Origin of the sequence: Pseudoalteromonas sp. SG44-8, assembly GCF_014164125.1 — a bacterium.
GTDB classification, from domain to species: Bacteria; Pseudomonadota; Gammaproteobacteria; order Enterobacterales; family Alteromonadaceae; genus Pseudoalteromonas; species Pseudoalteromonas rhizosphaerae.
Window position 1 is genome coordinate 1 of record NZ_JACJEQ010000022.1, and the last position, 57,671, is coordinate 57,671.

At 40.9% G+C, this 57,671-nt stretch carries 49 protein-coding genes (1 of these 49 running past the window's edge); 29 read left to right on the top strand and 20 right to left on the bottom strand.

The window, feature by feature from the left end:
- Positions 1 to 265 precede the first annotated feature (265 nt).
- The 4 genes from pdhR to lpdA all read left to right on the top strand — a co-directional run bounded on the left by pdhR (position 266) and on the right by lpdA (position 7,337).
- Positions 266 to 1,015: a pyruvate dehydrogenase complex transcriptional repressor PdhR gene (gene pdhR, locus H5163_RS15420; protein ID WP_182718482.1), complete on the top strand. Its 750-nt coding sequence runs from the start codon at positions 266 to 268 to the stop codon at positions 1,013 to 1,015.
- Between the two features lie 114 nt (positions 1,016 to 1,129).
- Positions 1,130 to 3,796 (top strand): pyruvate dehydrogenase (acetyl-transferring), homodimeric type, encoded by a 2,667-nt coding sequence (aceE, locus tag H5163_RS15425; protein WP_182731558.1) that lies wholly within the window; start codon positions 1,130 to 1,132, stop codon positions 3,794 to 3,796.
- A gap of 10 nt (positions 3,797 to 3,806) precedes the next feature.
- Positions 3,807 to 5,714 (top strand): pyruvate dehydrogenase complex dihydrolipoyllysine-residue acetyltransferase, encoded by a 1,908-nt coding sequence (gene aceF, locus H5163_RS15430; protein ID WP_149981339.1) that lies wholly within the window; start codon positions 3,807 to 3,809, stop codon positions 5,712 to 5,714.
- 195 nt (positions 5,715 to 5,909) lie between these two features.
- Positions 5,910 to 7,337, top strand: a complete 1,428-nt coding sequence (gene lpdA, locus H5163_RS15435) for a dihydrolipoyl dehydrogenase (RefSeq protein WP_145235220.1) — start codon at positions 5,910 to 5,912, stop codon at positions 7,335 to 7,337.
- Positions 7,338 to 7,452: 115 nt separating this feature from the next.
- On the opposite strand, the gene H5163_RS15440 is transcribed toward lpdA, so the two are convergent.
- From H5163_RS15440 to gpmM, 4 genes are read right to left on the bottom strand one after another with little or no spacing between them, the layout of a single operon-like run.
- Positions 7,453 to 8,217 carry a divergent polysaccharide deacetylase family protein gene (locus H5163_RS15440; RefSeq protein WP_182731556.1) on the bottom strand — a complete coding sequence of 255 codons (765 nt, stop codon included), beginning with the start codon at positions 8,215 to 8,217 and terminating at the stop codon, positions 7,453 to 7,455.
- Between the two features lie 42 nt (positions 8,218 to 8,259).
- A complete protein-coding gene (locus H5163_RS15445) occupies positions 8,260 to 9,519 on the bottom strand; it encodes a S41 family peptidase (RefSeq protein ID WP_182731555.1) in 1,260 nt (419 codons plus the stop codon).
- A 35-nt stretch (positions 9,520 to 9,554) separates the two neighbouring features.
- Positions 9,555 to 10,709, bottom strand: a complete 1,155-nt coding sequence (locus H5163_RS15450) for a murein hydrolase activator EnvC (protein WP_182731554.1) — start codon at positions 10,707 to 10,709, stop codon at positions 9,555 to 9,557.
- A 3-nt stretch (positions 10,710 to 10,712) separates the two neighbouring features.
- Positions 10,713 to 12,257: a 2,3-bisphosphoglycerate-independent phosphoglycerate mutase gene (gene gpmM, locus H5163_RS15455; protein WP_182731553.1), complete on the bottom strand. Its 1,545-nt coding sequence runs from the start codon at positions 12,255 to 12,257 to the stop codon at positions 10,713 to 10,715.
- Between the two features lie 200 nt (positions 12,258 to 12,457).
- On the opposite strand from gpmM, the gene H5163_RS15460 reads away from it, so the two are divergent.
- From H5163_RS15460 to gpsA, 4 genes are read left to right on the top strand one after another with little or no spacing between them, the layout of a single operon-like run.
- Positions 12,458 to 12,889: a rhodanese-like domain-containing protein gene (locus H5163_RS15460; RefSeq protein ID WP_145235231.1), complete on the top strand. Its 432-nt coding sequence runs from the start codon at positions 12,458 to 12,460 to the stop codon at positions 12,887 to 12,889.
- Between the two features lie 31 nt (positions 12,890 to 12,920).
- On the top strand, positions 12,921 to 13,178 hold the full coding sequence (grxC, locus tag H5163_RS15465; RefSeq protein WP_145235234.1) for a glutaredoxin 3: 258 nt from the start codon (positions 12,921 to 12,923) through the stop codon (positions 13,176 to 13,178).
- Positions 13,179 to 13,216: 38 nt separating this feature from the next.
- Positions 13,217 to 13,705 (top strand): protein-export chaperone SecB, encoded by a 489-nt coding sequence (gene secB, locus H5163_RS15470; protein WP_145235236.1) that lies wholly within the window; start codon positions 13,217 to 13,219, stop codon positions 13,703 to 13,705.
- A gap of 3 nt (positions 13,706 to 13,708) precedes the next feature.
- Positions 13,709 to 14,716 carry an NAD(P)H-dependent glycerol-3-phosphate dehydrogenase gene (gpsA, locus tag H5163_RS15475; RefSeq protein WP_182731552.1) on the top strand — a complete coding sequence of 336 codons (1,008 nt, stop codon included), beginning with the start codon at positions 13,709 to 13,711 and terminating at the stop codon, positions 14,714 to 14,716.
- A gap of 73 nt (positions 14,717 to 14,789) precedes the next feature.
- On the opposite strand, the gene H5163_RS15480 is transcribed toward gpsA, so the two are convergent.
- Both H5163_RS15480 and trmL read right to left on the bottom strand, forming a co-directional pair.
- Positions 14,790 to 18,635, bottom strand: a complete 3,846-nt coding sequence (locus tag H5163_RS15480; RefSeq protein ID WP_182735490.1) for an EAL domain-containing protein — start codon at positions 18,633 to 18,635, stop codon at positions 14,790 to 14,792.
- A 162-nt stretch (positions 18,636 to 18,797) separates the two neighbouring features.
- Positions 18,798 to 19,262: a tRNA (uridine(34)/cytosine(34)/5-carboxymethylaminomethyluridine(34)-2'-O)-methyltransferase TrmL gene (gene trmL, locus H5163_RS15485; RefSeq protein WP_145235242.1), complete on the bottom strand. Its 465-nt coding sequence runs from the start codon at positions 19,260 to 19,262 to the stop codon at positions 18,798 to 18,800.
- Positions 19,263 to 19,370: 108 nt separating this feature from the next.
- Here trmL and H5163_RS15490 point away from each other — a divergent pair, with 108 nt between their 5' ends.
- Entirely contained in the window at positions 19,371 to 20,282 is a 912-nt protein-coding gene (locus H5163_RS15490) for a cation diffusion facilitator family transporter (RefSeq protein ID WP_145235244.1), read from the top strand.
- Here H5163_RS15490 and H5163_RS15495 read toward each other — a convergent pair.
- From H5163_RS15495 to H5163_RS15505, 3 genes are read right to left on the bottom strand one after another with little or no spacing between them, the layout of a single operon-like run.
- Entirely contained in the window at positions 20,258 to 21,202 is a 945-nt protein-coding gene (locus tag H5163_RS15495) for an alpha/beta fold hydrolase (protein ID WP_182735504.1), read from the bottom strand. The genes H5163_RS15490 and H5163_RS15495 overlap by 25 nt on opposite strands.
- Before the next feature lie 11 nt (positions 21,203 to 21,213).
- Positions 21,214 to 22,629 carry an ATP-binding protein gene (locus H5163_RS15500; protein WP_182735491.1) on the bottom strand — a complete coding sequence of 472 codons (1,416 nt, stop codon included), beginning with the start codon at positions 22,627 to 22,629 and terminating at the stop codon, positions 21,214 to 21,216.
- The gene (locus tag H5163_RS15505) at positions 22,607 to 23,296 is read right to left on the bottom strand and encodes a response regulator (RefSeq protein WP_149982148.1); all 690 of its coding nucleotides are present in this window, start codon (positions 23,294 to 23,296) and stop codon (positions 22,607 to 22,609) included. The genes H5163_RS15500 and H5163_RS15505 overlap by 23 nt, the downstream gene beginning before the upstream one ends.
- A gap of 172 nt (positions 23,297 to 23,468) precedes the next feature.
- On the opposite strand from H5163_RS15505, the gene H5163_RS15510 reads away from it, so the two are divergent.
- Positions 23,469 to 23,993 carry a Spy/CpxP family protein refolding chaperone gene (locus H5163_RS15510; RefSeq protein WP_182735492.1) on the top strand — a complete coding sequence of 175 codons (525 nt, stop codon included), beginning with the start codon at positions 23,469 to 23,471 and terminating at the stop codon, positions 23,991 to 23,993.
- A gap of 671 nt (positions 23,994 to 24,664) precedes the next feature.
- Here the strand turns inward: H5163_RS15510 and H5163_RS15520 are convergent.
- From H5163_RS15520 to H5163_RS15530, 3 genes are read right to left on the bottom strand one after another with little or no spacing between them, the layout of a single operon-like run.
- The gene (locus tag H5163_RS15520; protein ID WP_182735493.1) at positions 24,665 to 25,852 is read right to left on the bottom strand and encodes a VWA domain-containing protein; all 1,188 of its coding nucleotides are present in this window, start codon (positions 25,850 to 25,852) and stop codon (positions 24,665 to 24,667) included.
- A 1-nt stretch (position 25,853) separates the two neighbouring features.
- A complete protein-coding gene (locus tag H5163_RS15525) occupies positions 25,854 to 26,702 on the bottom strand; it encodes a MoxR family ATPase (RefSeq protein WP_182731547.1) in 849 nt (282 codons plus the stop codon).
- 51 nt (positions 26,703 to 26,753) lie between these two features.
- Positions 26,754 to 26,993 carry a DUF1653 domain-containing protein gene (locus H5163_RS15530; protein WP_182735494.1) on the bottom strand — a complete coding sequence of 80 codons (240 nt, stop codon included), beginning with the start codon at positions 26,991 to 26,993 and terminating at the stop codon, positions 26,754 to 26,756.
- 60 nt (positions 26,994 to 27,053) lie between these two features.
- On the opposite strand from H5163_RS15530, the gene H5163_RS15535 reads away from it, so the two are divergent.
- From H5163_RS15535 to rpoS, 11 genes are all read left to right on the top strand, one after another.
- On the top strand, positions 27,054 to 27,536 hold the full coding sequence (locus H5163_RS15535) for a DUF2947 domain-containing protein (protein ID WP_145235259.1): 483 nt from the start codon (positions 27,054 to 27,056) through the stop codon (positions 27,534 to 27,536).
- Between the two features lie 90 nt (positions 27,537 to 27,626).
- Positions 27,627 to 28,256, top strand: a complete 630-nt coding sequence (locus H5163_RS15540) for a hypothetical protein (RefSeq protein ID WP_182731534.1) — start codon at positions 27,627 to 27,629, stop codon at positions 28,254 to 28,256.
- A gap of 61 nt (positions 28,257 to 28,317) precedes the next feature.
- Positions 28,318 to 28,608, top strand: coding sequence for a cell division protein FtsB (ftsB, locus tag H5163_RS15545; protein WP_145235264.1), 291 nt, complete (start codon positions 28,318 to 28,320; stop codon positions 28,606 to 28,608).
- Positions 28,598 to 29,299, top strand: a complete 702-nt coding sequence (gene ispD / locus H5163_RS15550) for a 2-C-methyl-D-erythritol 4-phosphate cytidylyltransferase (protein WP_182731533.1) — start codon at positions 28,598 to 28,600, stop codon at positions 29,297 to 29,299. Before ftsB ends, ispD begins: the two co-directional genes overlap by 11 nt.
- Positions 29,296 to 29,778: a 2-C-methyl-D-erythritol 2,4-cyclodiphosphate synthase gene (ispF, locus tag H5163_RS15555; RefSeq protein ID WP_182735495.1), complete on the top strand. Its 483-nt coding sequence runs from the start codon at positions 29,296 to 29,298 to the stop codon at positions 29,776 to 29,778. Before ispD ends, ispF begins: the two co-directional genes overlap by 4 nt.
- Complete coding sequence (truD, locus tag H5163_RS15560) at positions 29,775 to 30,824, top strand: tRNA pseudouridine(13) synthase TruD (protein ID WP_182731531.1); 1,050 nt, start codon at positions 29,775 to 29,777, stop codon at positions 30,822 to 30,824. Before ispF ends, truD begins: the two co-directional genes overlap by 4 nt.
- A complete protein-coding gene (gene surE / locus H5163_RS15565) occupies positions 30,805 to 31,569 on the top strand; it encodes a 5'/3'-nucleotidase SurE (RefSeq protein WP_145235272.1) in 765 nt (254 codons plus the stop codon). Before truD ends, surE begins: the two co-directional genes overlap by 20 nt.
- Positions 31,559 to 32,197: a protein-L-isoaspartate(D-aspartate) O-methyltransferase gene (locus tag H5163_RS15570; RefSeq protein ID WP_145235274.1), complete on the top strand. Its 639-nt coding sequence runs from the start codon at positions 31,559 to 31,561 to the stop codon at positions 32,195 to 32,197. The genes surE and H5163_RS15570 overlap by 11 nt, the downstream gene beginning before the upstream one ends.
- A 9-nt stretch (positions 32,198 to 32,206) precedes the next feature.
- The gene (locus H5163_RS15575) at positions 32,207 to 32,785 is read left to right on the top strand and encodes a YqaA family protein (protein ID WP_145235276.1); all 579 of its coding nucleotides are present in this window, start codon (positions 32,207 to 32,209) and stop codon (positions 32,783 to 32,785) included.
- Positions 32,786 to 32,825: 40 nt separating this feature from the next.
- On the top strand, positions 32,826 to 33,650 hold the full coding sequence (locus H5163_RS15580; RefSeq protein ID WP_182731530.1) for a peptidoglycan DD-metalloendopeptidase family protein: 825 nt from the start codon (positions 32,826 to 32,828) through the stop codon (positions 33,648 to 33,650).
- 59 nt (positions 33,651 to 33,709) lie between these two features.
- Positions 33,710 to 34,705 carry an RNA polymerase sigma factor RpoS gene (gene rpoS / locus H5163_RS15585; RefSeq protein ID WP_145235280.1) on the top strand — a complete coding sequence of 332 codons (996 nt, stop codon included), beginning with the start codon at positions 33,710 to 33,712 and terminating at the stop codon, positions 34,703 to 34,705.
- Positions 34,706 to 34,805: 100 nt separating this feature from the next.
- Here rpoS and mutS read toward each other — a convergent pair whose 3' ends face one another.
- A complete protein-coding gene (gene mutS / locus H5163_RS15590) occupies positions 34,806 to 37,376 on the bottom strand; it encodes a DNA mismatch repair protein MutS (RefSeq protein ID WP_182731529.1) in 2,571 nt (856 codons plus the stop codon).
- 21 nt (positions 37,377 to 37,397) lie between these two features.
- Between mutS and H5163_RS15595 the strand changes: the two genes are divergently transcribed.
- Both H5163_RS15595 and recA read left to right on the top strand, forming a co-directional pair.
- A complete protein-coding gene (locus H5163_RS15595; protein ID WP_145235284.1) occupies positions 37,398 to 37,886 on the top strand; it encodes a CinA family protein in 489 nt (162 codons plus the stop codon).
- Between the two features lie 68 nt (positions 37,887 to 37,954).
- Complete coding sequence (recA, locus tag H5163_RS15600) at positions 37,955 to 39,001, top strand: recombinase RecA (protein ID WP_182735496.1); 1,047 nt, start codon at positions 37,955 to 37,957, stop codon at positions 38,999 to 39,001.
- Positions 39,002 to 39,098: 97 nt separating this feature from the next.
- On the opposite strand, the gene H5163_RS15605 is transcribed toward recA, so the two are convergent.
- Positions 39,099 to 41,219, bottom strand: coding sequence for a TonB-dependent siderophore receptor (locus H5163_RS15605; RefSeq protein WP_182735497.1), 2,121 nt, complete (start codon positions 41,217 to 41,219; stop codon positions 39,099 to 39,101).
- 157 nt (positions 41,220 to 41,376) lie between these two features.
- Positions 41,377 to 42,540 (bottom strand): DcaP family trimeric outer membrane transporter, encoded by a 1,164-nt coding sequence (locus tag H5163_RS15610; RefSeq protein WP_145235291.1) that lies wholly within the window; start codon positions 42,538 to 42,540, stop codon positions 41,377 to 41,379.
- Between the two features lie 307 nt (positions 42,541 to 42,847).
- Here H5163_RS15610 and acs point away from each other — a divergent pair, with 307 nt between their 5' ends.
- On the top strand, positions 42,848 to 44,788 hold the full coding sequence (acs, locus tag H5163_RS15615) for an acetate--CoA ligase (protein ID WP_182731527.1): 1,941 nt from the start codon (positions 42,848 to 42,850) through the stop codon (positions 44,786 to 44,788).
- A 97-nt stretch (positions 44,789 to 44,885) separates the two neighbouring features.
- Entirely contained in the window at positions 44,886 to 45,539 is a 654-nt protein-coding gene (locus H5163_RS15620; protein ID WP_145235295.1) for a response regulator transcription factor, read from the top strand.
- Between the two features lie 75 nt (positions 45,540 to 45,614).
- On the opposite strand, the gene purU is transcribed toward H5163_RS15620, so the two are convergent.
- Positions 45,615 to 46,445, bottom strand: a complete 831-nt coding sequence (gene purU / locus H5163_RS15625; protein WP_145235297.1) for a formyltetrahydrofolate deformylase — start codon at positions 46,443 to 46,445, stop codon at positions 45,615 to 45,617.
- Between the two features lie 229 nt (positions 46,446 to 46,674).
- On the opposite strand from purU, the gene H5163_RS15630 reads away from it, so the two are divergent.
- The 3 genes from H5163_RS15630 (at position 46,675) to H5163_RS21390 (ending at position 51,550) form a co-directional block, all read left to right on the top strand.
- Complete coding sequence (locus H5163_RS15630; RefSeq protein ID WP_182735498.1) at positions 46,675 to 49,572, top strand: PKD domain-containing protein; 2,898 nt, start codon at positions 46,675 to 46,677, stop codon at positions 49,570 to 49,572.
- A gap of 207 nt (positions 49,573 to 49,779) precedes the next feature.
- Positions 49,780 to 50,049 (top strand): hypothetical protein, encoded by a 270-nt coding sequence (locus tag H5163_RS15635; protein ID WP_145235301.1) that lies wholly within the window; start codon positions 49,780 to 49,782, stop codon positions 50,047 to 50,049.
- Between the two features lie 148 nt (positions 50,050 to 50,197).
- Positions 50,198 to 51,550, top strand: a complete 1,353-nt coding sequence (locus H5163_RS21390; RefSeq protein ID WP_145235303.1) for a PQQ-binding-like beta-propeller repeat protein — start codon at positions 50,198 to 50,200, stop codon at positions 51,548 to 51,550.
- Positions 51,551 to 51,600: 50 nt separating this feature from the next.
- Here H5163_RS21390 and H5163_RS15645 read toward each other — a convergent pair whose 3' ends face one another.
- The 4 genes from H5163_RS15645 to H5163_RS15660 form a co-directional block, all read right to left on the bottom strand.
- Positions 51,601 to 53,979, bottom strand: coding sequence for a serine/threonine-protein kinase (locus H5163_RS15645; RefSeq protein WP_182735499.1), 2,379 nt, complete (start codon positions 53,977 to 53,979; stop codon positions 51,601 to 51,603).
- Between the two features lie 20 nt (positions 53,980 to 53,999).
- Entirely contained in the window at positions 54,000 to 54,566 is a 567-nt protein-coding gene (locus H5163_RS15650; RefSeq protein WP_182731523.1) for a sigma-70 family RNA polymerase sigma factor, read from the bottom strand.
- A 68-nt stretch (positions 54,567 to 54,634) separates the two neighbouring features.
- Positions 54,635 to 55,660, bottom strand: a complete 1,026-nt coding sequence (locus tag H5163_RS21475; protein WP_182735500.1) for an AraC family transcriptional regulator — start codon at positions 55,658 to 55,660, stop codon at positions 54,635 to 54,637.
- Entirely contained in the window at positions 55,657 to 56,577 is a 921-nt protein-coding gene (locus H5163_RS15660; protein WP_182731521.1) for a GGDEF domain-containing protein, read from the bottom strand. Before H5163_RS15660 ends, H5163_RS21475 begins: the two co-directional genes overlap by 4 nt.
- A gap of 335 nt (positions 56,578 to 56,912) precedes the next feature.
- Here H5163_RS15660 and H5163_RS15665 point away from each other — a divergent pair, with 335 nt between their 5' ends.
- Positions 56,913 to 57,671: the beginning of a TonB-dependent receptor gene (locus H5163_RS15665; RefSeq protein WP_182735501.1), read on the top strand. 2,013 nt of this gene lie beyond the right edge of the window; only the first 759 of its 2,772 coding nucleotides appear in the window; the start codon lies at positions 56,913 to 56,915; its stop codon lies beyond the right edge, outside the window.

Consider the following 57,671-nt stretch of genomic DNA (forward strand, 5'->3'; position numbering starts at 1 on the left):
TCATCTCCCAACACATCTGGTCAGACCATTGTGTTTTTTTATAAAACTCCTTCCTAAACACTGGCTTTATCTCATACTGTTTGATCTTTGTGCAAAATACGTTAGGGTGTTTTTTAAGGTGCGTCGCAGCGAAATTGACAGCAAACTTGCTTTTTGATAACGTATGGCTCAAATTTGGTATGACCAATTTACCTTTTGGTCTAGTCTCTGGGCACAAACTTGGATTTTTCAGGTTACATTTCCACTACAATGCGGACGTTGATTAATGTCTTTAAAGATTAAAGCAGCAAAACTATCGGATGTTATTTTACAGCAACTTGAGAACATGATTCTTGAGGGCTCATTAGCACCGGGTGAGAAACTGCCGCCAGAGCGTGAATTAGCCAAACAATTTGAAGTGTCTCGCCCTTCATTACGTGAAGCCATTCAAAAGCTAGAGGCAAAAGGCTTAGTAACGCGACGTCAAGGTGGCGGGACGTTTGTAAAAAATCAGCTAGAAGAAGGGCTCACTGATCCGTTATTTGACTTGATCAGTAAACATCCTGAATCACAGTTTGATTTATTAGAGTTTCGTCATGCTCTCGAAGGGATTGCAGCTTATTATGCTGCGCTTCGTGGTACTAGCACTGACTTTGCTAAAGTTAAGCAAAGCTTTGAATGCATTGCATTAGCTAATGATGATTTACTACAAAAAGCCAAAGCAATTAACGCGTTTCACTTTAGTGTGGCAGAAGCCTCGCATAATGTGGTGTTACTGCATTTAGTACGCGGTATGCGGGCATTGCTTGAGCAAAATGTTTTACAAAATTTAACGGTATTGTTAGAGAAGCCGCATATTAGTTCGCGCTTAGCTGAGCACCGCCGTTTATTGATGGATGCAGTGATTGAAGGGAATCCAGAGCAGGCGCGACTTGCCAGTAATGCTCACTTAGCTTTCATTGAAGAAGCGTTATTGGAAGCAGGTAAAGAGCATTCACGAATTGAGCGTAGTTTAAGACGCACAAAGCAAAATTAAGTAACAAAAAACTAAGTTAAAGATAAATAATTTAAGCAAGTGCTGTATATGGCAACACGATTACCACAGTGCTAATTAAGAACATTCGTATTTTAAACATAAGGAAACCTCCATATGTCTGAAGTCAATAAAATTGACGTAGACGCGCTAGAAACACAAGAGTGGTTACAAGCTCTTGAATCAGTTGTGCGTGAAGAAGGTGTTGAACGTGCTCAGTTTTTACTTGAGCAAGTATTAGAGCAAGCCCGTTTAGACGGTGTTGATATGCCAACAGGTATCAACACAAACTACGTTAATACGATCCCGGTAGATCAAGAACCTGCTTACCCAGGGGACGTAAACCTTGAGCGCCGTATTCGTTCTATTATTCGTTGGAACGCAATCATGATTGTATTGCGTGCTTCGAAAAAAGACCTCGACCTAGGCGGCCATATGGCGTCTTACCAGTCATCAGCGGCCTTTTATGAAGTATGTTTTAACCATTTCTTCAAAGCCCCAAATGATGTAGACGGCGGTGACTTAGTTTATTATCAAGGTCACATTTCTCCGGGTATTTATGCACGTGCATTTGTTGAAGGTCGTTTATCTGCTGCGCAGCTTGATAACTTCCGTCAAGAAGTTGATGGCGAAGGTTTACCATCTTACCCACACCCTAAATTAATGCCTGAATTCTGGCAGTTCCCTACGGTATCTATGGGTCTTGGTCCTATCGCATCTATTTACCAAGCGCGCTTCTTAAAGTACCTAGATGGTCGTGGTTTAAAAGACACTAAAAACCAACGTGTATACGCGTTTTTAGGCGATGGCGAAATGGATGAGCCAGAATCGCGTGGCGCTATTTCTTTTGCTGCCCGTGAAAAACTAGACAACCTTTGTTACTTAATTAACTGTAACTTACAGCGCCTAGATGGCCCAGTAATGGGTAATGGTAAAATCATTCAAGAGCTTGAAGGTCTATTCAAAGGCGCTGGCTGGAATGTGATCAAGCTAGTGTGGGGCAGCGGCTGGGATATCCTACTAGCTAAAGACACCACAGGTAAGTTATTGCAATTGATGAACGAAACAGTCGATGGCGATTACCAAACTTATAAAGCTAAAAATGGCGCGTACGTACGTGAGCATTTCTTTGGTCGTTACCCTGAAACAGCAGCACTTGTTGCTGATATGACAGATGACGAAATCTTCGCGCTTAAGCGTGGTGGTCATGAGCCATCAAAATTATTCGCTGCATTCAAAAAAGCAGAAGAGACCAAAGGTCGCCCAACAGTTATCCTAGCTAAAACTGTAAAAGGTTACGGCATGGGTGAAGCGGCTGAAGGTAAGAATATTGCTCACCAAGTGAAAAAAATGGACATGTCACACGTTGCCCATTTACGTTCACGTTTAGGTCTTGATGATTTAGTATCTGAAGAGCAACTTGCAGAACTTCCTTATTTAACACTTGAAGAAGGTTCGGCTGAGCACAAGTACTTACATGCTCGCCGTGATGCACTTAAAGGTTATACGCCAAAACGTATTCCTAACTTTACTGAAAAGTTAGTACTGCCAGAAGTAGAAGCATTTAAGCCATTACTTGAAGAGCAAAAGCGTGATATCTCTACCACTATGGGCTTTGTTCGTGCACTTAATATCTTATTGAAAGATAAAGGTATTGGTAAAAACATTGTACCAATTATTGCCGATGAAGCGCGTACGTTTGGTATGGAAGGTTTATTCCGTCAAATCGGTATTTATAACCCGCATGGCCAAAACTATACGCCGCAAGACCGTGATATCGTTTCTTACTACAAAGAAGCAACATCGGGTCAAGTATTGCAAGAAGGTATCAACGAGTTAGGTGCAATGTCATCGTGGGTTGCTGCGGCAACATCATACAGCACTAACGATTTACCAATGATCCCATTCTATATCTACTATTCAATGTTCGGTTTCCAACGTGTTGGCGACATGGCATGGATGGCGGGTGACCAACAAGCACGTGGTTTCTTATTAGGTGCTACTGCTGGTCGTACAACATTAAACGGTGAAGGTCTGCAGCACGAAGATGGTCACAGCCATATTCTTGCTAACACAGTACCTAACTGTATCTCTTACGATCCAACATACGCTTACGAAGTAGCGGTTATTGTTCAAGATGGTATTCGTCGTATGTACGGTGAAGATCAAGAAAATATTTACTACTACCTAACGCTTATGAACGAAAACTATGCACAACCTGCTATGCCAGAAGGTGCTGAAGAAGGTATTCGTAAAGGTATCTACAAGCTAGAAAGCTACGCAGGCAAAAAAGCCAACGTACAGCTATTAAGCTCAGGTACTATCATGACTGAAGTGCGTAAAGCAGCCGCGATTTTAAGTGATGATTACGGTATTGCATCTGATGTGTATTCAGTAACGTCGTTCAACGAATTAACTCGTGAAGGGCAAGATGTTGAGCGTTTCAATATGCTTAACCCTGAAAGCGAACAGAAGACTGCCTACATCACCAGTGTACTGAATGACTCAGTGACTGTTGCCGCAACGGATTACATGAAAAACTACGCAGAACAAGCGCGTTCATTCATTCCAAGCAGCAACTACAAAGTATTAGGTACCGATGGTTACGGTCGTTCTGATAGCCGTGAAAACCTTCGTCGTCACTTTGAAGTTAACGCCAGCTACGTAGTAGTTGCGACGTTATCTGAACTTGCTAAACGTGGTGAAGTTGAGAAGTCAGTTGTGGTTGAAGCACTTAAAAAGTTCAACATCGACACTAACAAACTTAATCCACTGTACGCATAAGAGGTTTGCAATGAGTATTGAAATTAAAGTACCAGATATCGGTGGCGATGAAGTCGAAGTAACCGAAATTCTAGTGAGCGTTGGTGACAAAGTTGACGTTGACCAATCATTACTAACTGTTGAGGGTGATAAAGCCTCAATGGAAGTACCTGCGGCACAAGCCGGTACTGTAAAAGAAATCAAAGTAAACGTGGGCGACACGGTTACTACGGGTTCTTTAGTATTCTTGTTTGAAGGTGAAGAGCAAGCATCTAGCGAAGCGCCTGCAGAACCAGCAAAATCTGAAGCTGCAGCACCTGCTGCGTCTTCAGGTTCAACAACTAAAGAAGTCACGGTACCAGATATCGGCGATGATGAAGTTGAAGTAACGGAAATCATGGTTGCTGTTGGCGACACCGTTGAAGAAGAGCAATCTATCTTAAACGTTGAAGGCGACAAAGCGGCAATGGAAGTACCAGCGCCGTTTGCAGGTACTGTTAAAGAAATTAAAGTTGCCGCTGGCGATAAAGTAAAAACAGGCTCTTTAGTGTTTGTTTTTGAAGTGGCTGGTAGTGAGCCTGCAGCTGCGAAAGCAGAAACAGCGCCAGCTCAAGAGTCTGCGCCGGCACAAAGTTCAGCGCCAAGCAGTAAAGAAGTAAACGTGCCTGATATCGGCGGTGATGAGGTTGAAGTCACTGAAGTGATGGTTGCAGTAGGCGATAAGGTTACTGAAGATCAGTCAATCTTAAACGTTGAAGGCGACAAAGCGGCAATGGAAGTACCAGCACCGTTTGCCGGTACTGTTAAAGAGATTAAAGTTGCTGCGGGCGATAAAGTATCGACCGGTTCACTTATCTTTGTATTTGAAGTGCAAGGCAGTGCACCTGCAGCTACCGCTGAAAAAGCGGCTTCTGAATCTGCACCAGCAGCGAAAGCAGAATCAGCTCCAGCTGCACAAGCAGCGCCTGCAAAAGCGAGCAATGAAAGTTTTGAAAACAATAGTGCGTATGCTCATGCATCGCCAGTTGTTCGCCGCTTAGCCCGTGAGTTTGGTATTAACCTTGCGAACGTAAAAGGCTCAGGTCGTAAAAATCGCGTTGTGAAAGAAGACGTGCAAGACTATGTGAAGAACTTAGTTAAGCAAGTTGAATCAGGCCAATTAGCGACAGCTTCTGGCAATACTGGTGGTAGTGAACTTGGTTTGATTCCATGGCCAAAAGTTGATTTTGCTAAATTTGGTGAAATCGAAGAGAAAAAACTATCTCGTATTCAAAAGCTATCGGGTAAAAACTTACACCGTAACTGGGTGCAAATCCCGCATGTTACGCAGTTTGATGAAGCTGATATCACAACTCTTGAAGAGTTCCGTAAAGAGCAAAATGCCCTTAGCGAGAAGAAAAAGCTAGGTGTTAAAATCACCCCGCTGGTATTTGTAATGAAAGCAGCAGCGAAAGCACTTGCTGAGTTCCCTACATTTAACTCATCACTATCTAACGACGGTGAAAGCTTAATTCTTAAGAAGTACATCAATATAGGTGTTGCTGTTGATACGCCAAACGGTTTGGTTGTGCCAGTATTTAAAGATGTTGATAAGAAAGGCATCATTGAATTATCGCGTGAATTAATGGAAGTATCTGTTAAAGCGCGTGACGGTAAACTTACCTCGTCTGATATGCAAGGTGGCTGTTTTACAATTTCAAGCCTTGGTGGTATTGGCGGTACAGCCTTTACACCAATCGTAAATGCCCCAGAAGTTGCTATTTTAGGTGTCTCTAAATCAGAAATTAAACCTAAGTGGAATGGCAAAGAGTTTGAACCAAAACTAATGGTTCCACTTTCTATGTCTTACGACCATAGGGTGATTGACGGTGCACTAGCTGCACGCTTTACTGTAACTTTAGCAAGTTACATGAGCGATATTCGCCAATTAGTAATGTAAGCAATTGCTGCATGTAGCGAAATAAATAGAATCAAATCCCAGCCAGTTGTTTTTTGCTGGGATTTTTACCATTTGCAATGATACAATCTTTGTATATCTTGCATAAATTTTTGATCTGCTCTCCCTTTCTGCCTTGCAGAAACATGGCAGTTAAACTTTAGGGCAGTGTCCCGTTCAAACAATTAAGGTAAAAGCATGAGCAACGAATTAAAAACTCAAGTTGTTGTACTAGGCGGTGGTCCTGGTGGTTATTCTGCGGCTTTCCGTGCTGCTGACTTGGGCTTAGAAGTAACAGTAGTAGAATCTCGCGACACATTAGGCGGTGTATGTCTTAATGTTGGTTGTATTCCTTCGAAAGCACTTTTACACGTAGCTAAAGTAATTGATGATGCAGCAGAAATGTCATCTCATGGTGTTACTTTTGGCGCACCACAAATTGATTTAGATAAAATTCGTTCGTGGAAAGAGTCAGTTGTTAGCCAACTTACTGGTGGCCTAGACGGCATGGCTAAAATGCGTAAAGTTAAAGTGGTTTACGGTTACGGTAAATTCACAGGTAGCAACACGCTTGATGTTGAAGGCGCTGACGGTAAAACAACAATTACTTTTGATAACGCTATCATTGCTGCTGGTTCTAAACCTGTAAACTTACCTTTCATTCCTGAAGATGACCGCGTAATTGATTCAACCGGTGCATTAGAGCTTAAAGACATCCCTGAAAAGCTATTAGTATTAGGTGGTGGTATTATTGGTCTTGAAATGGGTACTGTGTATCGCGCACTAGGTTCTGCAATCGACGTGGTTGAATTTGCTGACCAACTAGTACCAGCTGCTGATAAAGACATCATCAAGATTTACCAAAAATACGTAAGTGATAAATTTAACGTTATGCTATCAACTAAAGTTGTTGGCGTAGAAGCGAAAGATGACGGCTTATACGTTACATTTGAAGGTAAAAACGCACCAGCTGAACCAGTACGTTATGACAAAGTATTAGTTGCTGTTGGTCGTACACCAAACGGTAACTTATTAGATGCTGACAAAGCGGGTGTTAATGTTGATGAGCGTGGCTTCATTAATGTTGATAAGCAACTTAAAACTAACGTTGACCACATCTTCGCGATTGGTGACTTAGTTGGCCAACCTATGCTTGCGCACAAAGCGGTTCATGAAGGTCACGTTGCTGCTGAAGTTATCTCTGGTCAAAAACATTACTTTGATCCGAAATGTATTCCTTCAATTGCCTATACTGACCCAGAAATCGCTTGGGTTGGCGTAACTGAGAAAGAAGCAAAAGAGCAAGGCTTAAGCATCGAAACAGCTGTATTCCCATGGGCTGCATCAGGTCGTGCAATTGCATCTTCTCGTACTGAAGGTTCTACTAAACTGATCTTTGATAAAGAAAGTGGCCGTATTATCGGTGGTGCTATGATTGGTATTAACGCAGGTGAAATGCTGGGCGAAATCGGTCTAGGTATCGAAATGGGCGCTGACGGTGAAGATTTAGCATTAACTATTCATGCTCACCCAACATTGAACGAATCAATCGGCCTTGCAGCTGAAATATTCGAAGGTTCAATCACTGATTTACCAAACAAAAAAGCAGTTAAAAAGAAGAAGTAAGTTCTTTTAGTTAATTGTTTAAAAACCCAAGCCTCGGCTTGGGTTTTTTGTTTTTAATGGTCATAAGTTGATTAATATGACCCTTTAAAATTTACGGCTTATTGCTAAGTCCTGTTTACCTCGCTCCTACCCCTTTATGCTCAGCTTGCGCAAGTTGTATATATTTACGCTCTACTAGTTGTGATAGCGGCACGAGTTCAAAACCTTGTTGTTCAAGTTCGGGTAGCATGCGCTGTAAGAATTCAATGGTTTCAGGGTAAGGGTGGGCAATCGCGATGGCGAAGTTATAACGTTCGGCTTTATACTTTAGTTCGTTGAGGCGAAATTGTAACTGTTTCTCATTGGGAATATTATCTAAAAACACATGGCGGCCGACATTTTCAACGCCATATAAGTTGGCAACATTTTGCGCTTGGCTTAAGCCTGTAGTGCGGCTATCTAAAAAGTACAGGTTGCGCTTTTTCAGCACTTCCATAGTCCATTTCATGGGCAGGCTTTCTTGAGTAAGTGCTGAGCCCATATGATTATTTACACCTTTGACCTGCGGTAAGGTTGCAAGCGCATTGCCGAGGGTGATTTGTAATTGTTCTTTACTCATATTGCTGGTGAGTGCGCCGGGGCCAAGTGCTTTGCTGCTGTCGAGTGCTTGCATGGGAATATGCAGCAGTAATTCTTTATTCGACTTACTGGCTAGGCGCGCAAAAACTTGCGAATACGGGGTATGAGGCAAAATCGAGAACGATATTTTACCTGGTAAATTTAGGATTTCGAGGTCGCGTTGATGATTGCCAATATCATCAATCACAATCGCTATTTGCTTATTTGCGGCAAGCGTAGGCAAGCTAAAAAAAAGCCAGAACAACCAAGTTAATTTTTTCACGTTTATAATTTTTATTATCTTTTTTATAGTGAGCTAAAAGCTTTATTTCATAGTTAATAGCTGCTGTGCTTTTAATAACAGTGGATCAGCTGAGTCTTTGCGTGACCATGGCCGATCGTCATTTCCTTGTTCGTTTTTTATTATAACTACTTTATCAATTTGCGAAAGGGTTGATTGATTAATCGCCACATCGGGGGTGACTCCAATCCCCTCAATAGATTGACCCGATGGGGTAAAGTATTTTGCAGTGGTTAATTTTAGTGCTGTATTACCATTGCCTAATGGGATCAAAGATTGCACCGATCCTTTGCCAAATGATTGGCTGCCAATTAGTGTGGCACGGTGATTGTCTTTAAGTGCAGCGGCTAAAATCTCTGCTGCTGAGGCCGAGTTTTCATTAATAAGTACGACGATTGGCGCACCATTTAAAATATCACCTTTTTTGGCGCGAAAGTGCTGGTTTGCATCATAAAAGCGACCTTTGGTGGTGACTATGGTGCCACTTTGTAAAAATAGATCCGATACCGCTACAGCACTTTGTAATGTGCCGCCTGGATTGTCGCGTAAATCGAGCACTAAGCCTGTAAGTGGATTACCGTAATGGCTTTGCAGTGCTGTTATTTGCCGCGCAACATCATGCAAGGTGTGATTGGTAAAGCTATTTATTGCCAAATAACCAATACCAAACTCTGATAATGAACTGGTGACACTCTCTAAGTTAATTTCTGATCTAGTCAGGGTAAAATAAATGGCTTGTGGTGAATTACTTCGTTCAACCGTTAAAGTAACCGTTGCTGTGTCACTAGCTTTAATCATTTGCGCAACTTGATTGATGTCTTTATGTGCGACTGTTTGCTGATTAACGGCAAGTAGCACATCATTTATTTGTACTCCGGCAATGGCTGCGGGAGAGTCTTTAATTGTGTTTACAATAATAATTTTTTGTTGTTGCTGTTTTATTTCAATCCCAAGGCCTGTGTAGCGGCCATTAGTGCTGCTAAATAGCGCTTCTAACTCGTGTTCATTAAGGTACTTAGAGTAAGGGTCTAGCTGTGCGAGCAGGGCTTCAAATTGTTGACTGCTTTCAAAACTTTGTTGCAAAGCTAAGTCTTCAACATAATAGGCATGGATATTAAAGAGGATTTCGTTTTTTTGTTGGCTTTTTAAATCGCCCACCGAGGTCACTGCAAAGCTATTAAAACTCAGGCACAAAAAAACGCTAACGAGTAATAAATAGCTTATTAGGATGCGATTAAAAGCAGAGTATTGTAACTGCTGTATTTGTAATTGTGTATTTAGCATCAGCTGCTCCCAGTGGGGTGCAGCTGTTTAATCAATTAAATGCGTCTGCACCATGTTACAGGATTTACTGCGCGTCCTTTGTGGCGTATTTCAAAGTATAGACCAGAATTTGCTTGTCCGCCGCTTTGACCAACTAAAGCGATAATATCGCCTTGGCGTACTATATCACCTACGTCTTTTAGTAAGGTTTGAGTATGGCCGTATAAACTCATAAAGCCTTCACCGTGGTCAATAACAATAACCCAGCCGTAGCCTTTTAACCAATCAGCAAACACGACTTGACCGTTGTGGACGCTATGCACATTATTGCCTTCATTAGCGCCAATTAATACGCCTTTCCAGTCAATACCACCGTGCTTATGTTGGCCGAAGCTGTGCTCAATTTTACCTTTTGTTGGCCAGTTTAATTTACCTTTACTGGCTGATAGGCCCAGTAACTCAACCTTTTTAGTTTTTTCTTTTTCAAGTTCTTGCAAGGTAGCTACTAGGGTTTTTTCATTATCTTTTAAGTAATCAATTGAGTTTTTGGTTGAGCTAAGCTTGGTTTTTAATTCACTGATGTTGGCTTTTCGTTGTTGTTGCGCTGCAATGAGTGCTTGATGACGATTGGCTTGCTCTTTATGGAGCACAACTAAGTGTTGTTTGGTTTTTTCAAGTTCAGTTTGTACATCCGCTATTTCAATCAGGAGTGCTTTTAGCTCATCAATTTGCTCAATGCGCGCTTTGTTGAGGTAATTATAATAACTTAATGTGCGTTCAACCTGTGCGGTATTTTCTTGATTCAATAGCATTTTAGAGTAGTCATGTCCGCCAGACATATAGGCACTTTTAATTTGTGCGGCGAGTGCATGTTGCTGCTCTAGGCGTTTTTCCTCAAGTGCTTCAGCTTGCTGCTGTTGCTGTTGTTGTTGTTTTTCAGTATCGCGAATTGATTGCTCGGCAATATTTAGTGCCTTAGCGTTTTTTGCGATCTCGAGTTCGTGCTGTTGCAGGTTCTTTTGCGATTTTTCGATGTCTTTACGCTGGGCGGCAAGTTCAGCTTGGCTTTGCTTTAACGCCGTTTGGATTTCGCTGAGATCTTTTTTAGTACGATCTTCATTAGCGACGGCAGGCGCCGTCACTAATAAAGTGAGTATTAACGCAGTAACAACGAGCGTACTAAAAATTAATGGGTTAATACTTTTGTTCATGGTTTATTTCAATGTCATGATTGGTGTGCCAGTCATCTCGCTTGGTTGTTCCATGCCCATTAAGTGCAACATGGTTGGCGCAACATCACTGAGCGCTTTGCCTTCGCTTGGTGTTGCATCACGACCAACATAAATGAAATGAACAGGTTCACTGGTGTGTGCTGTATGCGCTTGGCCAGTTTTAAGGTTAGCCATTTGTTCAGCATTACCGTGATCAGCTGTAATTAATGCTTCACCACCAAATTCTTCAAGGGCAGCAACAACACGACCAATACAATGATCGACTGCTTCACAGGCTTTTACTGCGGCTTCAAATACACCTGAGTGACCGACCATATCGCCATTTGGATAGTTACAAATAATTGCATCGTATTTACCGCTTTTAATCGCTTCGACGAGTTTATCGGTGAGCATTTCTGAATTCATTTCAGGTTGTAAATCGTAGGTCGCAACTTGTGGTGATGGGATCAGCTCGCGGGTTTCACCTTCAAATTCATCTTCACGTCCGCCACTGAAGAAAAACGTCACATGTGCATATTTTTCAGTTTCAGAAATACGTAGCTGTGTTTTATGGTGTTTTTCAAACCATTCACCCAATACATTAGTCAAAGGGACTGTGGCAAAGGCTGCTGGTGCGTCGATGTCTGCTGCGTATTCGGTCAACATAACAAAGCCGCTTAGTGCGGGGGCTTTTTTCTTGGCGAAACCGTCAAAGTCTTTATCAACAAATGCGCGGGTCATCTCACGAGCACGATCGGCTCTAAAGTTTAAGAAAATAACCGTATCGCCGTCATTAATTTGTACTGCGTCTTGGCCTTGTGCTGCTATGGTAGTTGCAGCAACAAACTCATCGTTTTCATCACGTTCGTAAGCCGCAGCTAATGCATCAACACCATTTTCGTAGCTATGTTGCGCAATACCACTGACCATTAGATCATAAGCTTGCTCTACTCGGTTCCAGCGATTATCGCGGTCCATTGCATAGTAGCGGCCAATGATCGATGCTAAGCGACCACAATTTAATTTGCTAAATAGCGCTTCAATACGTTCAATTGACGTTTTTGCGCTACGTGGTGGAGTGTCTCGGCCATCTAAAAATGCATGAAAGTACACTTCTTTAGCGCCGCGCGCTGCAGCTAATTCAATTGCAGCTACAATATGGTCTTCATGACTATGCACACCACCTGGGCTTAATAAGCCCATTAAATGCACTGCTTTAGCAGCATTCACTGCTTTATCAATGTTTTCAACTAGTGTTGGGTTATGCGCAAACTCACCGTCATTTATTGCTTTAGTGATGCGGGTGAAATCTTGATAAACCACACGGCCAGCACCTAAGTTGACATGGCCTACTTCTGAGTTGCCCATTTGCCCATCAGGAAGACCAACATCTAAACCAGAGGCTGAAATTAGGGTGTGCGGGCGAGTTGCCCAAAGTTCGTCTAAAACAGGGGTGTTTGCCGCTAAAATTGCGTTGCTTTGGGTATCTTCACGGTATCCCCAACCATCTAAAATCATGAGTACGAGAGGTTTTTTATGTTGTGTCATTTTTGTTCCTGAAAATTAGCTCCTGCTTAGCCTTAGCATACCGTGTTTTGTGGTTATGATCAGCAATCAAAAGGGCATATTAAAATATTTCACTCTCTGGTAATTTCTAATCAAGCACGTATACTTGCGTGGCTAGGGCATTACCCTTACGTTTAACCCCAGTGCTAAAGGCGCGGGACAATTTTCATAGTGGAAGACGCATGGATCAATATATTGAATTTGTCGGTAATCATCCGATATTAAGTTTAGCTTGGGTTGCTTTAGTAGCACTCATCGTGGGCGGCTGGTTTAAAAGTAAGTTTTCAGCAATTCGTCAAATAAATCCGCAACAATTAACATTATTAATTAACCGTGAAGACGGTGTCGTTGTAGATATACGCGCACAAAAAGAATTTAATAATGGCCGTATTGCAGGCGCTGAGCACCTTAGCTCTGAAAAAGCGAAACAATCTGACTTCTCAAGCCTTGAAAAGTCTAAGAGTAAACCCATTATATTGGTATGTACCACAGGCATGACAGCCTCAGGTATCGCAACTGCTATGCATAAAGCTGGTTTTGAATCAGTTTATGTTTTATCTGGTGGTATGGGTGCATGGCAAAGTGCTGGTCTACCAACGACAACAGGTCGCTAATTAAGTTAGTTAGGCCGATAGAGGAATTGTTATGAGTAATGTTGTTCTTTACACCAAAGCGTATTGCCCTTTTTGTCAGCGTGCTTTAGCGTTGCTAACAAATAAAGGTGTGCAATTTACAAATATCGACATTGGTGTACAGCCTGAATTACGTGATGAAATGATTGCCAAAGCAGGTGGCGCGAGCACAGTACCGCAAATTTTTATTAATGATGAGCATATCGGCGGTTGTGACGACATGATGGCGATTGAAGCCCAAGGCAAACTTGACGCTAAGTTAAACGCTTAAGCATTTATTATAAAAACGATCAAAAGTTAGGAATTATCATGAACGAAGAAAACCAGAACGTAGCAGCACAAGAAGAAACTGGCGCACAATTTACGATCCAACGTATTTACACAAAAGACGTGTCTTTTGAAACGCCTAATTCACCTGCTATTTTCCAAAAAGAATGGACACCAGAAGTTAAGCTTGACCTTGATACACGTTCTAATAAATTAGACGAAGGCGTGTTTGAAGTAGTATTAGCACTGACTGTTACTGCTTCTATCGGTGAAGAAACGGCTTTTTTATGTGAAATTCAACAAGCGGGTATTTTCACTATCGCTGAAGTTGAAGAAGTACAACTTGCACACATGCTTGGCGCATTCTGCCCGAACGTGTTGTTCCCGTACGCACGTGAAGCGGTATCTAACTTAGTTAACCGTGGTACATTTCCACAGCTTAACCTTGCACCTGTGAACTTTGATGCGTTATTCGCTCAATACATGCAGCAACGTGCAGCGCAAGCTGAACAGGCAACTGCAGACGCATAACTTATGAGTACAGCCAATTCAGCTGTTACTGTATTAGGGGCGGGGTCTTATGGCACCGCCCTTGCTATTTGTTTAGCCCGAAACGGTCACCAAGTGACACTTTGGGGTCGCAATAGCGATGACGTTGCCACGCTTGCAGCTGAGCGGAAAAATCAACGTTACCTGCCCGATGTCACTTTTCCTGACACTTTACACCTTGAAGCCGACTTACACACCGCAGTAACTGCAAGCCAAGTGATTTTGGTTGTTGTGCCAAGTCATGCATTTGGCGATACGCTACAGCAAATTAAGCCTTCATTACTTGAAGGGGCACAAGTTGCATGGGCAACCAAAGGGCTTGAACCAGATACAGGCCGACTTTTGCAAGAAGTTGCCCAGCAAGAATTAGGTGATGATGTGCCACTGGCAGTCGTATCAGGCCCTACATTTGCTAAAGAAATGGCGATGGGTTTACCTACTGCTATTTCAGTGTCGTCAACATCAACAGCCTTTGCAAAACAGTTAGCTGAACTATTGCATTGTGGTCGCTCATTTAGGGTCTATAACAATAATGATTTTATTGGTATTCAGCTCGGTGGCGCGGTTAAAAATGTGATTGCGATTGGCGCTGGTATGTCTGACGGCTTTGGTTTTGGTGCTAATGCGCGGACAGCATTGATCACCCGTGGTTTAGCTGAGTTATGCCGGTTAGGCTGCGCGCTTGGTGCTAAGTCAGAAACCTTTATGGGCATGGCTGGGCTGGGAGATTTGATTCTAACGTGCACCGATAATCAGTCTCGTAACCGTCGTTTTGGTTTAGCACTGGGTAAAGGTGAAAGGGTAGAGCAGGCGATAGCATCAATTGGTCAAGTGGTCGAAGGTTATCGCAACACCAAAGAAGTCTATTTACTTGCACAACGTACTGGTATTGAAATGCCGATCACTGAGCAAATCTATCAGGTACTTTATGAAAATAAAGACGTGAAAGAAGCCGCGATGGCTTTATTAGGTCGCGAGCAAAAATCAGAGTAATAGTGCCTTGTAGCTGCCAGCGTTTATGGGATTGTATAAACGCTGGCAGTTAATCTAATAACTAACATGGTACTTAGTCATTCATCAAATTAGATTGTTTTCTCAGGTTGTTTTTTTCGAGATAAGCAGCTACTTTTTCAGCACAAAGCGGGCGACTATAATAATAGCCTTGCATCGTATTACAGCCCATAACATGCAACATATAAGCCTGCTCTTTAGTTTCAACCCCTTCGGCAACAACATCGATATGTAAGTATTTAGCTAGGCGAATAATTGTCGCGGTAATATTACGATCCTGCTCACTATCGACAATATCTTTTATGAAAGAGCGATCAATTTTTAAAGTATCAATTGGAAAACGTTTTAGATAGCCCAATGATGAATGACCAGTACCAAAGTCATCTAGCGCAATGGTAAATCCAAGTGCTTTTAAGCGATTCATTTGCTGTTGGGCAAATTCAGGGTTGTCCATCATGGCACTTTCAGTTATTTCTAACTCAACACAGCGCGCAGGTACGTCGTAGTTTGTTAAACACTCAGTGAGGGTTTCGACTAAACTACTTTGCTGAAAGTGCAGAGCTGAAACATTAATAGCTACTTTGCCAAAACTCACCCCTTCATTACGCCATAACTCTAGTTGCTTAAATAGCTGCTTCATTAGCAATAAAGTGAGAGGAATAATTGCGCCATTTTGTTCTGCAAGAGGGATAAATTCAACAGGACTAATTATACTGCCATCAACTTGTGGCCAACGGACTAAAGCTTCAAAACCATGTACTTGATCTTTATCTGCGTTATATTTTACTTGGTAAAATAATTGAAAATCCTGATGTTCGATAGCCCGAAAAAGTGCACTTTCTTTACTAAGCTCATTAGTATCAATCGTGTGTTTAGATTTATCAAAAAATTGATAATTATTGTGACCCATCTTTTTGGCGTGATTAAGCGCACTGTTGGCGCTGCGCATCAGCGCTTCGCTGTTATAACCATTTTCTGGGTACCCAGCGATGCCACAACAGGCAGAAATAAAGCTCTCTATACCATCAAGCATAAACGGTGTTTGGAATTGTTTAAGAATATTATCGGCCAGTTTTTTGGCGAAAAAGACGGTCTTACCTGAATATAAATATGGCGGTACAAGTACAGCAAATTCATCTCCCCCTAAGCGGGCCAAGGTATAACCAGAATCAAGGTTTCGAGTGAGTCTGCCCGCAACTTCTTTTAATAGTTCATCACCGATTGCGTGACCAAGGGATTCGTTAATTTTATTAAAATTGTCTAAATCTATAAAAATAATCAGTAAATTAGGGAAGTTGTTATTACAGCTGGCAATTGCCTTATTTACAGATTCAATAAAAATAGTGCGATTGGATAGCCCAGTGACAGAATCTCGAGTGGTTAATTTAAGCATCGCACGTTCATTATTCTTACGTGCAGTTACATCTGAAAATAACCCAATATAATGCGCGCTACTAGTACGTAGGTTAGGGGTTTTTACTTTCGTTATCGATAAATCTAAGGCATAGGGTTGCCCGTCTTTACGCACATTCCAAATTTCACCAGACCAATAACCATCAACCTCTAGATCATTATAAATGAGGCTTTCTAATTTTTTATCGCGGCCGTTTACAGTAAAGGCTTTTGGTTTTTTACCCACTACATCAGCAAGAGTAAAGCCACAAATAGTTGTAAATGCTTGGTTTATGTTCGTTATTTGAAACTGTTCATTGGCGATCCAAATGGCATCTTTTGATTGCGTCATTAACGCGTTGATCAAATTATGTTTAGCACCACTTTTTAATCTATAAACAATTAACAGCAGTAAAATAGCGAAAATAGCCGCTAAAATGAGATAATTGATCCAATGAGGGAAAGTAAAAGCAGTTTGTTTAATCATTAACACTAGCGGTTCGCTGTTTACTTGATTAAGGTTTTTAACTTCAAGATAAATATTGTTTTCACTACTTGCCAGTGACAGCATAGTTTGAGTCGGCGGCAGTGCTAGCCAATCGCCATTGGGATCAAGCCGGTAATTTAGCCGCATAGGCAAGAGGCTATTACTGCTAAACCAAACAGAAATCCCTTTTAGCGGTTGGCTGGTATTTACTGCGTTGGTTGCTAAGTGGTAATAGTCTTGGCTTTTATCTTTGTAGTGCAAAGTCAAATGACTGACTAAAAAAGAGCTGCTTTGAGGTGGTGCTTGTTTTGAATGTACTTCTAATAAAGTATTACCTGTTGGTGCAAACAACATTATTTTATCACGATAGCTAACGCTAAAGAGTGAACTCGGAAGTTGCTCATAACTTATAGAATCATCAATATAAGCGGCAATACTATGAGTGGCATTTTCAACCCATAGGTTAGTGCTGGGTTTGTAGAGTTTTATCGCTTGAGAATCAACTATCCACAAAGCATTTTGTGGTGCTTCGTAAATGGCTGTGGTGTTAAACGTACTTACTTTATCAAAATTTATCTCAAGTGTTATTTGCTGAGAATTTTCAGGTGCTTGCCATTGGCTCAGCCATAAGCCGTTACTTGTTGCAAGCCAAAGCCTTGAAGAGTTGCGTTGATAATAAATAGCGTTGATCTGCCCGAGGGCTTCAGTTTCAAGCACAAGGGCGGTGAGCTGTTGTTTAGCAATATAAAATAATTGCTCACCATTACTTGCTAGATATTGCTCGTCATTAAGGGATGTTAAAGCATTAATGTTATTAATTGGTAGTGTTTGGTTTTGTTGCTGCGTCGCAAAATCATATTTTATTAATTGCTTTTTGGTTGCTACCCAAAGTGTTGTTGGGGCGGTTGAATACAGGGCAGTAACTTGATCCTTTATTAATAAATCAAAAGTGAGGTTACGGGCACTGTATAAATATAAACCAGTGTCGGTTGCAACAGCCCATTTATCTTCGCGCAGATAAGCGATGGTAATAATTTTTTTATGTTGTGTAAAATTATCTAACTGTTCCAACATGTCAAAGTATTGCTGCATACGCGGAGCAGGATTATCGGTGATAGGGGTTGTGATAATTTGCATTGCAGGGAGCTTTAGCCAGCTTTTAGTGGCAGTTTGCAGCCACAGTTGTTGGTTGTTTTGTTTCATTGATAAAAAGCGTGCAGGAGCACTATAAAATAAAGGATTAGTGTTTTTGGTCGTTAAATCATGTTTATAAGCGCGATTTTTATGCAAATAATAAAGCTGATCATCAAAGTAATTTAGTTGTTGAACATGCGCATGCTGGAGTTTTATTTCTTGCATAGAGTGCGTGTTGTTAAACAGGTAATGTTGGTCGTTATTGGTATTGATAAGGATCGCTGCTGAGGTTTGACTTGGACTCAACTGCGCGATAGGTGCGGGGACGATAAGCTGAGCTGTAATTGCATTACTTGCTAAATCAAAGTGACTAACTAAATTACTACCTGAATGTAGCCATAGGCTGTTGTTAAATCCCAATGCGAGTTCGACGATCTGCTCTGAAAAGGCGAATGGAGAATAGATTTTTTCGTCTTTTATAGTGTGGATCTGACCTTGGTACAGAAAGTAAAAGCCGAGCTCGGTGGTTAATATCGGCTGTTTTAGCGGTGTTGCTGTTAGTTGAATTAACTGGTTGTTAATTAAGTTTATTAAACTCAGCCCTTGCTCAGTGTTAATTAATAACCAGGATTTATAAGTAGCTACTTGTAAAATGGCTTGATTCGCAAATGATGAAAAAGGTGGTGCTTGGCCACTAAAAAGATGCACCGAGTCGTAATTAAACAGCCCTTTATTGGTAGCGAGCCAAAACGCATTACTCGGGTCTTGAGTAAAGTCATTAATGGCGGGTAGCGAAAGTTCATTCGCATTTAATTCAGCTACACTCGCGTTTGCATTTACAATAGATAACATGCTAATAAAACAGCATATTTGAAGGAAAAAACGCATTACAATCCATTGAATCAGTTTAAAAAGAACTTATTTAGAATAGTGTAGGAATAGAAATAATGCGAATCCACTCTAAGCAAATTTATTGCTATATGTAGTGCTAAATTATAATGGTGATTATAAAACAAGGCGCCCAACGATATAGGCGCATTTTAATATAATTTACTGCGCGTTAGGAAAGCCTAACTGACGCCATGATTCATAAACAAAAACAGCCACTGCGTTAGATAAGTTCATGCTTCTACTGTTAGCTTGCATAGGAATACGCACACGTTGTTCATTAGGTAGTGATTGAATTAAATCATCTGGTAAGCCACGGGTTTCTGGGCCAAACACTAAACAATCACCTGCTTCATAACTCGCTTGATGGTGAAATTGACTGCCTTTAGTGGTACATGCATATACTTTTTTAGGTTGGCATTTTTCTAAGTAAGCTGCAAATGACGGATGGCGTTGCACATGGCTAAATTCATGGTAATCAAGGCCAGCTCTTTTCACGCGCTTATCGTCCCACTCAAAGCCCAAAGGCTCGATTAAATGCAAAGCATAGCCCGTATTTGCACACAGGCGAATAATATTCCCTGTGTTAGGTGGAATTTCAGGTTGGTATAAAACGATATCAAGCATAACGAGCCTTATTGGTGATCTACATTTTGACGTTCGAGAGTATACACGAAACAGATAAAAAAAATGATATACTCATTTTAAGTAAACACTTTAAGCATAGGCAAAAACGTGCATCAGCGCAGTTATGAGTTTTGGGTAAAAACAGCAAGTGTGGTCACTATGGTGATGGTGAGTTTAATGATTGCTGCTAAATGTTGGGCATGGCTTGCGTCTGGCTCTGCCTCTATGCTCGGATCACTCACCGATTCTTTGATGGATATTACCGCTTCAGCAATGAGTTTTATGGTGCTCTTTTATGCACTGCGCCCAGCTGATGACGATCATCGTTTTGGCCATGGTAAAGCCGAAGCCTTGGCGGGTTTAGGGCAAGCGGCATTTATTGCAGGCTCTGGTTGTTTATTGGCGTTTCATGGTATAGAGCGATTATTTAATCCTGTGGTACTAAGTCATTCAATGCTCGGGGTATGGGTTAGTCTATTTGCGATTGCTTGCACCTTAGTGGTGGTTTATGTACAAACTCAAGTCATTAAGCATACCGAGTCCATTGCAGTTAAAGCAGACTCTGTGCATTACAAAGGCGATATAATTTTAAATGCAGCAGTACTGCTGGCCATACTGCTTGCGCAAAATGACATGCTGTACGCGGATCCTATTTTTGCCATTGGTGTTGCAGGTTATTTGCTTTATAACAGTTGGGATATTGCTAGGCAAAGCGCTGACCATTTAATGGATAAAGAGCTACCTGAGGACGAAAAAGCCAGTATCATATCAATCGCTAACAGTCATAACGATGTATTTGGCGTACATGACGTACGCACGCGACAAGGTGGTAAAGTTAAGTTTATTCAAATGCATTTAGAGCTTGAAGATCAACTCCCCTTGATCCGTGCTCATTATGTAGCGGATGAAGTAGTGGCGATGATCCAACAAGAATTTAATTGTGAAATGGATATTTTGATTCATCAAGATCCAATGTCATTGAGTAATAGCCGCGCTCAAGTTAATGAATCACAAAACTGATAAAAACGGCTAAGCACAGCTTTGCGAATGGTGTCTTGTTCAAATAGTAACTCGTGCTTAGCATTCGCAAATGTTTGTAAAATAGCATTACTTTGACGGTGAACTAAGGCTAATTGGGCTTGGTTATCAACCACAGTATCATTCTCAGCACTGGCTACAAAAAGTGGAATCGATAGCTGTTGTTGCTCAAGAGTTGTCATAAAACCAAAAGCTTCATTCAACCAGCCGTAAGTCACCCCGCCTAATTGTAGCGTGCTATCCGTTTGGTAGGTTTGTCTAAATAAATCATAGCGAGTTTCGCTACTGGTTAGGTCGTTCTGTGCGAATTCATCAGGCAGGTAATCTGCTTGGCCAAACGCATAGTGTTTATTAAAACCAAACAAACAGGCAGCACGGGCGGCAAGTTTAGCCAGTGGTTTGGGAGTACCTTTAGTGAAAATATCAAACATGGGCGAAGACAAAAATACCCCACTGTAGTTATGTTCAAACCGGGTCAGGAAATCAAAGGCAATCGCGCCGCCCATTGAATGCCCTAGGATGACTTTTTTGCCTTGGTAGAGTTTACTGACAATTAGACGGTCAAACAGTGCTAAATCATCAGCATAATCACTAAATTTATTAACAAAACCTTTATGAGGATTGGCTAAAGCGCGATAAGAACGGCCTTGTCCTTGATGATCAATAATAAACACCGCATAGTTATTTTTATATAACTCCCAGATTAGCTCTTGGTATTTATCTAATCCTTCAATACGTCCAGAGCAAATAACAATAGCGGCTTTGGCATGCTCAGGTATCACATAGCCATAATATAAATCGCCATTATCGGTAGTCAGCTGCGCTTTGTGCAACTGCTGCTGAAAAAACTGCGTTATCTCAGGTTGTTGGGTAAGTAAGTTTTGCTCTGTGCTGTAAAACATAATGGCCATGATTATTTTTGTTTATCCAGAGGTAAGGCGATACGCACACATAACCCGCTTGGTTGTTTATTATGCAGCGTTAAACTGCCAGAATGGGCGACAATTGCATTTTTAGCAATCGCTAAGCCAAGTCCTGTGCCGCCGCTAGTTCTGTCTCGTGCATCAGATTGGCGGAAAAAAGGCTCACATAATTTGCCTAAATTTTGCGGTTCGACGCCCGGCCCATCATCACTGATCTCTATATAAATAGCATCACTTAAACTCAATGTTAGGGTGATTGTTTGCTCTGCATATTTTATTGCGTTGCGTAAAACATTCTCTAGCGCACTGGCAATGAGACTCTCGTCACAATAAATATCAACATTGAGTTGACCATTTATAATTAATTGCTTATTGGTCTGTTTAGCTTCAAATTGCGCATCATTCAAAACATGATCAATAATGATCTGTAAGGATTGTTGATGCAGCGATAGCGCCTGACTTTTCGCCTCTAAGCGCGATACTTGCAGCACATCAGCGATCATTTTATCGAGCTGATTTGCTTCTTTTTCAATGCGTAATAAATAGGTTTGGTTTTCTTCTGGGGTCTGCATTTGCGCAAGACCCGTAGCCATTTTAAGGCGAGTTAGGGGGGAACGCAACTCGTGAGATATATCAGCCAATAAGCGCTTTTGTGCAGAAATCAGTTGCTCTAACTGACTTGCCATACTATTAAAGTCGCGGCCAAGTACGCCCAGTTCATCTTGCCTGTTTGGATCAATTTCAGCGCGCGCGGTTAAATCGCCGTCAGAGAGCTTAATTGCAGCTTGCTTTAAGTGATTAATAGGAGCAATTAGGTTACGACTAAATATAAAACTTAAAGTTAATGAAGCTAGTAAAGCAATGATCACTTTTAGCCAAATCGGCATCAGCTTTAACCGTATAAAAAAAGGTGGTTGATGATTCTCATCAATTTCGTATAGGTAAAATTGCCCCTCAGGAAGGTTTATTTTTATCGGTCCGAATGCTTGATAATACTCGGTAAAAATAATTTGTGGCGGCATGTTTTTAGTGAAATTAAGTAAACTTAAATCAATCTCACTTGATGGTACTCTGCTACTGATAGAATGATCTGGCTGATCTGAATTTAAATATAGTAACTTTTGTTTTGCAAGCCGCGGATGAGTTAAAATTTCGGCCGCTGGTTTATTGTGTTTTTCAATTATGCGTTCAATATTTTTGGCTGTGTATTGCAGGTTTTTTTTCATTGGCCCACGCAAGTCTTCATTACTAACTTGATTAGTCGCAATGTTACTTAAAAACACCAAAGTAGTAATGGTGCCTATAATTGTTAGCCAAAACCAAGCAAAAATCTTAAAAAACAAAAAGTGCTGAGGGTTTTTTAACCAGGGGAATAGAGTTTTATTACTCTCCTTGGATAAAGACATAACCAGTCCCTCGCATGGTTTTTATTCGTTCTGCATTGTTGAACTCGGCAATTTTTTTACGAATATTACTCACATGCATATCAATTGAGCGATCAAAAGAGGCTAGGCGTCTACCGAGCACCTCTTCACTTATTTGTTCTTTACTGACCACTTCACCTGCATGTTTAACCAGTAAGGCAAGTACTTCATATTCAGTACCGGTGAGGCTTAGCGGGTGTTCATCTACATACGCTTCGCGGGCAGCTAAATTTATAACAATATTATTAACGGTTAACTTATTACTGCTGGTATTTGCTAGGCTAGTAATATGCTCAATACGACGAGTAATCGCTTTAACCCGCGCGAGTAATTCACGATGATTAAATGGTTTAGGAATGTAATCATCCGCGCCTAGTTCAAGACCAAAAATACGGTCAAAGTCTTCACCTTTGGCGGTTAGCATGATCACCGGCGTTAATTTTGTTTGCCTAAGCTGTTTTAATACTTCAAAGCCATCTAGTTTCGGTAACATAACATCGAGTAAAATTAATGCATACTCTTGCTCAAGCGCTTGTTTTAAGCCTTGTTCGCCATCATGGGCACATTCTATTTGAAAACCTTGCGCAGTTAAGTATTCCGAGAGTAACTCACATAAACCGGTATCATCATCAATCATTAATAGCTTCATTATTTGCTCACCTTAACCACGCTGGAATAACTTCATTTTACGCCTTAACGCACTTAAAAGTGAACCTTTACACAACCTTTACATTGCTTTGCGTTGCTTTGCACTTGGTTAGTTATAGTGAACATAACAACTGAACAGACACTAAGTTACAAGCAACTCAAAGGTAATGATTATGACTATTTCAAGTAAAGTTTCTAAACTAGTATTAATTTGTGGATTAGCGACAGCAACATTAGGCACTGGCGCCGTAATAGCAAAAGAGGGCATGGATCATAAACCAGGCCATTCTCAACAGCATAAACAAGCGCGCTTTTTACTCTCTGAGCGTGGCGTTAAAAAGCTTGATTTAACTGAGCAACAACAAACCCAGTTAAAAAGCATTTTTGATGCGCAAAAAGCACAGTTTAAAGCGCTACGTGGCAACGATAAACAGGCCATGAAGCAAGAGCGTGCTGCACATAAGGCACAAATGCAAGCATTGTTAGATATGCCAACCTTTGATGAAGCCGCAGCAAAAGAGTTATTAGCGCAGCGCCAAACCAAAGGCGAGCAATTTGGCTTAATTAACCTAAAAACGCAGCATCAAGTATGGCAAGTATTAAATGCTGAACAACGTGAAAAGTACCAAGAAATTAAAAAACACATGCGTAAAAAAGGTGACAAAAAACGCAGCCGTGACGAACAAACGGCAGGCTAAGTAATTACCAAAATTACTAAAACGAAAAAAGAAGCGCGGGAGAGATCCCGCGCTTTTCTTTTTCAACGACCCATGTAGCAGCGATTTTATATCGCGTTATAGTGCTTTTCTAGGGATGAGTAAGCTTAAAGAGGATTATGTTATTTAAGAAAAAATGCCACGGGCCTCGAGCAATGAGCTCCGAGTACATCCCAGCACCTAGCCCCTATTTTTACAATTACTTCTCTAAAAGCGCAGCGCCTCATAACCTCTTTGTGAATAAACTTTAATTGCACGGGGTAAACCCGCGCCTACGAAATATCACCCATCTCGTAGCAGCGATTTTATATCGCGTCATAGTGTTAATTTGATAAGTGTACGTAATTTGCGTACATTTAAGCGCATGCACAAGGCAAGCTAACCTTACTCACTTATGCTATGAATGATGCAAATAAGCCCGCCATTTCATCCGATGAAATAATCAATATTCGCGAAGCGTTTAATATGTCGCGCTGAGTATTTGCAAACTTATTACGTACCTCAGCAAGAATGTTTGAAAACTGGGAACAAGGGCGCATTGTTCCTAATGGGCAAGCAATTACTTTACTAAAACTGGTGCAGCGTTATCCAGAAACATTGAATCATATAGCTGAGTTGTAGAGTTAGTTTTCCTAGCCCCTATAATCTAGCACCTATGTTAGCTCTTTTATCGCATTACTTATGCCATCTAAACTCAGTGGGTACATGCGTTTGTTCATTAGCTGCTTGATAAAATCAATTGATTGGTAGTAACGCCAGTGTTCAACCGGTTGTGGGTTGAGCCAGGCGACTTTATCAAAGTGATTGGTAATGCGGGTCAGCCATGCGCTGCCGGGCTCTTCGTTGTAGTGTTCAACAGAGCCGCCGGGGTAGGCGATTTCATACGGGCCCATAGTGGCGTCGCCAACAAAGATCACTTTATAGTCACTGGTGAACTTGTTGATCAGCGTCATGGTGTCGATGACGTTAGAGTGGCGGCGTTGATTATCTTGCCAAACATGTTCATATAAGCAGTTATGAAAGTAGTAAAATTCTAAGTGTTTAAACTCGCTATGTGCGGCGCTAAATAATTCTTCACAGGTGTGAATGTAATCATCCATTGAGCCGCCAATATCAAACAGCATCAATACTTTTACCGCGTTGTGGCGCTCTGGTGCCATTTTTACATCCAGCATGCCGCCTTGCTTGGCGGTAGCGCGAATGGTCTCGTTTAAGTCGAGGGTGTCACTGGCGCCAGTGCGAGCAAACTTGCGCAGTTTTTTAAGGGCGAGCTTAATAGTGCGTGAGCCAATTTCACGGTCAGAATCTAGGTTACGGTATTCGCGTTTATCCCATACTTTTACCGCTTGGCGATTGTGGTTGCCGTCTTGACCAATCCTTACGCCCTCAGGGTTATAGCCATACGCGCCAAATGGCGATGTACCACCCGTGCCCACCCATTTATTGCCACCAGCGTGGCGTTTTTGTTGTTCTTCTAGGCGCTCTTTGAGGGTTTTCATTAGCTCATCAAGGCCGCCCATGGCTTTAAGCTGGGCTTTTTCTTCATCGGTTAGGTGTTTTTCAAACTCTTTGCGCAGCCAATCTTCAGGTAAGTTGTGCTGCTGTTTTAAGCTTTCGAGTAAGTCCAGATCGGCAATGCCGCTAAAGTAATCAGCAAACGCTTTATCAAACCTGTCAAAGTGGGTTTCGTCTTTAACCATAATGGTACGGGCTAAATAGTAAAAACCGTCAACATCGGCAAATACCGCGCCTTTTTTTAGCGCGTTGATCAAATCAAGCAGCTCGCGCAAACTAACAGGTAAACGGTATTCACGCAGTTTGAAGAAAAACGCAACCAACATCTTAACGGCGACTCATAAAGGCAAGTTTTTCAATTAAGCTGATATCTTGCTCATTTTTAAGTAGTGCGCCAAACATTGGCATTAAACCGCCTTTTTGAGTTTTGTCATGCAGAGTTTTTGCATCGATGTCTTCAGCCATAAGCAGTTTTAACCAATCAAGTAACTCGCTGGTGGAAGGCTTTTTCTTAATGCCGTTGACTTCACGTAGATTAAAAAATACTTCTAGCGCTTGGCGAACTAAATCTTGTTTTACGTGTGGGTGGTGAACATCGATAATTTGCTGCATTTCATCACTAGATGGAAAATCAATGTAATGGAAAAAACAACGGCGTAAAAAGGCATCGGGCAGTTCTTTTTCGTTGTTTGAGGTGATGATCACAATAGGGCGTTGTTTTGCGATTACACGCTCACCGGTTTCATAAACATGAAATTCCATTTTATCGAGTTCTAATAGTAAGTCGTTCGGGAATTCGATGTCGGCTTTGTCTATTTCATCAATTAATAATACCGGGCGTTTGTTATGTTCTTCACCATAGGTAAATGCCTGCCACAACTTGCCTTTAATAATATAGTTACCAATGTCGTTTACCCGGGCATCACCTAATTGGCTGTCGCGTAGGCGTGATACCGCATCGTATTCATATAAGCCTTGCTGCGCTTTAGTGGTCGATTTGATATGCCATTGGATAAGTGTGGTGTCTAAGCTTTTAGCCAACTCCTCAGCCAGCATGGTTTTACCTGTGCCGGGCTCGCCTTTGATCAAAAGTGGCTTTTCCAGCAAAATAGCCGCATTAACCGCTTGTTTTAACGCTGAACTTGCGATGTAGTTATCAGTAGAATTAAATTGCACGTAAATACCTATCTGGTCTGAGCAGTAAACAATATGCCTATCATGCCATAGTTAATCGGCTTCACCAAGGTAGCTAAAGCGTGGAATAATTTTGCTGTCTTTTTCAATCGTTTCGCTAAACATACTAAGCGGTCTTGCCCAAATGCCAAACTCACCATACAAGGCTTGGTAAATAACTAATTGTTCGTCTGTTTCACTGTGAGTGGCGACGTACAGAACTTTGTACTTTGGGCCTTTGTAGTGTTGGTATATGCCTGATTTGAGGGTATGTGGTTTTATTGCTGTAGTCATGTTTTGATCTCTTGTATAATTTGTCTTTGCACTTTTAATGCTAACTAATTTGCCAATACTATGAACTATATTTCGTTAGATGATTACAAAAAAGCGTGGGTTTTTCGTCATAAAGATGCGCCAGTAACAGAACAAGACCTTGCCTTAATTAAACCTATGAGCCATGAGCGTGCCGCTGTTTTATGGAGCACCATGGTGAGCCGTGAACATGACCATCCTGATTTTTTTGAAAAAACAGACTGGTGTGGTAACGAAGACAATTTCTCGCAAACTATTCACTGGGAAGCTGCATGGGAAGCCGGAGCTGAGCAACTGCCAGCTGAGATCCTTGCGCACTTAGGTTGGCAAGCTAATACCACAGTGTATTTTTGTATCGCCCGCGATAATATTATCGAAACCAGCTTTGATGTGTTTAAACGCAATTGGCAAAATTTTATGTTTTTAGCTGATGGTAGTCTGTTATTAGGTAAGAAACGTGATGAAGTAGTGCAGTTTTTAGAAACTGGCGATGCTAAATTAGGTATAAAGTCACAAGTTAAGTAACCTGAGCTTTGCTTTTGTAAAGAGCAGAGCTTAAAAAACAGTCAATACTGTGCTATAAAACAAGCAACTAGATGTTTTAGAGTATGATCGTTGGCTGCAAGCGACCCCTTTCAACAAGTCGATATTTGGCAATCAGATACACAACGTGTGCTATATGCACAGTTGTGCAATGCTTTTTATGCGCGGGAAATAGGTCAATTAGTTGTTGAAGTTAATGAACAGCGTTTACGCAAGCGATTAAAAAGTCTTCCTTATTATATAGAACGCGCAGCAACGGCCGTGGTAAATGGTCAAGTTCCTTTTCAGTTAGATCCGCACAATGGCTGTTGGCTTGATAAGCAAAAAGCTCAGCCTCCCAACGCAAAAAATAATGATGATTTTTATCAAACACATAAAAATGTAGGTTTAATTGTTCCGCTTTTACTCAATAGCGCAAATCAAACCCGTGTTGCAATAGACAGCATCGACCAAGTAAGCGACAATAAACTTCATTGTAATGAGCATGGTTGGTTTGACTGCCAAGGTCAGCCGCTTGAAGGGCAGTCGGTGGTGTTATTAAAGCCCACAAAGGCAACAATGGCCGCTGCTTGTTGTGGCCATCAGTGGTCTTTTGATAAACGTACGACACCGCGAACGTTATCACTGAGAGAAATGCTGCTAGCAGGCAATATCAATTGGCGTAATTTAAAACGTCCCCATGTTCGAGTTAAAAAAATATAATACCAGTAGCCTTAATCGCATTATAAATTTGTACTGGTAGAGTAAAATCAAGGAGTGTTTAATGCGACTGTTTCAATTCACGCTGCTGTGCTTAGCGTTATTTGTACAATATCGATTATGGTTTGGCCACAACGGTGTACAAGATTATAGTCGTTTAAAAGCTGCTGTTACTTCACATCACGATACTAATGCTCAATTGATCAAACGTAATAAAGTGCTTAAAGCCGATATTGAAGATTTAAAGCTTGGTCAAGAAGGTGTGGAAGAGCGCGCTCGAAATGAATTAGGGATGATCAAACCCGGCGAAACATTTATTCGTGTTTTACCTGGGCAGCAACAAAATGACAACTAATTATACCCTTGCAGCCATAGTCCCAGCCGCTGGCGTGGGAAGCCGTATGCAACATAGCGCACCGAAGCAATACATTCGCTTGGCTGGTAAAACAATTCTTGAACATACACTTGCTAAACTAGCGCAACTCAAACAATTAACGACTATTGTGGTGGCCGTCAGCGATGATGATCCTTATTTTGCTACACTGGAGTTTATTGATCAGCGCATTGTCCGTGCAAGTGGCGGCAAAGAGCGAGCCGACTCGGTACTTAATGGCTTATTAGCGCTTGCAGATAACCCGCCTGATTGGGTGTTAGTGCATGATGCGGCAAGGCCGCTGGTTACCTTGGCTGATATTGAGCGCTTACTTAGTGAGTGTATTAACGCTGACGAGGGCGGTATATTAGCAAGCAAAGTGAAAGATACCATTAAGCGCGGTGCAACTCATAGCCAACAAACAGTGCCACGGGATGACTTATGGCAGGCGTTGACCCCGCAATTATTTAAGTACCACGATTTAATGCAGGCATTGCAAACTGCGCTTGCTCAGCAGGTTACGATCACCGACGAAGCATCGGCAATAGAATGGGCGAATAAGCCCGTAAAGCTAGTGGCTGGGCGTAGCGATAATATTAAAATAACCACTCCAGAAGATTTAGATTTAGCCAACTTTTTACTCCAAAAACAACATAGTGAGAATGCATCATGATTCGTATAGGCCATGGCTTCGATGTCCATAAATTTGGTGGCGAAGGCCCGTTAACTATTTGTGGTGAAAAGATTGCTTACCCACAAGGCTTTTTAGCGCACTCTGATGGTGATGTTGCGATCCATGCACTATGCGATGCTATTTTAGGCTCATTAGCAATGGGCGATATTGGCAAGCACTTTCCTGATACCGCCAGTGAATATGAGAATATAGATAGCCGTATTTTATTACGCCATGTTGTTGATTTAGCTAAGCAGCAAGGCTATGTACTGGGTAATGCGGATGTAACGATAGTAGCGCAAGCGCCAAAAATGCTGCCGCATATTCAAGCCATGCGTAAAAATTTAGCCGCCGATTTAAACGCTGAACTGGGCCAGGTAAATGTCAAAGCAACAACCACTGAAAAGCTCGGTTTTGAAGGGCGAAAAGAAGGTATTTCAAGTCATGCAGTGGTTATCATGAGCAAGCAATCACTATGAGCGAGTTAAATTATTTATACGGTGCACCATTATCTAAAGCAGATTTTAAAACCACTGCTGAAGATTTTATGGTTGATGAGGATTTAGGCATAGAGTTTACAGGCAGTGGTGAACACGTCTGTTTACAGGTCGTTAAAAAAGGCGAAAATACCCAATACGTTGCTAAATTACTTGCCCAAAAAGCGGGGATTTCGCCACGTGATGTCAGCTTCGCTGGTATGAAAGATCGCCACGGAGTATGTAGTCAGTGGTTTAGTGTGCCAGTACCCATTAAAAAAGACATTGATTTTACTGAGCTAAACAGTGAATCACTGTTTATCATTGCTCAGCAACGGCATAATCGTAAGCTGCGGACTGGCTGCCACAAAGGTAATAAATTCAGCATTATTCTACGTAATGTAACTCAGCCGTTAGACATTCTTTGTCGTATCAACGCGGTACGCGCCGGGGTGCCTAACTATTTTGGCGAACAACGCTTTGGTCACGATGGTCATAATTTAGTGATGGCTAAAAAGATGTTTGCCGGTGAGCGCATTCGTGACAAAAAACTACGTGGTTTAATTATCTCTGCTGCACGTTCTTATGTGTTTAATCAAATAGTGAATTTGCGTGTTGCTGAGCACGGCTTAGCTAAAACCATGCACCGTGAAGTGTTTATGCTCAGTGGTAGCAATGCATTTTTTGAAGATGCCATTAGCGATGAAAATATCGCTCGTCTTGCCTCTGGCGATATTATGATGTCTGCGCCATTGGTCGGCACTAGCGAAAAAGGCCTCACCGAACAAGAAAAAATATGGCTAGAGCCGTATCAAGATTGGTGTGAAGGGCTTGGTAAGTTAGGGCTGAAAAATGAGCGCAGAATGTTGCGTTTGATCCCACAAGATTTAACCGTTGAAACGATTGATGAAACTACCATTAAATTGAGCTTTGGTTTACCCAAAGGCACCTTTGCCACGGCATTGTTACGTGAGCTGGTGGATTACACAGATGCAAGCCCACGAGTACATAAAGAACAGGACGCTGAAAATGAAAATTCTTCTAAGTAACGATGATGGTGTTAATGCAAAAGGTATTGCAGTGTTGTATCAGGCATTGACGCAAATTGCAGACGTAACGTTAGTTGCACCTGATCGCAATTGCAGTGGCGCAAGTAACTCACTGACGCTACTTAATCCACTGCGTGCTACCACGCTAGATAACGGGTTTATTTCGGTCAATGGTACGCCCACTGATTGTGTACATTTGGGCGTGAATGAATTACTTAATGAAAAGCCCGATCTAGTCGTTGCCGGTATTAACCACGGTGCAAATTTAGGTGACGATACTTTGTACTCAGGGACTGTTGCAGCAGCAACCGAAGGACGTCATTTAGGCTTGCCCGCAGTGGCGGTGTCTTTGTGCTCAAAAGAAGGCAATCATTTTGAAACGGCAGCAGCGGTGACTGTCAGCATAATTAAAGAGCTGGCGTCACATCCATTGCCAAAAGATCAAATCATCAATATTAATGTGCCAGATATTCCGTTATCTGAGCTAAAAGGCGTGCAAGTAACGCGTTTAGGTGCGCGTCATAAAGCAGAAACCATGACTAAACAACAAGATCCATGGGGACGAGACATTTATTGGTATGGGGTTTTAGGTGCCGAAAGTGATGCCGGAGAAGGTACAGACTTTTATGCTATCAATAATGGCTATGCATCGGTTACGCCACTAAGTGTTGATATGACAGCGAAAGATAGCTTGGCTGCAGTTGGTGAGTGGCTTAAAACGATGGAGATCAACGGTGCTGGCTAATTATACTCGAAGTGCCCGTGCGCTCGCTGACCTATTACAGCGTGAAGGTGTTGAAGATAAATTGGTACTCAGCGCTATTGCTGATATTCCACGTCATGTATTTGTTGATGATGTACTTAAGCATAAAGCGTATCAAAATACGGCGTTGCCAATAGGTCAAGGACAAACAATTTCACAGCCATATATTGTTGCCCGTATGACCGAGTTACTGCGTTTGGCTGGCGTGCGCGATAAAGTACTTGAGATAGGCACGGGTTCAGGCTATCAAACAGCGGTACTGGCGAAAACCTTTTCAAAAGTATTTTCGGTAGAGCGAATTAAAGCGTTACAATGGCAGGCTAAGCGCCGTTTACATAACCTAGACTTATACAACGTTTCCATGAAACATGGCGATGGTTGGCAAGGCTGGCAGTCACAAGCGCCGTTTGATGGCATCATTGTAACCGCCGCTGCATCGCAAGTCCCGCAGGCATTACTTGATCAACTCAGTGATGGTGGGGTGATGATTGCGCCAATCGGTAATGAAGATCAACAACTGGTTATGGTTGTGCGCGAAGGCGAAAAATTTACTCAACATGTTATTGCGCCAGTTAGATTTGTACCTTTAGTCCCTGGCGACATTGAATAGGAAGTCACTTTGAAATTGTTTACTAAGTTATACGATATGGCATTAGTGTGGGCAAAACATCGCCACGCAGAGCGTTATTTAGCTGGGATGAGTTTTGCTGAATCGGTTATTTTTCCTATTCCACCCGATGTAATGCTTGCGCCGATGTCGCTTGCACAACCGAGCAAAGCATGGCGCTATGCTACTTTTGCTACAGTTGCTTCGGTGCTTGGCGGTATTTTAGGTTATTTGCTCGGGTTTTGGTTGTTTGAACCTGTAGTAGAGCCATTAATAGCGCAAATGGGTTGGCAAGAAAAGTTTAATACCGCTTTAAGCTGGTTTAAAGATTATGGCGTATGGGTGGTGTTTTTAGCCGGTTTTTCGCCAATACCCTATAAAGTATTTACTATTGGTGCTGGGCTTTTGCACATGGCGTTTTTACCTTTTTTATTAGCCTCTGCTGTCGGGCGTGGTGCGCGGTTCTTTTTAGTTTCAGCGCTAATGAAGTGGGGCGGAGTAAAAATGGAGCAAAAATTACGTCAATATGTTGAGGTACTTGGCTGGGGGGTAGTGATTTTAGTGGTGGTTGCATACTTTTTATTACGTTAAGCATCTAAATAACTACTTTTAGCACAAGGAGCAAAACACCATGAATAAACAGTACGTCTTCTATGTTACTTTATTTACAAGTGTTTTGCTCAGTGCCTGCTCATCTCGACATGCCCCTGCTCCGGTCAGTAGTTTAAATACCAGTGTTAAACCTTATACTAGTAAAGTAAATATTAATGGTGACCGCTACACGGTTAAAAAAGGTGATACGTTATATTCGATAGCCTTTAGCGCCCAGCAAGATTTCCGCACGTTGGCAAAAAATAATGGCATACCAGCCCCTTACATAATCCAACCGGGGCAAACAATTTCTTTTAATAATGTACCTGAAAAAATAAAAAGGCATAAAAAATATACGAAACCGAGTAAAAAGTCTACAAGTGACATACAAAAAAATAACAAAAAATTAAAGAAAGAGCTTGATCAGCCAAAACAACGAGAGTATGTTCAAAAACAAGCCAATAGGAAAATTAGTAAAAATAACAGTTTGTCCTCGACCCAAGTTAAGTGGTCGTGGCCAGCTAAAGGAACAGTAACTCAGCGTTTTTCAACCAAGGAAAGCGGTTATAAAGGGTTACAAATTACTAATAAAAAAGGTGTCGCTGTTTTTGCCGCAGCACAAGGGACTGTAGTTTATGCGGGTAATGCACTTAGAGGATACGGTAATTTAATTATTTTGAAACATAATGATGATTATCTTAGTGCCTATGCACATAACTCTAAGTTGCTAGTTAAAGAAAAACAGGATGTGAAAGCTGGGCAAAAAATAGCCGAGATTGGCAGTTCAGACTCTGAAGTGACGGCATTGCGTTTTGAAATCCGTTACCGAGGACAAGCTGTTAATCCTGAGAAGTATTTGCCTTAGCTATCGGTCGGGTATTGATCATAGTGATTAAGATCACTTGTTTGCTTGAGGGTACGCTCATGGGTAACACAGCAAAAATAGAAAAAACGAAAGATGCGATTGATGATAAATTTGATGATATAGCTGTCGCTGATACAGACTCTGAATTATTAGATGACGTCGATAAAGATGATGACAAAGAAGATGAAATATTTGCCAAAGAGGAAATCACTAAGAATTTAGATGCGACTCAGCTGTATTTAGGTGAAATTGGTTTTTCGCCATTATTAAGTGCTGAAGAAGAAGTCTTTTTTGCCCGCAAAGCATTAAAAGGCTGTAGCGCTTCTCGTAAGCGAATGATTGAAAGTAATTTACGTTTAGTTGTTAAAATCGCCCGCCGTTATAACAATCGTGGCCTTGCGTTACTTGATTTAATTGAAGAAGGTAATCTTGGTTTGATCCGCGCCGTTGAAAAATTTGATCCTGAACGTGGTTTTAGATTTTCGACCTATGCGACTTGGTGGATCCGTCAAACAATTGAACGCGCCATCATGAATCAAACCCGCACAATTCGCTTACCAATCCATGTAGTGAAAGAACTTAACGTTTATTTACGCACCGCACGTGAACTAACGCAAAAGCTGGACCATGAGCCCACTGCCGAAGAAATTGCAGCGTGTTTAGACCGACCAGTTGAAGACGTAACTAAAATGCTGCGTTTAAACGAGAAAATCACCTCTGTAGATACACCTATTGGTGGTGAAAACGATAAAGCATTGTTAGATATTATTGCCGATGAAAAAGGCTTTGGCCCGGAAGGCGAAGTACAAAATAATGATATCAATAAGCACATTGTAGACTGGTTAGGTGAGCTTAATCCTAAGCAACGTGAAGTGCTTGCACGTCGTTTTGGTTTGTTAGGTTATGAGCCATCAACACTTGAAGATGTGGGTCGTGAAATCGGTTTAACGCGTGAACGAGTAAGACAAATTCAAGTAGAAGCACTGCGCCGCTTAAAAGATATTTTGCAGCATGAAGGATTAAGCACTGATAGCTTGTTTGATCAGTTTTCATAATATTGATACAGCAATAGACGCAGCAACACAAACACACACAGAAAATAATTATTAAAAGCTGAGGAGCTAACTCTTCAGCTTTTTTTGTGCTTAAAGCATGCTACAGCAGCGATTTAAGCTTATATAGTAAATCTTGAGCTTGGCGTGGGCTTAAGTTATCTAGGTCAACCTCAGCGAGTTGTGCTTCTACCTGTGATGGTTCAGCTGCAAACAATGATGGCTGTACTGCATTGATATCAGCAGTGACTGGCTGATGATTCTCCAGCATTTTAAGCTTTTGTTTTGCCTGCTTTATAACTGCTTTTGGCACCCCAGCTAAGGCTGCTACTTGCAAGCCAAAACTTTTACTTGCGGCACCATCAAGTACGGTATGCATAAAGGCGATTGTGTCGTTGTGCTCTATCGCATCTAAGTGAACATTCACCAGTCCCGCTTGTTGCTCGGCCAGTTCGGTAAGTTCAAAATAATGGGTTGCGAATAAAGTTTTAGCGGATATTTTTGATGCTAAATGATCCGCTGTTGCATAAGCTAATGATAGACCATCGTAGGTACTCGTCCCTCGGCCAATTTCATCCATTAACACCAGTGACTGCGCGGTAGCATTGTTTAAAATGGTGGCTGTTTCGGTCATTTCGACCATGAAGGTTGAGCGACCTGATGCTAAGTCATCACTGGCGCCAATACGTGTAAATATACGGTCGATATTACCAATCTTAGCGCTGTCTGCTGGCACAAAGCTACCAATGTGTGCCATTAACACAATCAGTGCAGTTTGGCGCATATAGGTTGATTTACCGCCCATATTTGGTCCCGTAATGATCAGCATTTTACGCTGAGCATTAAGCTCTACAGGATTGGCAATGAAAGGGTCTTTCATTACTTGTTCAACAACTGGGTGGCGACCTTGCTTAATACTAATGTCATCGTTATCGCACAGTAGCGGTTTTGCATAGTTCAATGCAATTGCACGCTCGGCAAGGTTATTTAGCACATCTAAATCTGCCAGTGCTGCCGCCATTATTTGTAGCTGTTCAATGTGCGGGGCAATAAATTCAAACAGTTGTTCGTAAAGTTGCTTTTCAAGCGCCAGAGCTTTTGATTGGCTACCTAACACTTTATCTTCATGCTCTTTAAGCTCTGGAATTATATAACGTTCGTTATTTTTAAGCGTTTGGCGACGAATATAATCAGCAGGCACTAAATGTGCGTTGGCACGACTTACTTCAATAAAAAAGCCATGCACACGGTTATAACCGATTTTAAGGGTGCTAATACCGGTGCGTTCACGCTCGCGCTGTTCGAGTTGCTCAAGAATGTCGGTAGCGCCTTGGCTGAGTGAACGCCATTCATCGAGTTCACTGTTGTAACCCGGTGCAATTACGCCACCATCACGAATAAGTACCGGTGGGTTTTCAATCACTGCTTGCTCAAGTAATTGCTGTAAATCAGGTAATTCAGGAGATTGCGCGATGATCTGACTAATGCGAGGATCGCTGGCATCGGTTAATAGCTCGTGCAGTGGAGCTAGGGCTTGTAGTGCGCTACGCAGACGGGTTAAATCGCGCGGACGAGCGGTCCACAATGCTAAACGAGCAATAACACGCTCAATATCACCTATTTGTTTTAACGACTCATGTAGCTCACCACACAGCTGTACATCTATAATGGCACTAATCGCATTAAGGCGAGCGTTAAGCTCAGGTTTAGAACGTATTGGTGTATGAATACGACGCTTTAATAGCCGTGAGCCCATCGCTGTTGCTGTTTTATCAAGTACTTGTGCTAAGGTGTTTTCAAAGCCACCAGAGAGGTTAACGGTCAACTCTAAATTTTTACGAGTGGCAGCATCTAAGATTACTGCATGTTCGTTATGTTCTAATGTGATGGCGCGAATATGGGGTAGAGCAATACGTTGCGTGTCTTTCACATATTGCATAAGGCAACCGGCGGCAACTAATGCAGCAGTTGCTTTATCAACTCCAAAACCGACTAAATCTTTGGTGCCAAACTGCTCGCATAACAAATGTTGTGCAGTGTCTAAGTCAAACTCCCATTCAGGACGACGGCGAATACCTTTGATATGCTCAATCAAATGAAAGTTGGCAAAGTCTTCGCTATAGAGTAACTCTGCTGGTGCTAAGCGTTGTAAAGTTGAACTAAATGCTTCTTCAGTATTTACTTCAACAATATTAAAACGGCCTGAGTTAATATCTAAGTAAGCAATGCCATACACGCCTTTTTTACTTTGCCAAACGCTGGTCAGTAAATTATCTTGGCGCTCTTGTAATAGTGCTTCATCAGAAATGGTGCCAGGGGTAACAATGCGTACAACTTTGCGCTCAACAGGTCCTTTGCTGGTTGCAGGGTCGCCTATTTGCTCACAAATAGCGACGGATTCACCCATTTGTACCAAACGAGCTAAATAGTTCTCTACCGCATGATAAGGGACGCCTGCCATAGGAATAGGATCGCCGCCGGCTTTACCACGGTGAGTTTGTGAAATATCAAGCAGTTGTGCTGCACGTTTTGCATCATCAAAAAATAGCTCGTAAAAATCGCCCATGCGATAAAACAGTAAAATATCACGATGCTCAGATTTTATTTTTAGATACTGCTGCATCATCGGAGTTTGTTGACTTATATTGTGCGGTGCATAAAGATCGAACGACATGTATTTACCCAAAGGCTGAATATGGAATTACATCAAGAGATTAAAACACTTGCTGCGCAGTTAGGCGCTATTTTAACGGATAAACGCTTATGGATCACTAGTGCTGAATCATGTACTGGTGGTGGAGTGAGTTATGCGTTAACAGATACCCCTGGCAGCTCGGCTTATATTGACCGTGCATTTGTAACATACAGTAATCAAGCTAAGCAGGATTTACTAGGGGTTACAGAGCAAACCTTAACTTTATACGGCGCAGTGAGTGAGCAAACTGTTTTGCAAATGGCCGCGGGTGCGTGTAAGGCCGCAGGGGCAGATATTTCGGTTGCAGTATCGGGTATTGCAGGTCCAGGTGGTGGCAGTACAGAAAAACCAGTAGGTTTAGTATGGTTTTGTATTCAAATTGGCGAGAAACAGTATCCGAGCCAACAGATATTCGCAGGCGATAGAGCGCAAGTTAGGTTGCAAGCTATTGTTTACTCATTAAAAACCATTATAGAAAAGATAAATTAATAAAATTAGCTTGATACTGTGATTTCATACAGTATACTTGTCTGCATTAGCCGGATTTGGAGAGTAAAATGAACGATAACAAACAAAAAGCGTTGGACGCTGCTTTATCTCAAATTGAACGTCAATTTGGTAAAGGCTCAATAATGAAATTGGGTGACAATAAAGCGTTAGATATTGATGCTATATCAACAGGCTCTCTGGGCATTGATATCGCATTAGGCATAGGTGGTTTACCTATGGGGCGTATTGTTGAGATTTATGGCCCTGAATCATCAGGTAAAACAACGCTAACATTACAAGTTATTGCTGAAGCACAAAAAGAAGGTAAAACCTGTGCTTTCGTTGATGCTGAGCATGCACTTGATCCAATTTATGCCCAAAAATTGGGTGTAAATATTGATGAGTTATTAGTTTCACAACCTGATACAGGTGAACAAGCACTTGAAATTTGTGACATGTTAGTACGCTCAAGCGCTGTTGATGTGGTTGTTGTCGATTCGGTTGCGGCATTAACACCGAAAGCTGAAATTGAAGGCGACATGGGTGATTCACACATGGGCCTACAAGCACGTTTAATGTCACAAGCATTACGTAAGCTAACTGGTAATATCAAACGTTCAAACACTTTATGTATTTTCATTAACCAAATCCGTATGAAAATTGGTGTTATGTTTGGTAACCCAGAAACCACTACTGGTGGTAACGCACTTAAATTCTACGCGTCAGTACGTTTAGATATTCGTCGTATCGGTTCTGTTAAAGAGGGCGACGAAGTGGTGGGTAACGAAACCCGCGTTAAAGTGGTGAAAAACAAAGTTGCTCCTCCGTTTAAGCAAGCTGAATTTATCATCATGTATGGTGAAGGCATCTCTAAGCATGGCGAGTTAATTGACTTAGGTGTTAAGCATAAGCTGGTTGAAAAAGCAGGTGCTTGGTATAGCTACAATGGTAGTAAAGTTGGTCAAGGTAAATCAAACTCAATTAAGTTCTTGAAAGAGAACCCTGATATTTCTAACGAGATTGAAGGTAAGTTACGTGATATGTTGCTATTAAAAGCAACAATTAAGCCTGACGATGTTGAAGATACAGTGTTAGCAGATGATGCTGAGCTTTAAAAGTATTTAATAAGCGCGATTTGACCCGCACTTAACATTAAAAAAGCCGCTAAATAATATTTAGCGGCTTTTTTGTATTTGTATTTTTGTTAGCGAGTTATAACTGCCAATTCACTGAGACAGTGAAGTTACGTGGTGCACCATAGTAGCCTTGCTCCCAATACAGGCTGTGGATGTATTTTTCATTGGTTACATTATTAATATTGAACGACAAACCGACATTATCCGTAATATCGTAAGTAGTCATAAGGTTTAAGATACCGAATGCATCTTGTTTGGTAACTGGAGTAACACCCAGTGCTGTAATTGGCTGAATGCGTTTAGTGTCATCTTGCCAGCGGTAATTTAAGCCAAATGTTAGCCCTTCAATCTCAGTCACTTTATGAGTGATGGCAAGTTTATACTGGTTTTTAGGGGTGTAATTCTTAACAAGCTCATCACCATCAATATTGATGGTGCTATAACTAAAACTAGTACTGAGGGTTTCAGTAATTTTACCGCTAAGCTCCACTTCAAAACCATCACTGTTAATACCATCAGCACCATAGTAACGGGTGTCATCAGGTTTTGAGCCTGGAATTGCAACCGCAAGGCCAACTTGCTTAGCATCAAAATAAGCAAGGGTAACAAACAGGTTACTGTCTAATAACTGTGCTTTTACCCCTATTTCACTGCTTTTACCTGTGATTGGATCGAGGTAATCACCATTGATCTCACGCTCAGTTTGCGGCACAAATGTTTCTGTGTAGCTGGCATACGCTGCTAGATCGTCGTTAATATCGTACACAGTGCCAAAATAAGGAATGGTTTTATCCGCTTTTTTATCTTTGGCAACACCATACGACATACCTTTAGATTGCCAGTTAACTTGGCTAACACCGGCTAAAAAGCTGAGTGAGTCGGTAGCACGAATACGCGTAGAAATATAAGCAGAACGTTGTCTGTTAGTAACATCACCACCGGTCAAACCATCCGTAAGCGTTGCCACTGGCGCTGCGCCATCCCAGCCACCAAGCTCTGGCATTGGAGGATAACCATTGCCTGTCGTGTTGTCATAAAGTGACTTATCATAATTATCCATATCAGCCTGGTTTACACCAAATGATAAATCATGCGCCATGCCGAATAAATCGAACTTACCCGCAACGTATAAATCAAAAATGTCGTGCTTGTCTTTATGGTCATACTCACTTGCATAACCCGTTAAGCCAAGGCCGGTTTCACGATCGGGAGTACCAAAAACGTAAAATAGCTCAGAATCTTGCTCATTTACTAAATGCGCGTAATTTGCTTTTAAAAACCAAGTATTAGTAATGTTTTGTTCAACTGAGACGAAAAGTTGCTCAGTAGAGTTATTCCAATATGACCAATCTGACGCTGTACTTGTCGATACATCAAAATTTGTTGCACTACCATCGCTATAATAAAGCGGTAATGCTCCCCAAAGCGGGCTGTCGGCATCTTTTTGTTGATTGACATAGTTTACCGATAAAGTCGTACTGTTGGTAAGCTGGCCTTCATAGGCAAGGTAATAAATGGTTTTGTCTTGTTCGTAGCGATCTAGGTATGAATCTGTTTTTTGTTTTGTAAACGCAACACGTACGGCCTGATTTTCAGTTAACGCCGTTGAGGCGTCGAGTTCCAAGCGTTTGTTACTCCATGAACCAAACGATGCAGAAGCGCTTACTTTTGTTTGATAAGTTGGCTTTTTAAGTACCATGTTAACGGTAGCTGACGGGTTACCTGCACCAGTCATCAAACCATTTGCGCCGCGAACAATTTCTACGCTTTCAAAAATAGAGGTATCAAGTGTACCTTGAATCGAGCCGTTATCTTGCGGGGTACCCATGCCATTTACTTGGAAGTTAGTAATTTCAAAACCACGGGCTTTAAAATATGTGCGATCTGTTTCTATTTGTTCAACAGTTACGCCTGGCGTGCTTTCTAGTACGGCATTAATATCATCGAGAGAGAAGTCGTCCATTAAGGCGCGCGATATAACAGAGATCGACTGCGGTGTTTCTTTAATTGTTAAGCCCAATTTGGTTGCTGACTGCGCATCTTCCGTAATGTAATTTTTATGGTGTTGTCCATACACAGCTATTTTTTCAAGGGATTCATGATTGTTATTTTCTTCGGTTGCGTGAACAACACCACTTATAGCTAGCGAAGTAAAAGCTGCTAATTTAGATAAACGTAAAAACTGCGGGGCAGACATGTGACATCCCATAAATTAAAAAGAAGTACGCAATTTAATCTAAATGCCAACGATTTGCAATTGCATTGTTGTGTTTTATTCGATAAAGAGTTTGATTTTGGAGTAATAAAAAAGCGGCCAAAGCCGCTTAAGGAAGTAATATAATTTTAGTTTTAGCTTAGAACGCGTATTTAACTGAGAACTGCAGGCGATCTAAATCACCATCAACGCCACTTTCTGTTTCGCGTTCTGCATGCTTTAACTCAGCACCAAACGTTAAACGTTTAACTGGTGAGTATAAAATATTAGCGCTATAGCTTTGGCTAGATTCAGTTGGGTCACCGGTAATCGTAAGCAAATCAGTGTTATTGTCTGCTGAGAAGAACGAGTAAAGGAATGTTGAGCGCCATTGGTTATTCCAATTGTGCTGGTAAGCAATAAACCCTGATGTAGAGTCAATTGCATCTAGCTCATCACCATTAAGCACTGCACCATGCGCAACATTTAAGCCAACGTAACGACCTAAGCCTTTACCTTGGGTAAGCATAAATTTAACGTTGTCTTGGCCAACTTTAAACATACCTGATGCACTAATGCCAATTGATGTTTCATCAGCGTCAAGGCCGCCCACTTTATAAGTAAGTTGACGAGCAAGCGCTGCAACCACTAAGTTACCCCAATCAGCAGTATGTGTGTAACGTGCTGTGAAATCCGGTAATGATGCATCATCGGTTACAGCCATACCATTTGAAGTTGTAATTGTACTTTCAGGGTTTTCTAGCGAGAAAGACCATGCGCCAGTTGTGTATTTAACTTGTGCTTGGCGAACAAATACCGTGCCTTCAGCTGGACCTACAAAATCAAGAGTTTCAGGCAGTGCACCAACATTTTGGAAGTTTGACCATGTTTGACCAAACAACCAGCCGTCGTAAGAAATAAATGCGTGGCGAATACGTGGCGCATATGAGTTAGAAACGCGTTCATTACCGCCAGCAGCAGATGCTAAAAAGTCTATTTCGATTTTACTACTTATGGTTTTGCCGTTGTCTAGGAGTGTTGATGTGCCAAAATTAAAACGAGACTGACGTGCGTGCATATCAAATACAGCATCAGAGTTGTTGTCGGCACCGACTGTTAATGTACTTGGTACATAAAAGTCACGCCCTACATTTGTTCCTGCAGGCGCGCCAGCTGAATAATCACTCCACATTGCATCGAGTTTTATATAACCACCATAAGTAACATCAGTGCCACCAATCGTTGCGGCTTGTGCTGTAGCTGAGAGCGCGCACAATACGGCAGTGGCAGTAAGTGTTTTTAATACTGTTGATTTTGTTGTCATAGTCAAAGTCCTATTCGGGGCTGCTTGTTGCATCATGATACTTGTGTTGTGATACCACTTTTGATTAAGTATGCTTTTTACTCAATTACCTATTGGTCTATTAGACTAAGGTGGCAAGCTTGCTACCCTAGTTTAAACATATCATTAACATTTTGTATTAATAGCGTAAAATGATGAAATTTTAAAACAATTAGAGCGTTCAGTGAAATAAATCAAAGATAATACAACTAAGGTCTAATACTTTCGCCCGCTATGCTGGGTGATCCTTAAGATAGGCCTTAGGCAAGTAATTAAAATGGAGACGACTATGTCACAAAGTATCTATCCAGTTCCTGCACATATCAAGAATGCAGCCTTAGTTGATAACGATAAATATAATACACTTTACAAGCAATCTATTGATGATCCAGAAGGTTTTTGGGCAGAGCACGGTAAACGTCTCGATTGGTCAACACCTTTTACTAAAGTAAAAAATACCTCTTTTGATAAAGGCCATATCAGTATTAAATGGTATGAAGATGGCGAACTTAATGCTTCGTATAACTGTATTGACCGCCATCTGGCAACTAAAGCAGATAAAACGGCATTGATCTGGGAAGGCGACGATCCATCGCAAAGTGAACATATTTCTTATCAACAGCTGCATGACGAAGTGGCAAAATTTGCCAATGGTTTGAAAAAACTCGGTGTTAAAAAAGGCGATCGTATTGCTATTTACATGCCTATGTCACCGCAAGCTGTTTATGCAATGCAAGCATGTGCGCGTTTAGGTGCAATTCACTCGGTAGTCTTTGGTGGTTTCTCACCATCAGCAATTGCTGATCGTATTAAAGATTCTGGTGCTAAAATTGTTATTACTTCTGATGAAGGGCGTCGTGCAGGCAATACAGTGCCGCTTAAAGCAAATGTTGATGAAGCCGTTGCACAACAGTCGGTCACTACCATCGAACACGTTGTTGTACATCAGTTAACGGGTGGCGAGGTACAATGGCATGAACATGATGTATGGTGGCATGATTTAGTTGCTGATCAAGCCCCAGACTGTGCACCAGAGCCGATGAATGCAGAAGATCCACTCTTTATTCTTTACACTTCAGGTTCAACAGGTCAGCCTAAAGGGGTGGTTCATACGACTGGTGGTTATTTAGTATATGCATCGATGACTCACGAATATGTGTTTGATCTAAAAGAAGATGATATCTTTTGGTGTAGCGCCGATGTGGGCTGGATCACAGGTCACAGTTACATTGCTTACGGCCCATTAGTTAATGGTTGTACGCAAGTCTTATTTGAAGGTGTACCCACTTACCCAACCGCAGGACGTATGGGTGAAGTAGTCGATAAGCATAATGTTACAATTTTATACACAGCGCCAACGGCAATTCGTGCACTGATGGCCAAAGGCGATGAACCAACAGCGACCTCAAACCGCGATAGCCTACGTATTTTGGGCTCGGTGGGTGAGCCAATCAACCCAGAAGCATGGACTTGGTATTACGAAAACATGGGTAAAGGTAACTGCCCAATTGTTGATACTTGGTGGCAAACTGAAACTGGTGGCATCATGATCACACCTTTACCAGGTGCAATTGATATGAAGCCAGGTTCTGCAACCCGTCCATTCTTTGGTATTGCGCCAGCATTATTTGATGCTGAAGGTAATGCTCTGGAAGGCGCAGTTGATGGTAACTTAGTTATTCTTGATAGCTGGCCATCACAAGCTCGAACAGTTTATGGCGATCATGAACGTTTTGAACAAACTTACTTCTCTGCTTATCCGGGTGTGTACTTTACTGGAGACGGTTGTCGCCGTGATGAAGATGGTTACTACTGGATCACCGGCCGTGTTGATGATGTATTAAACGTATCAGGACATCGCTTAGGTACTGCCGAGATTGAGAGTGCACTGGTTGCTCACCCTGCGGTTGCCGAAGCTGCTGTAGTAGGTTACCCGCACGATATTAAAGGCCAAGGTATTTATGTTTACCTAACGCCAAACGAGGGTGTAACGGTCAGTGACGAATTAACCAAAGAGGTACGTAATTGGGTTCGTAAAGAGCTTAGCCCAATTGCATCGCCAGATATGATCCAATGGTCACCAGGTTTACCTAAAACCCGCTCAGGTAAGATCATGCGTCGTATTTTACGTAAGATCGCTGCAAATGAGCACGAGCAATTAGGTGATACCTCAACACTTGCAGACCCTGGTGTGGTTGATGAATTAATCGAGAACCGATTAAATCGTTAAATATGCGTTAAAAACTTGATTAGAAGTTGATTCTAAACGTAGTATATCGGCTGTCAGCTATTTGATAGATGGCAGCCGAATTCATTAGGAGTGAACCATGAGTCAGTTTTTAATAGCGGATGACCACCCGTTATTTCGCGAAGCACTAAAAGGGGCATTAACGGCAAAGTTTGATGGTTTAGAGGTTTTTGAATCTGAAAATTTTGAAACTACATTGCAAGTGCTTAGTGAACAAGAAGATTTAGATATCTTACTACTAGACCTACATATGCCCGGCAGTGGCGATTTATATGGCCTAATTCGCATTCGTGAAGATTATCCAAGCTTGCCAATTGCTGTTGTCTCTGGCAGTGAAGATATCAATATTGTTTCAAAAGTTATGAGCTACGGGGCGATGGGATTCATTCCTAAGTCATCATCATCAGATGATATTGCCGGAGCAATTAATCAAATACTCGATGGCGATGTATGGCTACCACCTGAGCTTAAAGACAAAGTAGCGAGCGTTACCAATGAAGATAAAGAAATCGCCGCTCAAGTAGCCTCCCTTACCCCACAGCAATATAAAGTGCTGCAGTACTTGCACGAAGGTTTGTTGAATAAACAGATCGCTTATGAACTACATATTTCAGAAGCAACGATCAAAGCGCACATCACCGCGATATTCCGTAAGCTTGGAGTGTATAACCGCACGCAAGCGGTGTTGATAGCTGCAAAATTACAACTCGAACCTATCGAGCAAACACATTAAGTACAGTATAAAAGTGTCAATAATAATAAAAATAAAGAGGCGTTGCGCCTCTTCATTCTACTCTATTTCTAGAGCCTAGCTAAATACGACGGTTCTATTACCATTAATAAATAGCTTATGTTCTGATGCTAATTGCAGTGCCTTACAAAACACTGTTTTCTCTACATCTTTGCCCATTTTAGCCATCATTTCGGCAGTGTTTGCGTGGTTTACATGGGTGACGTCTTGCATAATAATCGGCCCTTCATCGAGCTCATTATTAACAAAATGCGCTGTTGCACCAATGATCTTAACTCCTCGTTCAAATGCCTGATGATATGGTTTTGCACCGATAAAAGCAGGTAAAAATGAATGATGAATATTGATAATTTTACCATCAAAGCGGCCTACAAATTCAGGACTTAAAATCCGCATATATTTGGCAAGGCCAATGATATCGGGATTGTAGCTGGCAATTAAGTCACCCACTTGCAGGTCGTGTTCAGCGCGTGATAGCCCTTCATGGCTGACCACATGAAACGGCACATCAAAGCCCTTCGCCAATGGCGCTAAGTCAGGATAATTAGCAATCACAGCCAATACTTCAATATTCAGTGCTTGCTCAAATTGCTTTAGCAATACGCCCCCTAAGCAGTGGGCTTCTTTAGTCGCTAGTAACACCACTTTAGTTTTCTCGTCAGTGTGCAGTGCTAATTGCGCGCCATCGGGTAACAAAGCTTGTAATTGATTTAAAAAATCTGGATCTGGTTGGCCCGTTAGTTCAGTGCGCATAAAAAAGCGCTGAGCATCTTTATCTACAAATTCATTATTGCGGGTAATATTTAAATTATGCTGATGACAAAGTCCGGTGATTTTCGCTATTAAGCCGACATCATCGGCACATTGCGTGGTTAGTATCGTGTTCATTTTTCCTCATTCTAATCCCGTGAACAGTGGCTCCATTATTTGTTAATTTGTCACAATAGCAAGGGCTTTATTGAGAAATTCAGTATTACCTAAATTGCTATAAGTGGAAAATAAAAAAATATTTTAATTTTGTGAGAAATTATTATACAGATTTCGTTATGGGTTATTTATTGTTCATTATCTTATTATCGTCAGGTAGACAAAATATAACAACGAAAGGGATAATTTTATGAATCTAATTAAATCAATGCTTGCGGCATCTATTTCGCTGGCTTTATTGTCTGGCTGTGAATCTGATTTTGTTGATCACCCTGATGAGCCTATAAATACCGCACCAGTTATTAGCGTAAGCGATACAGCAGTAGTTGAAAAACAAGCTATTTCAATCAGTGCCACAGTGCAAGATGAAGGCCCCGTTACTTATCTTTGGAGCCAAAATGCAGGGTTGTCAGTTGCATTAGAGAACACCAATACAGGGACTGTTAGCTTTATTGCGCCAAGTGTTAGCGAAGATAAAAAAATATCTTTAAATTTAACTGTTACAGACAGTGAAGGTTTAACGAGTGAAAAAAATGTTGTAGTTGATATTCAACAGCAGCTGGTTAAATTATCACTGGAAGGCATAGCAACAGATTCCCCCTTAATTGACGCGGCTATAAAAGCCAAAATAGGATCGCAAGAGTTCACGACAACGACAAATAGCGATGGTTATTATAGCTTAGAGTTAGCACTTGACGATGATGCTGATATGAGTCAATTGGTGACAATTGAAGCACAGGGTAAAGAGCAACAACAAGCCGCTTTGTTGCAGTCACGACTAATGAGCTTTGCAAGCTTAAAAACGAAAGCGGGCGATGACGCTGTACTTACTAATGACGAAGACTTTTCGGTAAATATTACTAATCTAACCACAGCAAAGTCGGCGCTTTTGGCGCGAGAAAATTTATTCGTAGACATTAAAAGCGAGCAAGACTTGAAACGCTTGTCGAATGAGATTAGTGCTGATGAGCTCGTTAAGGTTGCTACGGCTATAAAAGTTATTTTGGACAAATCAACGAGCAATGAATTATTTGCTTTACCCAAGGGAGTAAATAATGTTTTAGAGCTGGCTCTAGATAATGAAAAAATGACTCAGTACATTAAAAAAGTGGAGCAAACGCCCGAGTTTAGCCTGGCCCAAGAAGAAATGCTAGCTGATGAGAAGGTTGTTCAGTCTACAAAGACTAATAACATTAAAACTTTTTACTATAATCGTGGCAATTTATCTATTAATCAAGTTATTGAATTAGATAACGACGGCACTGGTCGTTACCTTCTTCAAAATTATGATGGTCGCTTCGACTGGATATATCAAAACGATGTGTATACCTTAAATAATCCTGAAGGTTTTTATGCTTATCAGACTACTGCTGATATTGAAATTGATGGTGAAACAAAGCGGGTTCGCCAAGAGGTTACTACTTATAAAGTAGAGCTAAAGTTAATTGCGGCAACTGAAAATGGTTTTTTAGTCAAAGAAACTGAGTATAAAAATGTAGAGTACCCAGATGGTGAGTTAGAAAATTATCAACTCACTAACGAGTCTATCCTTAAAGTATTCACTCAAAATGAGCAAGTTGATTTTACCTTCGCGCAAACTCAAAACCCTATTGCATTGCCTGCACCGCATATTTTCGTTGATCAAGTATCTCTTGGTGCGATTACGTTAATGTTAAATGACGATGGAACAGGTGCTGTTTCAGAGCTTGGAAATACGCCTATTACTTGGCGAATGATAGAAGATAATAACAAACAGTCATTACATATCACACTGAGTGATTACGATAATGAAACAATACTATTTAGGCAATTAACAAGTGATGGTGATATTGCAACGTTTGCTGCATTTAGTGAATTTGACGGAATTAAAAATGCGAGTGTAGGTACTGGCAGCATTATCGACGAATCAGAGACATTCAATATTGCAACAATCCCTGGAATATATAGCTACAACTTTGATGGTAAGAGTTTAGATGAGTTTTGGTTTGAGCTTTGGCCTGATGGCAAAGCTATTTCGATGAGTGTGTACGACAGCAATGAGGATGGGCAATTATCAGTTGCTGAAAGTCGAATTTATGCTGGTAACTGGCATCTTGATGATGACATTCTTACAATAACGCGAAACCTAAATGGACGAGATGATTGTTACTACGTTGAGCAAGATCCTAATTGCTGGTTGTGGAATACTCGGCAATGGAAGCTAATTGAACAGATCGAAGATACTATTTATGTAAATAACATGCATCAATTTACCTATAGCCAAGGTGAGGAACCAAGAGAGAAAACGTTCGATAATCGCAAGTTTAATCGAGCAACTGAGCGGCCTATTTCGTCTCCACTACCTGATGAAATTTTACAACAGATAGGCTATCAGCCCCCTGTTTCTTTGACTGGCCTAATTAGCCCTAATAACTACTTGGGTAAGCGTTTGTATTTTACAGATCATGATTATAAAGTGGAAGGCGAGCTTGGTTATTTTCAATTTGATGACAATAACTCATTTCAATATTATCAAGATAACAACCTATCAACAGGGACTTACCAGATATTTTCTGATAATCAATTAATATTACGCGATGGTTCATCATTAATGTATGGGGCTAATTATAGTTTATTAATTGGCTCGAGTAATGTGGTAATTGCTACTTTTGAAGAGCATATTTGGCCGCATTTTACTAGCGAAAACGATGCCAAAGAATACATGAGTATTGTTGCCGACAATAAACCAGTAAGTAACGTCGAACATTTAATCGGGCGCGATATATATATGGTCGACCGAGATCGAGATGATCAGTGGGTGGTTAGTTATTTGAAGTTTGATGAAGATAAAATCACAATTTATAGTGATGAAAGTTTCACAACCATTAATACAGAGCTTGATTACAGTGTTGATGACACAGGCATGATTAGCTTCCCGGATGATCAAAATACAATGTACTTATCGTTAGTGACTGATGAGTTTAATATTATTATTACTAATGATGTAGGAAATAGCAGTAAAGATTTTAACTATTTCTTATTTGATCAGCAAAAAGCAAAAGATTTTGTTAACAACACAAATGCATTAAGAGAAAGCGCACAGCGTTAACTCCACTTACAATCTTTTAGTTTTAACAAAAATAAAGCGCGATAATTTTTATCGCGCTTTTATTCGTTTTAGTGGCCTGCAAAATTACCGTCGCAGAGATTTTATATCACGTAAAATGTGTAAATGTTAGGTTATAAGGCCGACGCGGGGTAAACCCTTAAAAGAACGGGGGTAAACCCGCTGTTATGGTGTTGTATGGAGGTGATTGTGGCTCGTTTAATTTTTTGTTGTTTGATGGTTGGTGTTTTACCAGGGTGCGCGATGAGTGACCCATCTGCAGAGATTGATGAAAATCAGTATGTATATCCTTATAAATGTACACATAAAGGAGAGGTTGAATATCATTCAATCACGGCACGTGAGCCTTTAAGTAAAGCGTTTTTAGCTAAAATGCAAAATGCATTGCACGAGGGCTTTGAGCTAGACCCTAATAGTTGCGTGCCTGTAGAGGCAATACCAGACGCTAAGAATAAGTAATTCGTCTCAACGATTTAGTAACGCCATTAAGACAGATAAAAATATTTTAAATTTATGAGAAAAATTTAACTGCTATTCGTGTCTGTCATTGTTGTGATTTCTTCGTAAAATTTATTTAGCTATAAATAATAACTATCTAAGGAATTACATGAAGTTACAGTTTGAATCACCTAAAGTTAAAACATCAATTTTATTCACGTTCAGTCTTCTTCTATCTGCTTGTGGAGGTGGTAGCGATGACTCACAAACTACAAAATCTGATGCAGATAAACAGCCAGATAAAGTAGAAGCGTCGCGCTTAGTGTGGGAAAAATTATTACCAACAACAAGCTTTGCTTATTACTCGTCACCGGCACTTAGTGCTGATGAGCAAACAATTTATATAGGCACAGCTAAGAATGTACGCAATGACCCCGCAGGCAGTGATTTGATGGTAGCTTATAACCGCAATGGCAGTGAAAAGTGGCGTTACACTTTGCCTAATGGTGAAGAAGTGCGTTCAAGCCCTGTTGTACATAATGAAAATATTTATTTCACTGTTGATAAGCGAGTAGGTGAGTTTGAAAAAGCATATCGCGATTTAGTAGCTCTAAATAGTAGCGGCGAGCAAATGTGGCGTCAACGCGTATCTGATTATGGCTTTCAAACAGGTTCTGGTTTAACCAAGGTTGCGGCTTTTGAAGGCCAAGTTATATATACCGGTTTAGATATCCGCGCTTTTAATGCGCAAACGGGTGAGAGCTTGTTTGAGCGTTTATGTAACTGTGCAGAGCGACAAGACCGATTTGTAAATGGAGCGGTAAATCACAATGGAGAATTGGTATTTTATGATGAAGGGCGCGTACTTAAGCTTGATTTAAATAGTTATGAGTTAGTTGGCGAATTCAAAGATATAGACACCTTTGAAGGTGACTTGGTTTACTCTACTCCAGCTATTGATTCTAACAATAATATTTACTTTGGGTCTGAAGCCGGAGTTTTATACAGCTTTGATGATAATTTGGATCTTCGTTGGCAGTTTGAGTTACCAAACCCGCAGGTGTTCGAGGCGCCATACATTCGCTCATCGGTAGCGATAGATGAGTCGCGTAGTACGATTTATTTTGGTACAAAAAATAATGATGATAGTGAGTTTTACGCACTCGATATCAATGATAAAAGTATAAAATGGCAGGTGGCAATTACCGGTGATGTTTATGTGTCTCCTACCATTGGCGATAATGGTAATGTGTACTTTTCTTCAGAAAGTAATTTACTTTATACATATAAACCAGATGGCACGCTTGCATGGCAATATGATTTAAAAGCAAATGTAACTTGGTCTTCTCCAGCTATCGATAGTCAGGGGGTTTTATACATAGGTACTTTATCTGAAAGTAATGTATCGGCCGCAAGTGCAACAGGTAAGCTTGTGGCTATTCAAACCGACAGCACAGGTTTAATGCCTAATACTTGGTCTAAAATTCACCGGGATAATCAAAATAGTGGCGTGGTTAAGTAATCTCAGACCAACTTTATGAACAAGAAGCTGCCAAAGCAGCTTCTTGTACTTTAAAGATCTTTAATTCGTTTTTGAACCATTTCAATAAACTGACTATCCTCGCCATATTGTTTGGCAAATATTTTAATCGCTTCCTGTCCATTTTCTTTAGCTTTTTGCTTATTATTGAGAGCGACTTCAACAGGTATGCTATTAACAAGAACAATTCCACGCCTTGGGTGATCCATACCATATTCATTAGTAACTAAGTTGAGTAAATCAGCGAATGCTTGCTTTGCTTTTGAGTATTGCTCAGTGAATCGGTAAACTAATGCTAAACCGTTTAGGGCACCCAATTTTAGGTGGGAATCACTTTGATTAAGCTGAGCATCAATCGCAAGTGCTTGCTCAAAGTTCCTCTTAGCGGCCTTATAATCCTTTGCGTCTAATTGTGCATTGCCTAAGTAGACATAGCTAAAGCCCGTATCTGTATGAGCGGATGGATAGAAATTCTCTAGAGTTTGTGTTACCTCTTTCAGTGTTAAAATTGCCTTCTCTGTTTCTTTTAACTCTGCGTAAGTATTCGCTAGATTAGCTAGTTGCTCGGCTATCAAAGGGTGGTTTTTACTATATATTTTAATACTCTTTGCTAAACTAGAATCAAAATATTTTAGTGCTTCTTCGTATTTACCCATGTTGTGAAAGATAATGGCTATTTCATGTTCTGCTAAAGCAATACTCACGTCATCTTCAGGAAAATATTCGGTAATAATACTTAGCGCTTTTTCGCGTAATTCTAGCGATTTAGGGTAGTTAGATAAATGCACTAAATTGATGGCTTGATCAGTTAAAATCAACGACTCTAATTTTTTATCGGGGTTAAAACCCAATGATTTAGTATATAACTCATTCGCTTTTTTATAATTTTCAAGGCCAGCATAAATTCTACCGAGTAATTGATAATACCTTGCTTGCTTTTGATTATCGTGGGTTAAGGGTTCTTGTAAGTGATGTTTAGCTTGCTCGAATTGACTAAGTTGGATTAAATTCTCTGCTATTTCACTGGCTAACCAAAAATCGTTTTCGTTTTCTTCTAGTTTAATATTTAGCGCTTGTTGGTAAGCATTGTTTGCACTTTGGTATTCTCCTAGAGCTGTTAATGAGTCGCCTATTTTTTTATTTAATCTATAAATAATTTCAGGGTTGTTGTTAAACTCAGTGTGTGTTTTTTGTTGTTGTTTTAGGAGTAAGTCTTTGGCCAGTATTGGTTGCCCTTTGTTTACTTCAGGATTGGCTTGCTCAAATGTATTGAACATAAACTCAAGAATCGATTGCGATAGCTGCTGCTCTTTCATAAGTGATGTATTTTGAGCCCATAGAACTGATGTAAAGCTTATTGAAGCTATAATCAGTGCGGATGCTAGCATTACTGGAATAGGGTGACGTTGTGAATATTTTTTTAAGACATAGTGTTTGCTTTGTAAAATACTAATAGGTTTATTATTTAAAACGCATTCTAGCTCAACCTTTAATTGTGATGAGCTTTCATAACGTTCAGTTACATCATTCAGGGCTTTATTAGTAATGCATTTTATTTCGTAGCTAGGTTTTTGAACTAAATTTTTTAATACTTTTCCTAAACTATATACATCACTTTGGGTCGTAAGAGCTTGGCCTGCAAGTTGTTCTGGGCTGGCATATTCTTGACTTAAAGCCTTGATATATTCATTAACAACGAAGTCAGTTTGCTCATTATTTATCGTACGAGCAACACCAAAATCAACGAGTTTTGGCTCACCTTGTTTGTTAACAAGTATATTGGATGGTTTTAAATCTGCATGGATTACACGGTTCTGGTGAGCATAGCTGACGGCATCACACACTTTACAGAATAAAAGTAGTCGCTGTTTAGTATTTAAGTTTTGCTCTTGGCAGTAACTTAAAAAGGTCGTACCTTCTATGTATTCCATTACCATATACATGCCAAACTCACATTCGCCAGCATCCAGTACGCCTGCTATATTTGGATGGTTTAGCTTTGCTAGATATTGCGCTTCACGGGTTAGGTTTTGCGGGCCATGCAATACAGTAATGGTGGGGTAGACGATTTTTATTGCAACTTTTTGCTCAAACTTCCCGTCATTTCGGCGAGCTAAATAAACAACGCCCATACCTCCAGAGCCTATTAATGCCTCTAATGTGAAGTGGCTAATGTGCTTACCTATTAAACTTTCTATTTTTTTATTTTCATTTAAAAGTTCTGTTGAATGGCTTATTGATTGATGAAACTGTGTTTGTTGTAAGTTTTTATTGTGAGCTAAGATAAGTTGTTTGGTTTCGTTGAGCATGTCATTACTTATATTTTTTATACCATCCAGCCCTTCCATTAAGTTGTTTGGGTGCTCTTTAAGTAAGTATTCAAATAGACTAAGTGAGTCGCTAAATTTCATTATTCTTCTTCTTTTATTTGTTAATATTCTATGTGCATTCTTATAAACGCTTTAGCAGCATCTAACTCGCGATAAATAGTAGCAAGTGAGACCTTGAATTGTTTAGCTAGCACTTTAGTATCTAGGCCCAAAAAGTAATGTTGAGAGAATATTTGAGCTTTTTGCGGATGATTTTTTTCTAGATGATTTAGGGCGCTATCTAATGCTAAAAAATCCTCTTGGTGTTTTAGTTGATCGTTTTGTTGCTGGATTTTTTCTGCGTTAGGAGTGCGTTTGAGAGTTTGAAACTTGCGAATTTCATCGCGTAAAATATTACGGATAAATACACTTAAATAAGTATTAAATTGTGTTTGGTGATTAATGCTTTGTTGTGGCGGGATTAATTCAATAAGTGACTGATGTAGTAGCGATCCAGTATGCGGTAAGTGCTGCAATACATAGGTTGAATCGATTTCATTACGGTAACCTTCTAAATGTACATGACAAACTTGTTTCAGGTGGTAGTAAAGCCGAGCTTTAAGTTCATCAGCACTTTGCGGGCAACCATTTTGCCAGCCATTGATTAGATCTTCTAATGATGCCTGCATCGATCTTCCTTATTTCGATATTTCAATTAATAAGGTACATTTGCGGGACTTTAATTACAAGTGTTAACTTAATGTTCGTTAATCAATTCTCTCAGCTGTGAGGGAGTCGTCCCAGTCCAGCGTTTAAATGCGCGGCGAAAGTTAGTTAAGTCGCTAAAGTTAAGTTCGCCTGCTAGGGTTTCGTTACTTTGCGCTAAAGTGGCGATATTAAACACCGCGGTTTGGCGATTGATACAATCTTGCAAGGCGCTAAAACGAGTATGATGTTGTTTTAGTTTTCGCTTAAAAGTGGCGGGGCTCATAGCGAAATGCTGGGCAACTGTTTCGAGGTTTTGTTGTGGTTGAGCGCCAATATGATTGCGCACTAATTGCAGCCAAGGCGCAGCGGGTAAAGGGTGCTGCTTTATGGTTGCTAATGATTGCTGCAGCAGGCTCGGACAGCTATCTATTAAGTGTTTGTTATAAAGTTCATCACTAATACTGACCATAAATAATTGTTGTGAAAACTTGCAGTTGGCTTGTAGGTTTGTTTGATATTGCTCTATGTGTGAGGGCTGCGCATAGGGAAACGAAAAACATAAATCACTGTTATTACCTATTCGCCATTTACATGTTGCAGCGATAAAACTGGCAAATAATTCGCAGCAAAATTGTTCTACGGCTGCATTTATTGCCCCGAAGCTGAGGTTGATAATGAAGTAATGTCGGCCTTGATGGTATTTATGTTCGGCATTAAATAAGTTAAAGCCATGCAAAGGAGTGCGTGTGAGTAGTTTTTGCAGTGTGCGTAAACTTTCTGCTTGAGAAAATGCGCTATATAACGGATTGTGATTAAGTAGTTTTCGCCCTAGTAAAAAACTGAGTTGGTGTTGATTATCAAATTGACGACAGTTTTCTTGTAATCGATAAAATTGCTCAACACTGATCGAAGCCGTTCCAGCTGCAAAATCTTGATAAAATAATCGAGTTCCTTTGAGTAACTTATCAGGGTGTACCCCTCGGTGTTTGGCTAAATCAACTAATTGCGCTGCCCATGACTGTAAACCTTGATAAGGAGAGTCGATATAACTGCTGTTACTAAGGCTTGCACTCACGCAGTATGTCCATGTAAGTTTTTGTTCGTTAGTAATTTTTGATGCAATTGACTGAGTAAACCAGAGGTCGAATCACGGTGCGTTGCGGCTACTAAACTGGTGTGTACTTTTTGTTTGTAGCTCACTGCTTTGTCGCTGCTATTAAACGAAAACGCTTCTAAAGCACTGACTAACGATACGCTTAGCTGCTCTGCGACAGCGAGTTCGGTATTGGGCAACATGACAATAAAGCAATCACTGGCGTAACGGCAGACTAAATCTTGTTCACGTACATTCAAGGTGATCACTTGAGCAAACTCTTGTAACAGCTTATCGCCTTCTGCATCACCAAATTGACGATTAAACCGATCAAACTGAGCAATATCTAACATCAGTAATGAAAATCCATGCAGGCTATGGTGGAGCAAATTTAGCTCGCGGCTGATCTGGCTTTTCATATAATCGGCGCTAGCTAGTCCGCTGATAGCATCACTGAGTTGATGCTCTCGATAAAAGCGCTCGCGATTACGTAATTGTTGATTAATGGTCATTTGCTCTTGGTGCCAATGATACAAAGCCATGGTCATTAAAATCATCCCAAATGGTGCAGGAATGGATTCAATAGTACTGAGCCATGCTTGTTCATTGCTGTAATATACAAATTCATCAATAAAATCGAGGGTCATCGATAGATTCATAATCGCAAGGCCTGAGAATAATAAGTTAGTTACTCGTCCCTTTGGCCTACTTAATAGAATAAAAAAGATCCACAGCAGGGTCATGGCAGTAATACCGCCTTCGCCACCTACATCAAACCAATCGATCTGGCTATGGCCTTTATAGTGACCGTAGCTAAGTGTCAGGGTTAATACGCTGGTTAACATCACCACTAAGATAAGCAGTAATGAGCGATGTAATTTTAAAAATGATAAATTCATTGTCAGCTCAATAGGTATATTTGATAGGCAGAATAAGCAAACAGCTTAAACACCACTAGGGTCAGATTAGCTCACAGTGATGACATATTTTTTACGTTGGCAACTTTTCAAACGGATTATTGTTGATTTTTGAATTAAAAAACCATAAAAACAGGGGGTCAAATCAGCTCATTTTGCCGTATTTAACTACTTAAAATGCCCTTACAATGGCTAATTATCAAGGACGTAACGGGTACTGACATATTTCTTTCATGATTGCCCCTTAGGGTGTTGCTGCGAGCCAAGCATGGCCAAGTAAACAATCAAAATCATTAGCAGCAACCAAGAGAACAATTATGAACCCTTTTATCAAATCGAGTATTGCATTAGCGTGTTGTGGTATTTTATATGCGACCCCAGCCTTAGCGGATGGTCGTGTGCAAGGTCGCATCACTGACGCCAGCCAAAGTGTGTATTTTGGTGGCGCGAAAGTATCGGTTAAAGAGTTAAACTTAAATACGGTAAGTAACCGCGATGGTTCTTTTTCATTTAATAAGTTGCCAGCGGGTGATTACACCCTAGTGGTTGATTACATTGGTGCCCCCTCGGTAGAACAAAAAATTACGGTGGTTGATTCACAAGTTTTTACACAACAAATTATAATTGGTGAGCAACAAGAAGCCATCGACAATATCATTGTTTATGGCCAAAGTGCTGGCCAAGCAGGCGCAATTAACCGCCAAAAAAACGCAACTAATTTAAAATCGGTAGTCAGTGCAGACTCGATTGGCCAGTTCCCTGATCAAAACGCAGCAGAAGCATTACAGCGTTTACCGGGTATTTTTATCGCTCGCGACCAAGGTGAAGGGCGATTTGTTGGTATTCGCGGTATTGATCCAAATTTAAACAACGTTACGGTTAATGGCTTAAATGTGCCGTCGCCTGAGGCCGGTGTTCGCTCTGTGGCGATGGATGTATTGCCAAGTGAACTAATTCAAAGTTTAGAAGTAAGTAAAACTGTTACCCCAGACATGGATGCCAGTGCTATTGGTGGCTCTATCGAAGTAAAAAGCTTAAGTGCCTTTGATAAAGCAGGTGAAAGCTATAGTTTTACT

Excerpts from the sequence above, each read along its gene's own strand:
- pdhR (WP_182718482.1), top strand. The coding sequence starts at position 266 with ATGTCTTTAAAGATTAAAGCAGCAAAACTATCGGATGTTATTTTACAG.
- aceE (WP_182731558.1), top strand. The coding sequence starts at position 1,130 with ATGTCTGAAGTCAATAAAATTGACGTAGACGCGCTAGAAACACAAGAG.
- aceF (WP_149981339.1), top strand. The coding sequence starts at position 3,807 with ATGAGTATTGAAATTAAAGTACCAGATATCGGTGGCGATGAAGTCGAA.
- lpdA (WP_145235220.1), top strand. The coding sequence starts at position 5,910 with ATGAGCAACGAATTAAAAACTCAAGTTGTTGTACTAGGCGGTGGTCCT.
- H5163_RS15445 (WP_182731555.1), bottom strand. The coding sequence starts at position 9,519 with ATGCTAAATACACAATTACAAATACAGCAGTTACAATACTCTGCTTTT.
- H5163_RS15450 (WP_182731554.1), bottom strand. The coding sequence starts at position 10,709 with ATGAACAAAAGTATTAACCCATTAATTTTTAGTACGCTCGTTGTTACT.
- gpmM (WP_182731553.1), bottom strand. The coding sequence starts at position 12,257 with ATGACACAACATAAAAAACCTCTCGTACTCATGATTTTAGATGGTTGG.
- H5163_RS15460 (WP_145235231.1), top strand. The coding sequence starts at position 12,458 with ATGGATCAATATATTGAATTTGTCGGTAATCATCCGATATTAAGTTTA.
- grxC (WP_145235234.1), top strand. The coding sequence starts at position 12,921 with ATGAGTAATGTTGTTCTTTACACCAAAGCGTATTGCCCTTTTTGTCAG.
- secB (WP_145235236.1), top strand. The coding sequence starts at position 13,217 with ATGAACGAAGAAAACCAGAACGTAGCAGCACAAGAAGAAACTGGCGCA.
- gpsA (WP_182731552.1), top strand. The coding sequence starts at position 13,709 with ATGAGTACAGCCAATTCAGCTGTTACTGTATTAGGGGCGGGGTCTTAT.
- H5163_RS15480 (WP_182735490.1), bottom strand. The coding sequence starts at position 18,635 with ATGCGTTTTTTCCTTCAAATATGCTGTTTTATTAGCATGTTATCTATT.
- trmL (WP_145235242.1), bottom strand. The coding sequence starts at position 19,262 with ATGCTTGATATCGTTTTATACCAACCTGAAATTCCACCTAACACAGGG.
- H5163_RS15495 (WP_182735504.1), bottom strand. The coding sequence starts at position 21,202 with ATGTTTTACAGCACAGAGCAAAACTTACTTACCCAACAACCTGAGATA.
- H5163_RS15500 (WP_182735491.1), bottom strand. The coding sequence starts at position 22,629 with ATGTCTTTATCCAAGGAGAGTAATAAAACTCTATTCCCCTGGTTAAAA.
- H5163_RS15505 (WP_149982148.1), bottom strand. The coding sequence starts at position 23,296 with ATGAAGCTATTAATGATTGATGATGATACCGGTTTATGTGAGTTACTC.
- H5163_RS15510 (WP_182735492.1), top strand. The coding sequence starts at position 23,469 with ATGACTATTTCAAGTAAAGTTTCTAAACTAGTATTAATTTGTGGATTA.
- H5163_RS15520 (WP_182735493.1), bottom strand. The coding sequence starts at position 25,852 with ATGTTGGTTGCGTTTTTCTTCAAACTGCGTGAATACCGTTTACCTGTT.
- H5163_RS15530 (WP_182735494.1), bottom strand. The coding sequence starts at position 26,993 with ATGACTACAGCAATAAAACCACATACCCTCAAATCAGGCATATACCAA.
- H5163_RS15535 (WP_145235259.1), top strand. The coding sequence starts at position 27,054 with ATGAACTATATTTCGTTAGATGATTACAAAAAAGCGTGGGTTTTTCGT.
- ftsB (WP_145235264.1), top strand. The coding sequence starts at position 28,318 with ATGCGACTGTTTCAATTCACGCTGCTGTGCTTAGCGTTATTTGTACAA.
- ispD (WP_182731533.1), top strand. The coding sequence starts at position 28,598 with ATGACAACTAATTATACCCTTGCAGCCATAGTCCCAGCCGCTGGCGTG.
- ispF (WP_182735495.1), top strand. The coding sequence starts at position 29,296 with ATGATTCGTATAGGCCATGGCTTCGATGTCCATAAATTTGGTGGCGAA.
- truD (WP_182731531.1), top strand. The coding sequence starts at position 29,775 with ATGAGCGAGTTAAATTATTTATACGGTGCACCATTATCTAAAGCAGAT.
- surE (WP_145235272.1), top strand. The coding sequence starts at position 30,805 with ATGAAAATTCTTCTAAGTAACGATGATGGTGTTAATGCAAAAGGTATT.
- H5163_RS15580 (WP_182731530.1), top strand. The coding sequence starts at position 32,826 with ATGAATAAACAGTACGTCTTCTATGTTACTTTATTTACAAGTGTTTTG.
- rpoS (WP_145235280.1), top strand. The coding sequence starts at position 33,710 with ATGGGTAACACAGCAAAAATAGAAAAAACGAAAGATGCGATTGATGAT.
- mutS (WP_182731529.1), bottom strand. The coding sequence starts at position 37,376 with ATGTCGTTCGATCTTTATGCACCGCACAATATAAGTCAACAAACTCCG.
- H5163_RS15595 (WP_145235284.1), top strand. The coding sequence starts at position 37,398 with ATGGAATTACATCAAGAGATTAAAACACTTGCTGCGCAGTTAGGCGCT.
- recA (WP_182735496.1), top strand. The coding sequence starts at position 37,955 with ATGAACGATAACAAACAAAAAGCGTTGGACGCTGCTTTATCTCAAATT.
- H5163_RS15605 (WP_182735497.1), bottom strand. The coding sequence starts at position 41,219 with ATGTCTGCCCCGCAGTTTTTACGTTTATCTAAATTAGCAGCTTTTACT.
- H5163_RS15610 (WP_145235291.1), bottom strand. The coding sequence starts at position 42,540 with ATGACAACAAAATCAACAGTATTAAAAACACTTACTGCCACTGCCGTA.
- acs (WP_182731527.1), top strand. The coding sequence starts at position 42,848 with ATGTCACAAAGTATCTATCCAGTTCCTGCACATATCAAGAATGCAGCC.
- H5163_RS15620 (WP_145235295.1), top strand. The coding sequence starts at position 44,886 with ATGAGTCAGTTTTTAATAGCGGATGACCACCCGTTATTTCGCGAAGCA.
- purU (WP_145235297.1), bottom strand. The coding sequence starts at position 46,445 with ATGAACACGATACTAACCACGCAATGTGCCGATGATGTCGGCTTAATA.
- H5163_RS15630 (WP_182735498.1), top strand. The coding sequence starts at position 46,675 with ATGAATCTAATTAAATCAATGCTTGCGGCATCTATTTCGCTGGCTTTA.
- H5163_RS21390 (WP_145235303.1), top strand. The coding sequence starts at position 50,198 with ATGAAGTTACAGTTTGAATCACCTAAAGTTAAAACATCAATTTTATTC.
- H5163_RS15645 (WP_182735499.1), bottom strand. The coding sequence starts at position 53,979 with ATGAAATTTAGCGACTCACTTAGTCTATTTGAATACTTACTTAAAGAG.
- H5163_RS15650 (WP_182731523.1), bottom strand. The coding sequence starts at position 54,566 with ATGCAGGCATCATTAGAAGATCTAATCAATGGCTGGCAAAATGGTTGC.
- H5163_RS15660 (WP_182731521.1), bottom strand. The coding sequence starts at position 56,577 with ATGAATTTATCATTTTTAAAATTACATCGCTCATTACTGCTTATCTTA.